General features: G+C 43.1%; 48 protein-coding genes, 1 tRNA gene and 2 pseudogenes (1 of these 51 running past the window's edge). 23 read left to right on the top strand and 28 right to left on the bottom strand.

Going from position 1 to position 57,671, the window contains the following annotated elements:
- On the bottom strand, nt 1-198 hold the start of the coding sequence (gene fabB / locus D3222_RS11865; protein ID WP_118986347.1) for a beta-ketoacyl-ACP synthase I. It extends 1,017 nt beyond the left edge of the window; 198 of the gene's 1,215 nt are visible here — the first part of the coding sequence; its start codon is at nt 196-198; the stop codon falls past the left edge of the window.
- 675 nt (nt 199-873) lie between these two features.
- On the opposite strand from fabB, the gene D3222_RS11860 reads away from it, so the two are divergent.
- From D3222_RS11860 to mnmC, 3 genes and pseudogenes are all read left to right on the top strand, one after another.
- Nucleotides 874-1,419 carry a hypothetical protein gene (locus D3222_RS11860; RefSeq protein WP_118986346.1) on the top strand — a complete coding sequence of 182 codons (546 nt, stop codon included), beginning with the start codon at nt 874-876 and terminating at the stop codon, nt 1,417-1,419.
- Between the two features lie 241 nt (nt 1,420-1,660).
- Nucleotides 1,661-2,081: pseudogene (locus D3222_RS25950) on the top strand (hypothetical protein); the annotation flags it as partial.
- A 165-nt stretch (nt 2,082-2,246) separates the two neighbouring features.
- Nucleotides 2,247-4,313: a bifunctional tRNA (5-methylaminomethyl-2-thiouridine)(34)-methyltransferase MnmD/FAD-dependent 5-carboxymethylaminomethyl-2-thiouridine(34) oxidoreductase MnmC gene (gene mnmC, locus D3222_RS11855; RefSeq protein ID WP_118986345.1), complete on the top strand. Its 2,067-nt coding sequence runs from the start codon at nt 2,247-2,249 to the stop codon at nt 4,311-4,313.
- Between the two features lie 51 nt (nt 4,314-4,364).
- On the opposite strand, the gene D3222_RS11850 is transcribed toward mnmC, so the two are convergent.
- The 8 genes from D3222_RS11850 to hutU all read right to left on the bottom strand — a co-directional run bounded on the left by D3222_RS11850 (nt 4,365) and on the right by hutU (nt 13,180).
- On the bottom strand, nt 4,365-4,643 hold the full coding sequence (locus D3222_RS11850; protein ID WP_118986344.1) for a YfcL family protein: 279 nt from the start codon (nt 4,641-4,643) through the stop codon (nt 4,365-4,367).
- A 24-nt stretch (nt 4,644-4,667) separates the two neighbouring features.
- Nucleotides 4,668-5,219 (bottom strand): elongation factor P hydroxylase, encoded by a 552-nt coding sequence (locus D3222_RS11845; RefSeq protein WP_118986343.1) that lies wholly within the window; start codon nt 5,217-5,219, stop codon nt 4,668-4,670.
- A gap of 22 nt (nt 5,220-5,241) precedes the next feature.
- The gene (locus D3222_RS11840; RefSeq protein WP_118986342.1) at nt 5,242-6,045 is read right to left on the bottom strand and encodes a sulfite exporter TauE/SafE family protein; all 804 of its coding nucleotides are present in this window, start codon (nt 6,043-6,045) and stop codon (nt 5,242-5,244) included.
- An 89-nt stretch (nt 6,046-6,134) separates the two neighbouring features.
- The gene (gene aroC / locus D3222_RS11835; protein ID WP_118986341.1) at nt 6,135-7,220 is read right to left on the bottom strand and encodes a chorismate synthase; all 1,086 of its coding nucleotides are present in this window, start codon (nt 7,218-7,220) and stop codon (nt 6,135-6,137) included.
- Nucleotides 7,221-7,301: 81 nt separating this feature from the next.
- A complete protein-coding gene (gene prmB, locus D3222_RS11830; RefSeq protein ID WP_118986340.1) occupies nt 7,302-8,234 on the bottom strand; it encodes a 50S ribosomal protein L3 N(5)-glutamine methyltransferase in 933 nt (310 codons plus the stop codon).
- A 231-nt stretch (nt 8,235-8,465) separates the two neighbouring features.
- The gene (locus tag D3222_RS11825) at nt 8,466-9,860 is read right to left on the bottom strand and encodes an amino acid permease (protein WP_369973515.1); all 1,395 of its coding nucleotides are present in this window, start codon (nt 9,858-9,860) and stop codon (nt 8,466-8,468) included.
- 87 nt (nt 9,861-9,947) lie between these two features.
- The gene (gene hutH, locus D3222_RS11820) at nt 9,948-11,492 is read right to left on the bottom strand and encodes a histidine ammonia-lyase (RefSeq protein WP_118986338.1); all 1,545 of its coding nucleotides are present in this window, start codon (nt 11,490-11,492) and stop codon (nt 9,948-9,950) included.
- 8 nt (nt 11,493-11,500) lie between these two features.
- Nucleotides 11,501-13,180: a urocanate hydratase gene (gene hutU / locus D3222_RS11815; protein ID WP_118986337.1), complete on the bottom strand. Its 1,680-nt coding sequence runs from the start codon at nt 13,178-13,180 to the stop codon at nt 11,501-11,503.
- A 567-nt stretch (nt 13,181-13,747) separates the two neighbouring features.
- On the opposite strand from hutU, the gene D3222_RS11810 reads away from it, so the two are divergent.
- Together D3222_RS11810 and D3222_RS11805 are read left to right on the top strand one after the other, a co-directional pair.
- Nucleotides 13,748-15,022: an FAD-dependent oxidoreductase gene (locus D3222_RS11810; RefSeq protein ID WP_157975320.1), complete on the top strand. Its 1,275-nt coding sequence runs from the start codon at nt 13,748-13,750 to the stop codon at nt 15,020-15,022.
- A gap of 113 nt (nt 15,023-15,135) precedes the next feature.
- Nucleotides 15,136-15,780: an HAD family hydrolase gene (locus tag D3222_RS11805; protein WP_118986335.1), complete on the top strand. Its 645-nt coding sequence runs from the start codon at nt 15,136-15,138 to the stop codon at nt 15,778-15,780.
- An 8-nt stretch (nt 15,781-15,788) separates the two neighbouring features.
- On the opposite strand, the gene hutC is transcribed toward D3222_RS11805, so the two are convergent.
- From hutC to hutI, 3 genes are all read right to left on the bottom strand, one after another.
- Nucleotides 15,789-16,520: a histidine utilization repressor gene (gene hutC, locus D3222_RS11800; RefSeq protein WP_198672792.1), complete on the bottom strand. Its 732-nt coding sequence runs from the start codon at nt 16,518-16,520 to the stop codon at nt 15,789-15,791.
- Nucleotides 16,521-16,625: 105 nt separating this feature from the next.
- On the bottom strand, nt 16,626-17,582 hold the full coding sequence (gene hutG, locus D3222_RS11795; protein ID WP_118986334.1) for a formimidoylglutamase: 957 nt from the start codon (nt 17,580-17,582) through the stop codon (nt 16,626-16,628).
- Between the two features lie 17 nt (nt 17,583-17,599).
- A complete protein-coding gene (hutI, locus tag D3222_RS11790) occupies nt 17,600-18,838 on the bottom strand; it encodes an imidazolonepropionase (RefSeq protein ID WP_118986333.1) in 1,239 nt (412 codons plus the stop codon).
- A 236-nt stretch (nt 18,839-19,074) separates the two neighbouring features.
- Between hutI and smrB the strand changes: the two genes are divergently transcribed.
- Nucleotides 19,075-19,608 carry an endonuclease SmrB gene (smrB, locus tag D3222_RS11785; protein WP_118986332.1) on the top strand — a complete coding sequence of 178 codons (534 nt, stop codon included), beginning with the start codon at nt 19,075-19,077 and terminating at the stop codon, nt 19,606-19,608.
- A 20-nt stretch (nt 19,609-19,628) separates the two neighbouring features.
- Here the strand turns inward: smrB and sixA are convergent, their stop codons facing one another.
- From sixA to fadI, 3 genes are all read right to left on the bottom strand, one after another.
- Nucleotides 19,629-20,111 (bottom strand): phosphohistidine phosphatase SixA, encoded by a 483-nt coding sequence (sixA, locus tag D3222_RS11780; protein ID WP_118986331.1) that lies wholly within the window; start codon nt 20,109-20,111, stop codon nt 19,629-19,631.
- A gap of 314 nt (nt 20,112-20,425) precedes the next feature.
- Complete coding sequence (gene fadJ / locus D3222_RS11775; RefSeq protein WP_118986330.1) at nt 20,426-22,609, bottom strand: fatty acid oxidation complex subunit alpha FadJ; 2,184 nt, start codon at nt 22,607-22,609, stop codon at nt 20,426-20,428.
- On the bottom strand, nt 22,609-23,919 hold the full coding sequence (gene fadI / locus D3222_RS11770) for an acetyl-CoA C-acyltransferase FadI (protein WP_118986329.1): 1,311 nt from the start codon (nt 23,917-23,919) through the stop codon (nt 22,609-22,611). The genes fadJ and fadI overlap by 1 nt, the downstream gene beginning before the upstream one ends.
- 582 nt (nt 23,920-24,501) lie before the next feature.
- Here fadI and fadL point away from each other — a divergent pair.
- A complete protein-coding gene (gene fadL, locus D3222_RS11765) occupies nt 24,502-25,818 on the top strand; it encodes a long-chain fatty acid transporter FadL (protein ID WP_118986328.1) in 1,317 nt (438 codons plus the stop codon).
- Between the two features lie 75 nt (nt 25,819-25,893).
- Here the strand turns inward: fadL and mlaA are convergent, their stop codons facing one another.
- On the bottom strand, nt 25,894-26,646 hold the full coding sequence (mlaA, locus tag D3222_RS11760; protein WP_118986327.1) for a phospholipid-binding lipoprotein MlaA: 753 nt from the start codon (nt 26,644-26,646) through the stop codon (nt 25,894-25,896).
- 189 nt (nt 26,647-26,835) lie between these two features.
- Between mlaA and D3222_RS11755 the strand changes: the two genes are divergently transcribed.
- The 3 genes and pseudogenes from D3222_RS11755 (at nt 26,836) to D3222_RS11740 (ending at nt 28,103) form a co-directional block, all read left to right on the top strand.
- A tRNA-Arg gene (locus D3222_RS11755) sits at nt 26,836-26,910 on the top strand.
- A 200-nt stretch (nt 26,911-27,110) separates the two neighbouring features.
- Nucleotides 27,111-27,415: pseudogene (locus tag D3222_RS11750) on the top strand (transposase); the annotation flags it as partial.
- 178 nt (nt 27,416-27,593) lie between these two features.
- Nucleotides 27,594-28,103, top strand: coding sequence for a DUF6622 family protein (locus D3222_RS11740; RefSeq protein ID WP_118986326.1), 510 nt, complete (start codon nt 27,594-27,596; stop codon nt 28,101-28,103).
- Nucleotides 28,104-28,823: 720 nt separating this feature from the next.
- Here D3222_RS11740 and serS read toward each other — a convergent pair.
- The 5 genes from serS to lrp all read right to left on the bottom strand — a co-directional run bounded on the left by serS (nt 28,824) and on the right by lrp (nt 36,421).
- Nucleotides 28,824-30,113 carry a serine--tRNA ligase gene (gene serS, locus D3222_RS11735; RefSeq protein WP_118986325.1) on the bottom strand — a complete coding sequence of 430 codons (1,290 nt, stop codon included), beginning with the start codon at nt 30,111-30,113 and terminating at the stop codon, nt 28,824-28,826.
- Nucleotides 30,114-30,344: 231 nt separating this feature from the next.
- Nucleotides 30,345-31,688, bottom strand: coding sequence for a replication-associated recombination protein A (locus D3222_RS11730; protein ID WP_118986324.1), 1,344 nt, complete (start codon nt 31,686-31,688; stop codon nt 30,345-30,347).
- A gap of 7 nt (nt 31,689-31,695) precedes the next feature.
- A complete protein-coding gene (gene lolA, locus D3222_RS11725) occupies nt 31,696-32,307 on the bottom strand; it encodes an outer membrane lipoprotein chaperone LolA (protein ID WP_118986323.1) in 612 nt (203 codons plus the stop codon).
- Nucleotides 32,308-32,397: 90 nt separating this feature from the next.
- Nucleotides 32,398-35,796, bottom strand: a complete 3,399-nt coding sequence (locus tag D3222_RS11720) for a DNA translocase FtsK 4TM domain-containing protein (protein ID WP_118986322.1) — start codon at nt 35,794-35,796, stop codon at nt 32,398-32,400.
- A gap of 130 nt (nt 35,797-35,926) precedes the next feature.
- A complete protein-coding gene (gene lrp / locus D3222_RS11715) occupies nt 35,927-36,421 on the bottom strand; it encodes a leucine-responsive transcriptional regulator Lrp (RefSeq protein WP_011145896.1) in 495 nt (164 codons plus the stop codon).
- 498 nt (nt 36,422-36,919) lie between these two features.
- On the opposite strand from lrp, the gene trxB reads away from it, so the two are divergent.
- The 5 genes from trxB (at nt 36,920) to infA (ending at nt 42,607) form a co-directional block, all read left to right on the top strand.
- Nucleotides 36,920-37,879, top strand: a complete 960-nt coding sequence (gene trxB, locus D3222_RS11710; protein WP_118986321.1) for a thioredoxin-disulfide reductase — start codon at nt 36,920-36,922, stop codon at nt 37,877-37,879.
- 133 nt (nt 37,880-38,012) lie between these two features.
- Complete coding sequence (gene cydD / locus D3222_RS11705; RefSeq protein ID WP_118986320.1) at nt 38,013-39,782, top strand: heme ABC transporter permease/ATP-binding protein CydD; 1,770 nt, start codon at nt 38,013-38,015, stop codon at nt 39,780-39,782.
- 2 nt (nt 39,783-39,784) lie between these two features.
- Nucleotides 39,785-41,533: a heme ABC transporter ATP-binding protein/permease CydC gene (cydC, locus tag D3222_RS11700; RefSeq protein WP_118986319.1), complete on the top strand. Its 1,749-nt coding sequence runs from the start codon at nt 39,785-39,787 to the stop codon at nt 41,531-41,533.
- A 6-nt stretch (nt 41,534-41,539) separates the two neighbouring features.
- Nucleotides 41,540-42,232: a leucyl/phenylalanyl-tRNA--protein transferase gene (gene aat, locus D3222_RS11695; RefSeq protein WP_118986318.1), complete on the top strand. Its 693-nt coding sequence runs from the start codon at nt 41,540-41,542 to the stop codon at nt 42,230-42,232.
- Between the two features lie 156 nt (nt 42,233-42,388).
- Complete coding sequence (infA, locus tag D3222_RS11690) at nt 42,389-42,607, top strand: translation initiation factor IF-1 (RefSeq protein ID WP_002211347.1); 219 nt, start codon at nt 42,389-42,391, stop codon at nt 42,605-42,607.
- A gap of 84 nt (nt 42,608-42,691) precedes the next feature.
- Here the strand turns inward: infA and clpA are convergent, their stop codons facing one another.
- Together clpA and clpS are read right to left on the bottom strand one after the other, a co-directional pair.
- Complete coding sequence (gene clpA / locus D3222_RS11685; protein ID WP_118986317.1) at nt 42,692-44,968, bottom strand: ATP-dependent Clp protease ATP-binding subunit ClpA; 2,277 nt, start codon at nt 44,966-44,968, stop codon at nt 42,692-42,694.
- A 32-nt stretch (nt 44,969-45,000) separates the two neighbouring features.
- Entirely contained in the window at nt 45,001-45,321 is a 321-nt protein-coding gene (clpS, locus tag D3222_RS11680; protein WP_118986316.1) for an ATP-dependent Clp protease adapter ClpS, read from the bottom strand.
- 345 nt (nt 45,322-45,666) lie between these two features.
- Between clpS and cspD the strand changes: the two genes are divergently transcribed.
- Nucleotides 45,667-45,888, top strand: a complete 222-nt coding sequence (cspD, locus tag D3222_RS11675) for a cold shock-like protein CspD (protein WP_118986315.1) — start codon at nt 45,667-45,669, stop codon at nt 45,886-45,888.
- An 80-nt stretch (nt 45,889-45,968) separates the two neighbouring features.
- On the opposite strand, the gene macB is transcribed toward cspD, so the two are convergent.
- Entirely contained in the window at nt 45,969-47,912 is a 1,944-nt protein-coding gene (gene macB / locus D3222_RS11670; RefSeq protein ID WP_118986314.1) for a macrolide ABC transporter ATP-binding protein/permease MacB, read from the bottom strand.
- Nucleotides 47,912-49,027 carry a macrolide transporter subunit MacA gene (gene macA, locus D3222_RS11665; protein ID WP_118986313.1) on the bottom strand — a complete coding sequence of 372 codons (1,116 nt, stop codon included), beginning with the start codon at nt 49,025-49,027 and terminating at the stop codon, nt 47,912-47,914. Before macA ends, macB begins: the two co-directional genes overlap by 1 nt.
- 312 nt (nt 49,028-49,339) lie before the next feature.
- On the opposite strand from macA, the gene D3222_RS11660 reads away from it, so the two are divergent.
- The 5 genes from D3222_RS11660 to artM all read left to right on the top strand — a co-directional run bounded on the left by D3222_RS11660 (nt 49,340) and on the right by artM (nt 53,426).
- The gene (locus D3222_RS11660) at nt 49,340-50,239 is read left to right on the top strand and encodes a lysine exporter LysO family protein (RefSeq protein WP_118986312.1); all 900 of its coding nucleotides are present in this window, start codon (nt 49,340-49,342) and stop codon (nt 50,237-50,239) included.
- A 305-nt stretch (nt 50,240-50,544) separates the two neighbouring features.
- Nucleotides 50,545-51,273, top strand: coding sequence for an arginine ABC transporter ATP-binding protein ArtP (artP, locus tag D3222_RS11655; protein WP_118986311.1), 729 nt, complete (start codon nt 50,545-50,547; stop codon nt 51,271-51,273).
- A gap of 19 nt (nt 51,274-51,292) precedes the next feature.
- Nucleotides 51,293-52,027 carry an arginine ABC transporter substrate-binding protein gene (artJ, locus tag D3222_RS11650; protein WP_118986310.1) on the top strand — a complete coding sequence of 245 codons (735 nt, stop codon included), beginning with the start codon at nt 51,293-51,295 and terminating at the stop codon, nt 52,025-52,027.
- Between the two features lie 14 nt (nt 52,028-52,041).
- The gene (gene artQ / locus D3222_RS11645; RefSeq protein ID WP_118986309.1) at nt 52,042-52,758 is read left to right on the top strand and encodes an arginine ABC transporter permease ArtQ; all 717 of its coding nucleotides are present in this window, start codon (nt 52,042-52,044) and stop codon (nt 52,756-52,758) included.
- Nucleotides 52,758-53,426 carry an arginine ABC transporter permease ArtM gene (gene artM, locus D3222_RS11640; RefSeq protein ID WP_118986308.1) on the top strand — a complete coding sequence of 223 codons (669 nt, stop codon included), beginning with the start codon at nt 52,758-52,760 and terminating at the stop codon, nt 53,424-53,426. The genes artQ and artM overlap by 1 nt, the downstream gene beginning before the upstream one ends.
- A gap of 53 nt (nt 53,427-53,479) precedes the next feature.
- Here artM and rlmC read toward each other — a convergent pair whose 3' ends face one another.
- The 3 genes from rlmC to D3222_RS11625 form a co-directional block, all read right to left on the bottom strand.
- Entirely contained in the window at nt 53,480-54,613 is a 1,134-nt protein-coding gene (gene rlmC / locus D3222_RS11635) for a 23S rRNA (uracil(747)-C(5))-methyltransferase RlmC (RefSeq protein WP_118986307.1), read from the bottom strand.
- A gap of 24 nt (nt 54,614-54,637) precedes the next feature.
- Nucleotides 54,638-55,150 (bottom strand): YbjN domain-containing protein, encoded by a 513-nt coding sequence (locus tag D3222_RS11630; RefSeq protein WP_118986306.1) that lies wholly within the window; start codon nt 55,148-55,150, stop codon nt 54,638-54,640.
- 91 nt (nt 55,151-55,241) lie between these two features.
- Nucleotides 55,242-55,544 (bottom strand): YbjC family protein, encoded by a 303-nt coding sequence (locus D3222_RS11625; RefSeq protein ID WP_118986305.1) that lies wholly within the window; start codon nt 55,542-55,544, stop codon nt 55,242-55,244.
- 190 nt (nt 55,545-55,734) lie between these two features.
- Between D3222_RS11625 and D3222_RS11620 the strand changes: the two genes are divergently transcribed.
- A complete protein-coding gene (locus D3222_RS11620) occupies nt 55,735-55,995 on the top strand; it encodes a GrxA family glutaredoxin (protein ID WP_011145878.1) in 261 nt (86 codons plus the stop codon).
- 552 nt (nt 55,996-56,547) lie between these two features.
- Nucleotides 56,548-57,156 carry an undecaprenyl-diphosphate phosphatase gene (ybjG, locus tag D3222_RS11615; RefSeq protein WP_118986304.1) on the top strand — a complete coding sequence of 203 codons (609 nt, stop codon included), beginning with the start codon at nt 56,548-56,550 and terminating at the stop codon, nt 57,154-57,156.
- Nucleotides 57,157-57,671 lie beyond the last annotated feature (515 nt).

Here is a 57,671-nt window from a genome sequence, read left to right as displayed (position 1 = left end):
ACGCTGAATTTTTCGGTCTATCAACCCGGAGGTATCCAGTTTTACATTACCCCAGACATGGCTTCTCATTCCTATTTCTTTGAATTTTTCAGAAAAAGTTATCCCGGAGCGGCCTTCTTTCAGAGATGCCAGTACTTCTTTCTGATTATTACCAATGCTGGAAACAATACCCAAGCCAGTGATCACTACACGCTTCATTAAATACCTCATTAAATATGTTTATCTGCGGGATTTCTATCTATGCTATGTAGCACTTTAGCGTACACTTGTACGCTGAACAAGTCCGATCAGGATAAAATTACGAAGAAAAATTCATCTCTCTAAAAATCCCAATATGTTGTCACGTCAAAACAACTGTTAACTTTCATAGAATACAGTAAAAAAGATTTAGATTTTAATAGATAAAAATAAATTTAAGATAGGAATTATTTTGGTAAACAATAAAATCAAAAAACTCTCGTAATTTCCATCAAAAATTTATGCCAAAGATAATAATATCAATGCAATATACATAAACTTATCAAGCATCCTAATAATGATTAGTAGGCTTATATTTATATAGAAGTTGCTATACTTGCTATTTTTATTAAATTTCTTGCTAATTAGAAACCAATTTAATCACTGAGAATAATAAGGATGAATAAAATTCTCATGAAATGAATCAATCCCTATGTTATATTATTGACTGAATTACGTAAAATACCCAAACTTACAGCAACAAATGTTTTAGGACAGAAAAGTTTATGACTTTATCAACCGATAAAGCCATTATTCACACAAAAAATGATGGTAATTATGCTATGTCATATGCAAATGGTCGGTTCATTGTAAGACCTAAATAACTTTACCCAATAATCCTAATGGGGGTTAATAATGAGAGGACTTGGTTATCTTCTACTGAGCGTTGGTATCATATGGATCTTAGTGGCTTTTAATATGGACACAAATATTTTATCACAATATAGCAACAAATTTAACAATATTGAACCAATTGTCTCACAACAAAATCATATCCTAATTGGCGCATTCATCACGCTTTATGGACTAATTATGATTATATCCAGTAAAAATCAGCGGTTATTAGAGTCTATATACAGAAGTTATACTAAGGAAATTGCCGGGTTCAATTCAGGAAAGGTATTCATACCTACACCTATGCAAAATTCAGATTACTTAAAACGAGCTAATAATTACCGCCATTATGATTTTATCGACAAATATTCAAATACCCTTGAAAAGAGAGTAGTTGAATTTTGTAAGTTATGCTCATCCTATATTGAAGAAGTAAATCATAATGGCGGTGATAAAGAAGAAGCTAAACGAACAGTGGTATCAATGATTGATACGATTTCCTCGCATTTAAAAAATAGGCAATCAAAAGAATTTAAAAAATTATGTGAATTTCACATTCATTTATAAATGCAAACCCCGCTTCTCTAAACTGCACCCCAAAAGTTGGACACCAACTGATTAAGGTGCAATTTTATGAAGAAAGCTTATTCATAATAAAGGCCAGAAAAATGGTTGATTATCTAAAACAGTATATACCTAATAGATTTCGAGTTGCAACGCGGCGGCAAGTGAACGAATCCCCAGGAGCATAGATAACGATGTGACTGGGGTGAGTGAAAGTAGCCAACAAAGCAGCAGTTTGAAAGATGAAAGGTATAAAAGAATATCCTTGCATCATGAGACCATTTATATATTGATTTATAAAGATACAATAGATGGAGGTGACTTATGTCAACATTTCAGAATTACCAGTAAACCATATCATAAACACTATGGCTGTTATGAATAGAAGAGGAAAAATTAAAAAAAGTGAGCATTAACAGCAAAAAATTAGCAACAAACATCTATTTTTTTCTAATTTTCATGCCCCCAAGGAAAGAGAAATAAATGAGAATATTAATGAACTAATTAGTCAATACTTTCCAAAAGGAACAGGCTTTAATAAAGTCTCTAACCGAGAGATAAATTTCTTCATAAACCGGCCAAATAATTGTCGCTAAAAAATTCGGGATGGCAAAGCACCCAATAAATTATTTAAAGGAATACGAACTTGTTTACTCACAACGTAATTATGTTGCACTTACTATGCGAAACCGCCACCCCTGCTTCTTCCAATAACTGTACACGCTGCAAGCAAGGCTCAACACTTTTCCACTCTTTTCTTCTGTCAGGTGGTACATCAATCCCAACCTCGCTAAAATCGCATTATTATCAGTAATATTACAGGCATTACCGTGAAAAATTCTGCTATCTGTACCGCAACCTTAAGTTGGAATGATCAAGGTACTCCGATTTCAACACAGTTTGATGACGTTTACTTCTCAAATCAGGATGGGCTGGAAGAAACCCGTTATGTATTTCTCAACGGTAACCGCTTCCCCCAACGATTCAGCACTCATTCCCGTTCTAACTGTGTAATCGCAGAAACCGGCTTCGGAACGGGATTAAATTTTCTGACTCTCTGGCAATCATTTGATGCATTTCGACAAAAAAATCCTGATGCACCATTGAAACGTCTACATTTCATCAGTTTTGAGAAGTATCCACTGACAACCAATGACTTAAAAACCGCTCATCAACGCTGGCCTGAGTTTGAAACTTTTTCACGGCAACTTTGCCAGCAATGGCCACAACCACTGGCAGGCTGCCATCGATTGATTATGGCAAATGGCGCTATCACACTGGATTTATGGTTCGGTGACGTCAATGATCTGTTGCCAACAATGGATTCCAGTCTTCACGGCAAAATAGATGCCTGGTTTTTAGATGGCTTTGCTCCTGCCAAAAATCCGCAAATGTGGAGTAAACAGTTGTTTGCCGCAATGGCACAATTTGCCCATCCAGAAGGCACTTTTGCAACCTTTACTTCTGCGGGTATCGTCCGTCGTGGTTTACAACAAGCCGGTTTTAATGTCAGTAAAGTCAAAGGATTTGGCCGCAAAAGAGAAATGCTGACTGGGGTTCTGGCAACTCAGAAATATCAGCCATTACCTGCACCTTGGTTTGCCCGACCGTCAGCAAGTCACACCGATGATATCGCCATTATTGGCGGAGGGATTGCCGGTATTCTCACCGCACTTGCGCTACTGCGTCGTGGAGCACAGGTGACTCTTTATTGTCAAGATGCAGCCCCGGCACAAGGTGCATCCGGTAATCGCCAAGGAGCACTCTATCCATTACTTAACGGTAATAACAATGAACTCGAAAAATTCTTTATCTCTGCATTTACCTTTGCCCGCCGCCAGTATGAGCAGTTATCAACGCAGGGGATTGATTTCGACCATCAATGGTGTGGTGTCAGCCAGCTTGCTTATGATGAAAAAAGTAGCAATAAAATTGAGAAAATACTGGCAACAGAATGGCCGAATGAACTCGCCATCAGCATGAATTGTCACCAGTTGAGTGAAAAATGTGGGCTGGATATTCATCACCACGGCATTCACTATTCACAGGGCGGATGGCTATGCCCGGCTGAACTCACTAAAGCAGCAACGGAATTGGCACAACAGCAAGGCATGCTCTGTCGCTTCAATCATCAAGTTACCGCGCTTAATCACAACCAGCATGGCTGGCAACTGCATCTGATGTATCAAGGACAACCATTAAACACGCATCATAAAACGGTGGTGATTGCCAATGGTCATCATCTACCCCAATTTGAACAAACCGGGAAACTGCCAGTCACTGCTGTGCGTGGTCAAGTCAGCCACATCCCAACGACAACTGATCTGAGCCAATTGCAAAATGTACTTTGCTACGATGGTTATATGACACCAGCTAATCCAGCCAATCAGCATCACTGCATCGGCGCTAGTTATCAGCGTCATCAGCTTGATAGTGAATATTCTGAAACAGAACAACAGGAGAACCGTGATCGATTGCTGAAATGTTTACCTGATGCCGAATGGGTAAATCAGGTTGATGTTTCTGCTAAACAATCTCGTCAAGGTATTCGCTGCGTTATTCGTGATCATATGCCAATGGTGGGAAATGTGCCGGACCTCAATGAAATAATGGCAGATTATCAAGATCTACCAGAACAAATCCGTACAGGAAACCCCATCGCGGATGCACCTTGTTATCCCAATCTGTTTGTTATCGGGGCATTAGGTTCCCGTGGATTATGCTCTGCCCCACTCAGTGCAGAAATCCTTGCAGGGCAGATCTTTAATGAACCATTACCACTGGATAATGAAACACTGACAGCTCTTCATCCAAACCGTTTTTGGATCAGAAAACTACTGAGAGGCCGTAAAGTGAAAAGAGAAAAGCCATTAAAGAACCGCACCGCCAAATGTTAGATATTCATATCAATTTTAGTAGCACAGTTCGTTTTCCGTCCCTTAATAAAGTTATTGAGCTTTAGCATTATCTAGCAAGCGCTGCCAGGTATTAAGAACAAGAACCTGATCCGGTGGCGCCAATTCTCCCGCTTTAATCGCATTTTGGATACTTTCTTCAACACGACTATGTAACTGTTCAGCCGTATGCGCACCTTCCTGCTCCAATTCCGCCACCGCTAAAGTGAGATGCCCGCGGAGATAACCACCAGCAAACAATTCATCATCACTGGCATGATCCACCATGTCATCAATTTGCGCCAAAATACGCGTTTCAAACTCAGCGAGCATTATTTTTCCTCAAATTCAGTATTCTCAATCTGCGAATATATCTTCCGGATAGGGAAAATATTCCGCTTTCAATGGGGGCGTATTGTAGAACGAGTTCAACCCCTGAATAAAGCACCCCGCTCTTGCAGGTATCCCCTGCGCCAAATAGTCCATGATCCGAGCATGAACTTTACGCTGAAAAGCTAATCTATCAGGCTCAAAATCCCCTTCAAGGTTGTCACAACTGACATTAAACGGAAAACCTGCCGCAGTACAAAACAACCAATCAAGCGCCTGGGGTTTAATTTCTACTTTTTCAAATTCACTTTGCGTCAGTGCATCACGACCATCCGGGCAATACCAGTAACCAAAATCCACTAGTTTACGGCGCTCTTTACCCGCAATACACCAATGCGCAATTTCATGTAATGCACTGGCATAAAAACCATGAGCAAATACAATCCGGTTATAAGGGACCTCTTCATCTGCCGGTAGGTAAATAGGTTCATTATCACCTTTGACTAAACGTGTATTGTATTCATCACCAAAACAGCGATTAAAAATATCAATAAGTTGTTGATAGTTATGCGTTATCATTAATTAAAAACAAAACCCTGAATCAGAAATAAAATGCCAGCCAACTACGGATCGTATCGCCATGATTATCATTCAGTAACTTAATGCTCATCAAAAAAGAGATAATAACAATCATAGGGCGGATCAATTTTTGCCCATGAGTCAAAACTAAACTTGCACCTAACCGCGCACCAATCACCTGCCCTGCCAACATCACAAGGCCCAATACCCACAAAACTTGACCGCCAAGGATAAAAAGCGCTAGTGAACCTATATTAGAAGCAAAGTTCAGTACCTTAGCATGCGCGGTAGATTTCGCCAGGTTATAACCGCACAACATGACATAAGCTAACGCATAAAATGAGCCAACACCGGGGCCAAATATGCCATCATATAAACCAAGCCCACTCCCGACAAACAAGGCAAATACCACAGGTGTCAAGCGACGATGGCGATCTTCCATGCCAATGGCTGGCGTCAAAAGGAAATAAAGACCAATGATAATGACCAGAACCGGTAATAGCTGGCAGAGAAAATCTGGCTTTATAAACTGGACAATAATCGCACCAACCATTGAACCAAGTAATGTCATCAATATGGCAAAGCGTTGAGATTTGAGATCAACCGCACCATAACGGACAAAATAGAAGCTGGCAGAGAAAGAGCCTCCCACTGCCTGCAACTTATTTGTCGCCAACGCCTGCACCGGCGAAACACCAACGGATAACAATGCCGGGATGGTCAATAGACCACCACCGCCAGAAATCGAGTCAATAAATCCAGCCACCATTGCAACCAGAAAGAGCAGACCATAAATTTCTGCCCCTGATGACAATAACCAGTCCATATTTTATCCCATCAACAGAAACCGCTTGCCAACATTAAGCTACCCATTGCAATATCCGGGATTTTTAAAGGCTAGCTTCATTCTCAAATTCACCAGCGAGGAAGACTAGATTCGATATCAGCACACTGTGCCCTCTGGCGTAATAGGTGATCCATCAGCACAATAGCCACCATAGCCTCTGCAATCGGTACGGCGCGGATACCAACACAAGGATCATGGCGGCCACGAGTGACCATTTCCACCTCTTCACCCTGACGATTAATCGTTTTGCCTGGCACCATGATGCTAGAAGTTGGCTTCAACGCAATATGAGCAACAATTGGCTGGCTACTGCTAATACCACCCAGAATTCCTCCTGCATGATTACTGGTGAATCCCCGATACGTCATTTCATCTCTGTTTTCGCTGCCACGTAAATTGATAACGCCAAAACCATCACCAATTTCGACACCTTTTACTGCGTTAATACTCATCAGCGCATGAGCAATATCAGCATCAAGACGGTCGAAAACCGGTTCTCCCAATCCAGCCGGAACATTTTCCGCGACCACTGTCACTTTCGCGCCAATAGAATCGCCCGCCTTTTTCAGTTCACGCATCAGGGCATCTAGTTGTTCAAGTTTGGTCTCATCAGGACTGAAAAATGGGTTTTGTTCCACCTGTTCCCAATCTTTCAACTGGCAATGGATATTTCCCATCTGGGTCAAACAAGCACGGACACGAATACCATATTTATCCAGCAAATATTTTTTCGCTATTGCACCTGCCGCAACACGCATTGCCGTTTCGCGAGCAGAAGAGCGGCCACCACCACGATAGTCGCGGATACCGTATTTCTGTTCATAAGTGTAATCAGCATGGCCTGGACGAAACACATCTTTAATAGCGCTGTAATCCTGAGAACGCTGGTCAGTATTTTCAATGAGTAAACCAATACTGGTGCCAGTGGTTACCCCTTCAAATACACCCGAAAGAATGCGAACCTGATCCGGCTCACGACGCTGCGTTGTATAACGGGAAGTTCCCGGACGGCGCCTATCTAAATCAACTTGCAAATCGGCTTCTGTGATTGCAATGCCCGGTGGCACACCATCGACAATACATCCCAACGCCAAACCGTGAGATTCGCCAAAAGTGGTGACCCGGAAAAATTGCCCGATACTATTTCCAGCCATCCCAATTCCTTCCTGTTAATCGTTCTTTTATTTGACTCTGCCCGTTTTGCATTATTACGCAGCTACAGCCTATTCAATTATTCAATCTTTGAATAAACGAAAATGTTCGTGATGTTCAACCAACTGTTGACGTGTCAACATAAATACGCCATCACCACCATATTCAAATTCCAACCAGGTAAATGGCACATCAGGATATTGTTCAATCAAATGCACCATACTGTTACCAACCTCACAAATCAACACACCTTGTTCGGTGAGAAAATTTGGAGCAGTTGCCAGAATACGACGTGCCAGTTTCAAACCATCCGAACCCGCCGCCAAACCCAACTCAGGCTCACGGCGAAACTCTTCCGGCAAGTCGTTCATGTCCTCGGCATCGACATAAGGCGGGTTCGTGACAATAAGATCGTATTTAACCGGTGGCATATCGCGGAACAGATCAGAACGAATCGGAATGACCCGGTGGTCAAGACTGTGATTCTGAATATTCTGTTCAGTCACGGCCAGCACATCTGAGGAAATATCCACTGCATCTATTTCCGCTTCCGGGAAAGCATATGCACAGGCAATGGCAATGCAGCCACTACCCGTGCAGAGGTCGAGGATATTAGCGGGTTGGTCGGGGATCAATCCTGCAAATTCATTATTAATTAATTCACCGATCGGTGAACGCGGAACCAAAACCCGATCATCAACATAAAATTCATGACCACAAAACCAAGCTCTGTTAGTCAAATAAGCAACTGGAATACGCTCATTAATACGGCGCAATACCCGTTCGACAATACGATGACGTTCAGTTGATGTCAGTCGCGTAGTCAGCATCTCTTGTGGGATATCCAGCGGCAAAAACAGTGATGGAAGAACCAGTTGCAGTGCCTCATCCCAAGGATTGTCCGTACCGTGCCCGTAATAAATATTCGCCGCATTAAACCGGCTAACGGACCAGCGCAACATATCCTGAATGGTATATAACTCAGCTACTGCCTCATCGATAAAAATCTTGTCCAAAAGCCCCTCCAGCCCTGCAAATTCATTAGTCTGCTAGTTTGCCACGATCATTGAGACAAATCAGCTTTATATCAGGTTAATGATATAGAATTTTAAGTGCTAATGTTCAGCAAGCAATGAATTAAGGAATAACAATTAAAAAGGCAGTACGGGTGTTTTATTGCAGATTTTTAATTCATTTTCGGCGCAAACCGTCTTATTCAACAACAAGACGGTTTAGTTTCTACATATTTAACACCGTGTTTCTTTGGCTAATTGAGCGCTCACAATAATGACATTTTTTCGTATCCATAAATAATAAGCGGATGTTAACAACGCGATCCAGACGCCTCCCACATAGAACGCAATACGTGTCGCCGGGAAGTAACTGAGAACGGCAATAATAAATATCATAAAAACGATGGTCAGAATCGGCGCAACAGGCCACATCGGTACTGGGAATTGTAATTTTTGTGCTTCTCCCGGTGACATTTTTCTGCGCATAGCAAATTGAGATAGCAAAATCATTAACCAGACCCACACGGTGGCAAAAGTCGCAATCGAAGCAACAATTATAAATACCTGTTTAGGGAGCAAATAATTGAGAACAACAGCACACAACAACGCCAGTGTCATAACCATGATCGTCACCCAAGGCACGCCGTTACGACTTAAATGCATAAATTTTTTATGGGCTAATCCTTTCTCAGCCATACCATACATCATACGACCGGCACCAAAAATATCGCTGTTAATAGCCGAAATTGCCGCCGTAATGACAATAATATTCAGAATATTCGCCGCCGAACTAATGCCTAATCCCTGAAATATTGCGACAAATGGACTACCTTCTTGGCCGATGCTGTTCCAAGGGTAAATCGCCATTAATACAAAAATAGTGAGTACATAAAACAGAAGAATGCGAAACGGGATAGAATTAATTGCTTGCGGGATCACTTTCGCTGGATTTTTAGCTTCACTGGATGTAATACCAATGATTTCAATACCACCAAAAGCAAACATCACAACGGCCAGAGACTCAATAATGCCCCCCAACCCATTCGGCATAAACCCACCGTGTTGCCACAGATTCTGAACTCCCGTTGCCTGAAAATGACCGCTAAAACCAAACAAAATAATACCGGTTCCGGCAATAATCATGGCGCTGATCGCGGCAACTTTCAGAATCGATAACCAGAATTCCATTTCGCCAAATACTTTGACTTTACAAAGATTGAGCGCGCCAATAATGAAAATAATGCTAAGTACCCATATCCAACGCGGCACTTCCGGGTACCATAGTCCCATATAAATACCAAAAGCAGTCACATCCGCCAGACAAACGATGATCATTTCGAAAGTATAAGTCCAACCGGTAATAAATCCGGGTAACGGGCCTAAATATTGATGAGCGTAACTGGCGAAAGAGCCGGCATCCGGTCTGTGGACCGCCATTTCTCCTAAAGCACGCATAACCATAAAGACAGCAGCACCGCCCACTAAATAAGCTAACAACACCGCCGGACCGGCCATGTTTATTGCTTCAGCAGAACCATAAAAAAGACCTGTACCAATCGCAGAACCCAACGCCATAAACCGGATATGGCGTGCGTTGAGTCCTCGCTCTAGTTGTGATGAGGCTTGCATGATTTACCCTCTTATCTTTTATTATTGGGTTTTATGAGAAAGATAAATGTGACAATCAGGCCGGTCAGGCGCCGGCCATCGGTTTATTTAACGGTTATTTTTACTCTGTAATATCTGTCCAGAAGGAAGTAACGAGGAGAGATGTTGCTCGGCTAATAGCTGTATAGCAGCAGCAATATCAGGCGCAAAAAAACGATCTTGATCGTAATAATCTACTTTCGCTCGCAGAATACCACGCGCTTTTTCCAGAATCGGGCTGCTGTTCAGGCCATTGCGGAAATCGATTCCCTGGCAGGCAGATAACCATTCAATTGCCAGAATACCTCGGGTATTTTCTGCCATCGCCCATAAACGACGCCCCGCAGCCGGAGCCATTGATACATGATCTTCCTGATTGGCCGAAGTTGGTAAACTGTCAACACTCGCCGGGTGCGCCAACGCTTTATTTTCACTGGCAAGCGCCGCTGCCGTCACTTGTGCAATCATAAACCCTGAATTCACACCACCATTCTCAACCAGAAAAGGCGGAAGCTGTGACATATGTGAATCCATCAATAATGCAATACGTCGCTCTGACAATGCACCTATTTCTGCTAATACCAGAGCCAAATTATCAGACGCCATTGCAACAGGTTCAGCATGGAAGTTACCACCAGAAATCACCTCTCCCTGCTCAGCAAACACCAACGGGTTATCCGATACGGCATTAGCTTCAGTCAGAATAACATCAGCAGCATGGCGCAACTGAGTCAGGCAAGCACCCATGACTTGTGGCTGACAACGTAATGAATAAGGGTCCTGAACCTTGGAACAATTTATATGAGAATCTGATAGTTCGCTGCTCTCTTCTAATACATAACGATACAATGCGGCAATATCGATCTGCCCCTGTTGCCCCCGTACCGCATGTACACGAGCATCAAATGGTTTGCGGGAACCCAATGCCGCCTCTACGGATAAAGAGCCACAAACTATCGCTGCCGCCAGCAAATCTTCTGCCTCAAATAACCCACGTAACGCAAAAGCAGTAGATACTTGGGTTCCATTGAGTAACGCCAAGCCTTCTTTAGCCGCTAATGTAATGGGTTGTAAATTGGCCCTTGCCAGCGCTTCTTTGGCTGGCAGCCATTCACCCTGATAACGCGCTTGTCCTTCCCCAAGCAATAATAGGCTCATATGTGCCAACGGTGCTAAATCACCAGAAGCACCCACCGATCCTTTACAGGGAATATGAGGATAAATTTCCGCATTGACTAAAGCGATTAATACCTGAATAACTGCAAGACGAATACCTGAGTAACCACGGGAGAGGCTGTTAATTTTCAATACCATGATCAACCGGGTCATATTATCGTCCAACGCTTCACCGACCCCGGCAGCATGAGAGACGACAAGCGAATGCTGTAGTTTTTCTAAATTATCTTTTTCAATCCGTGTACTGGCTAATAGCCCGAACCCAGTATTAATCCCATAGGCAGTGCGATTTTCAGCAAGAATCGCATTAACACATTCCACGCTATGTTCAATAGCAGGAAAAATTTGGCTATCCAGAGTGATTTTTACCGGTTGTAGATAAACCTGACGTAGTTCATCAAGGGTCAATTTACCTGGATAAATAGTGAGCTGCTTCATAATGTTCCTTATTTTGTATTAAACATCGGCAAGTCTAATCCTTGCTCTTTGGCACAATGAATGGCGATTTCATAACCTGCATCAGCATGACGCATAACCCCTGTGGCTGGATCGTTATGCAGCACCCGTGCTATACGTTCTGCGGCTTCATCGGTTCCATCACAAACAATCACCATACCGGCATGTTGTGAGAAACCCATGCCGACACCACCGCCATGATGCAGAGAAACCCAGGTGGCACCGCTGGCCGTATTCAGTAAGGCATTTAGCAACGGCCAGTCCGAAACGGCATCAGAGCCATCACTCATGGATTCAGTCTCGCGATTCGGGCTGGCAACAGAACCGGAATCCAGATGGTCACGTCCAATAACAATGGGTGCGGAGAGTTCTCCACTGCGTACCATTTCGTTAAAAGCTAACCCCAGCTTGGCACGTTGCCCTAAACCAACCCAACAGATACGAGCAGGTAACCCCTGAAAGCGGATACGTTCCTTAGCCATATCTAGCCAATGATGTAAGTGTTTATCATCGGGGAGTAATTCTTTAACTTTGGCGTCAGTTTTATAGATATCCTGTGGATCGCCAGAAAGTGCTACCCAACGGAAGGGCCCGATACCACGGCAAAATAACGGGCGAATATAGGCAGGAACAAAACCAGGAAAATCGAAAGCATTTTCTACACCAACTTCGTATGCCATTTGGCGAATATTGTTACCATAATCAAAAACAGGAATGCCCTGCTTATGGAAAATCAACATTGCCTTAACATGTTCTACCATTGAAGCTTTTGCTGCTTTGATGACCTCTGCCGGCGCTGAAATAGCACGTTGGCGATATTCTTCCCAACCCCAGTTTTTTGGCAGATAGCCATTGAGAGGATCGTGTGAACTTGTCTGGTCAGTGACCAAATCCGGGCGTACACCACGACGAACTAATTCCGGCAAGATTTCAGCCGCATTACCGCACAGTGCAATAGAGATAGCTTTACCTTCCTGAGTGTATTTTTCGATCCGGGCCAGGGCGTCATCCAGATCTTTGGCTTGTTCATCGACATAACCAGTACGCAGACGGAAATCAATCCTACTTTGCTGACATTCAATATTCAGCGAACATGCTCCAGCCAATGTTGCAGCCAGCGGTTGTGCGCCCCCCATACCACCTAAACCCGCAGTTAACACCCAACGGCCCTGTAAATTGCCGTTGTAATGCTGGCGGCCAGCTTCCACAAACGTTTCATAAGTACCTTGAACAATCCCCTGGCTGCCAATGTAGATCCAGCTACCCGCCGTCATTTGGCCATACATAGCTAGCCCTTTAGCATCCAGCTCGTTGAAATGTTCCCAGGTCGCCCAGTGTGGTACCAGATTTGAATTTGCAATAAGCACCCGTGGGGCATTGCTATGGGTTTTAAATACCCCAACTGGCTTACCCGATTGGATTAACAACGTTTCGTCGTCTTCCAGCTTTTTCAGTGTTTCAACAATCTTGTCATAACATTCCCAGTTTCTGGCAGCCCGACCAATACCGCCATATACCACCAGTTCATGAGAATTTTCAGCAACTTCCGGATCAAGATTATTCATTAACATGCGCAGAGGAGCTTCGGTTAACCAGCTTTTAGCTGTTAATTCTGTTCCTCTGGGTGCCCGGATACTGACATTACGAAATTTACTATTCTGGGCGGTCACGATCTGGCTCCTTTTGGTCTTTGGATATTTGTTAAATGTATAGTTGTATATACATGTATATTCAATAGGCCAAACCGTTAACTAAAATAACATATTTATAGGGTTATTATTCTTATTTTCTTATAAATCAATTTGTTAATATTATTTCTTTCTAATTATCAAGGAATAATGTTTTTCTTATTTTTGTGTTTATAGTCACAAATTATTTACATTAATTTTACAAAAATATAATTTAACTAAGAAAAGGTTATTTTGACTTAGCAAAAATCACTCTTTGGATGGAACATCTGTCACTACTAGCAGATCTTTTTTGTCGAAATGAATATTCAATCCTTGACAAACAAAAATACCTATAATTTGGTATTGACAAATAAAGCAAGAAAAGCAAGTTTAGACGCTCTATTTTCGATACCAAGAGTTTCGTATTTGATAAAGGTCATCGGAATAGAATGCTATTTCTAGCAAAAAACGGGATGTACTCCGTAAAACCGAACAAATAATTCAATGCTCAACTCATAGAAAATGTTCCCAAGAACATTGATTCTGACTAAAGAATGGAGGAGAGAAATGTCTGTATATGATGTCGCTGTTATTGGCGCTGGCCCAGCAGGTTTAGCTGCGGTACAGAAATTGAAAGGAAAAGGTTTACGAGTCGTACTAATCGATAATGGCAAAGCTATTCATGAACGTGATAAAGATAATCTCGTTGAGATAACCGAAGGACACGGTGGTGCAGGGCTGTTTTCCGATGGAAAATTCTCATTTTTTCCTTCTGCCAGTGCACTTTGGGAGTTACCAAATGAACTGGAATTACGGCAAGCTTATGAATGGACATGCACCACACTAAATACATATGGCCTGGACACACCACCATTCCCAACAAATCCCAAAGACTTTACAGTAGGTTCCGGGGAATGGGTATTAAAAGATTATCCCTCTAATTATATGTCTCTTGAAGATAGAATTAATCTGGTTGAAGATATGGTGCAAACGGCAGATGCAGATATCATCACACAAACTAAATTCCTGTCTTATAAATACGTCAGAAGAAAAGATGCTCTGATTATGAATTTAAGAGACAAATATGCCAATACTTATCAAATTGAATGCCGACGAATCATTTTAGCTAGTGGAAGATTTGGTCCATTAGAGATTGCTAATCTGGTTGAAAAACAATCTTTCAATCGGCTAGAAGTTGGGTTCCGCATTGAACAGCAAGAAGATTTAGCATTCTTTAAAAATATGAAGCAACTCGACCCGAAGTTAAAGTTTCGGTCAGATGATGGCATTATTGAATGGCGTACTTTCTGTGTTTGCCGGGATGGCGAAACAGTATTAACAAAAACACAAGATTTATGGACCGTTTCCGGTCATTCTGATGGCCCTTCTACAGGACGATCTAATGTTGGGTTTAATACACGTATTCTTAATGAAGATATCGCGGACCGAACACTCAACAATGTTGTTTCCGCCATGAAGCAAAAGGATTCTTATTTTAGAATCAAAGTACAAGATATATTAGCAGGGAATGCTCACATAATTACACAACTTGTCTCTATTTATGGCGAAGAGCTATTCGATAAGATGTTGCAAGGATTGCGTAATATCATTAAAAAATTTCCCGAAATCGATCACGAAAATACGCATATCGTCGGCCCTACATTGGAAGGTGTCGGTTGGTATCCCAGTCTTGATGGCGATTTAAGCCTGGAAACCTCCCATTATCCTGTATGGGTTGCAGGCGACGCTTGTGGAATTTTCAGAGGTATTGTTGCTGCAATGATTAGTGGCCACTATGCCGCCTCAGCGGTTCTTAAGACCTTGGCAGTAGAAGCCGCCTAATTCGTGAGCTAGCTGAATAAGCGGGGGATTACTAAGATAGGTAATCCCTATATGTTTACCATCACGAACAAATTTAACCTATCCCTATAACGAAAAAATTCCTTAGGTTTATTATGAAAGTATTACATGTTTTTGATATGGATGGCACTCTTCTCAGAGGAACCACAGCAAGTCTGGAAATTGCCCGTACAATGAATTGCCTGACAGAACTTCATCTGCTGGAAAAACAATTTTCTCAAGGAAATATGGATACCAAAAAATTTGCCGCTGAATTACAACTTCTATGGTCAAACTTGCAGTACGCTGACGTTGCTAAAGTTTTTCATGCCTCACCGTGGATTGGAGGAATAAAAGAGGTTTTTGACGATATCAGAACCAAAGGTGAAACCTCTATGGTCATTACCCTGTCACCAGATTTTTTCGCCCGACATTTAGAAAAATTTGGGGTTGATATTGTTGTTGCATCAAATTTTCCTGCTTTACCTTTTCGTGAAAAAGTTGATCCAGAACAGATATTAACGCCCGAAAGTAAATTACAGATAGTGAAAAAATATATACAGGAACATGGGCTAAATTTGGAAAAATGTGTTGCCTATGGTGATTCTGGCTCTGACATCCCCTTATTTAATGCTCTTACCAATACGGTTGCCATAAATGGGACGGATAAAATACGTGAAATCGCATTAATCCATTATGAAGGTAATGATCTATGGCAACCCTATCAGCTCATACGGAAAAAAATCAGTTGTGAGTCATAAAGATATAGCTATGAGCTGAAACGTCCTTTCAATTTATACCGATTACCGGGAAATAATAGTCTGGCACTGGAAACAGTGTAATGCGTCGACCAAGTTCGGCGACTAATTAATAAACAGGGAGCCCCTGACTCAATTTGCAACAACTTGCAAGATCGAGGATCGCCAGCAATAGCTTCCACAATGTGTTCACCTTCCGTTAGAGGTGCAATCATTGACAAATAATCGTGTGGCGTAAGTTTCGTAAAATCCTGTTGCAAATAATCAGGCACCGCTTGAGCATTGACATAACGATCTTCTATCTGAACAGGCACATCGTTTTCATAATGGGCAATAACCGAATGATAAATCGGCGTACCAACAATAATGTCCAATTCAGCGGCCTGTTTCACATCCGCATCCAGTTCAGATAATTTTAATATTTTACAGCGATGCTGATGAGAACGAGCTGAAATCTCATCAGCAATGCTGTGAATTTCGAACAGCGCGGATTGCCCCTTCGGTTCAGCGACAAACGATCCCACACCTTGCAGCCGTACTAATAGTCCTTCAGCGGTCAACTCACGCAGCGCACGGTTAGCAGTCATACGGCTACAGTTAAACTGTTTAACTAATTCAGCTTCAGAGGGAACACGATCATTTGATTTCCATTCACCAGTGTAGATTTTTTCAATGATGGATTGTTTCACTTTGGCATACAGAGGCGCAGGTTTGGCAAATGATCCTGATAAGTGCGTTGTCACAATTAATTCCTTATGCTGTAAAAATGTTAAGTGATTAATTACACTCACTTTATCAAGCTATCTTTGCCAAAATAGAAAACACAATAGTACTGTTATTTTAGATAATCAATACCACCAATGTGCTAACTGCCAGGCAAGACGTGCTGCTGCTCTTCCACCTATACCTTGTATATCAAATATTGGATTAAGCTCAACCAAATCAGCCGCCTGTAGTTTACCACTCTGACAAATTGGCTGAATTAATTGCAGAAGGCGCTCCAATGGCAGCCCCAATGCGGCTGGCGCAGAGACTGCTGGCATCTGATAAGCAGGTAATACATCCAAATCAATCGTCATGTAAATCAAATCAACTTGCTGGAGTATATCTTGTATCTGCTGTTGCACCTTGTCCAGCATAGTTTCACGACATTGATTATCCCAGATAATCGTAGCGTTCAAGCGATTGGCTTCATCCACCAATGCCTGCGTGTTAGACGCCAAACTTGCGCCAATGCAAGTATAGTGAAATAGACGTTGATGTTGCTGACAATATTCAGCAAGTTGACGAAATGGTGTACCAGAAGTGGGCTGCGGCGACCGCCGTAAATCGAGATGAGCATCAAAGTTAATAATACCAACACGTTGATGGGGAAAAGCATCATAAACTCCAACACCATGAGCAAAAGCCGTTTCATGTCCACCACCCAATACCAAAGTACGTACATTCTGACGTTGACATTGGATAACGGCATCAGACAAGGCTTGTTGTGCTTCATTCAATTGATTGGGATTAGCACGAATGCTTCCCAAATCCACCAATCTATCATGCCCTTTATGACTAGCCATATTTGCCAATGACCGCCGCAAATAATCGGGGCCTTGATTGGCCCCTGGCCTTCCCTGATTGCGCTTTACACCTTCATCACATTCAAACCCTAATAGAGCGATATAGTGAGAAAATTCTTCCGGCGTAAAATACGGAGATAGTTTAACTGTTTGAAAAAGCCGTAGTGCATTATCCGCTTCCGCCAAATCATTTCGTCCTTGCCAAATAGTCGGCGAAGTAGCATGCCATAAATTCATTTACCGCTCCTTATCCGTTATATGCTGGAATGAGTCATAACGCCACGAAACACTCTGGTATTCAAAGGGTTATGACCCAACTCATAAAAAATATCAACGGGATTTTCTGCATCCCAGACAACAAAATCGGCGTAAGCTCCTGCACGCAACTGTCCATGACGCTGTTCTCTGCCCAATGCACGAGCCGCATGTCGGGTTACACCTAACCATACCTCTTCAGGAGTCAATCCAAATTGGACACATGCCATATTCATGGCCATTCGCAAAGAAGCAAATGGGCTGGTTCCAGGATTAAAATCAGTAGATACGGCTATCGGCACGTTAAATTGCCGCAATAAATCAATAGGAGGGCGCTGTGTTTCCTGCAAAAAGTAGAACGCACCAGGAAGCAAAACGGCTACCGTACCACTGTGACTAAGCGCCTTAACTCCCGCCTGATCTAAATATTCAATATGATCCACAGAAAGACCATGATAGCGAGCGACTAATTCACTCCCGCCTAAATGAGATAACTGCTCCACATGACCTTTCACTGGAATGTGCCAACGCTGTGCTTCCTGAAAGAGCCGCTCAGTTTGTGTCAGATTAAATCCTACGCTTTCACAAAAAATATCTACTGCCTCGAACAGCCCTTTTTGCCAAAGTTGTGGAAGGATATCTTCGCAAATCAGATCCATATAAGCATCGGGATTATGCTTATATTCAGGTGGACAAGTATGAGCAGCAAGCAATGTGGGGCTGATCTCGATCGGATTTTGTCGCGCCAAGTGCTGCGCAACCTGCAGCAACTTTTCTTCATTTTCCAGATTTAATCCATAACCCGATTTAATCTCAATAGTGGTGACACCTTCGGCCATAAATGCAGCAAGACGCTGCTGAGCAGAGCGTTCAAGTTGTTCAAGAGAACTAGCTCGAGTTGCAGAAACTGTCGCATTAATCCCCCCTCCCTGAGCGCTGAGTTCAGCATAAGACATACCATTTAAACGCTGCTCCCACTCATAAGCCCGGTTGCCACCAAACACTAAATGGGTGTGACAATCGATTAAACCAGGGGTAATCAGGCGTTGTTGGACATCAATTACCTGACAGCAACTCGTCTGTAATGTTGCTGTAGGCAAAATGCCTAAAATTTTGTCATCACGCACCACAAGATCATATTCTTTTAATAATCCGTAAGCTGCATTGACAGCAGGATCCATTGTTGCCAGTCTTGCATTACGCCAGATGATATCAGTATCACGCAGTTCTATTACCATGATCAGCATCCTGTATTGGTCTGTATCTGATAAATCAGGTTTTTAATTGTATATACATTTATTTTCCAACCAACTGTCATTGTCAAATTATTTTATTAACTACCTGGATATACCTTCTTATCAACATTTTTAAAGCACAAACTCGGTAAAATCAGGTTTTATTAAACATAATCAGGTTTAATAGTTAAAAAGATGCAGTACACTTGTCACAAAATGGTTTAATTAACTGAGCAATGATGAAAAATAAATACCCCCTAAATGAGGAAGAAATTCACTTATTTCAACAATCGGTAGCAGGCACCAAACGCATCAACCAGGATACCGTCTTACATTCTCCCAGAAGAAAAAAAATCAGCTATATTGCCCCTGAACGAGTTCAGCAAGAACAAATTGATGCCAGCTACTATTTTTCTGATGAATTTCAGCCCAACCTTGATACCGAGGGCCCTACCCGTTATGTAAGGGGAGATACAAATCATTATGAATTGAAGAAATTACGTCGAGGTGACTATTCGCCAGAACTGTTTCTTGATTTACACGGATTAACTCAAATGCAGGCCAAACAGGAAATTGGAGCATTGATCGCTGCTTGCCGTCGTGAACATGTCTATTGTGCCTGCATCATGCACGGCCACGGAAAACGTATTCTCAAGCAACAAACACCTCTGTGGCTAGCCCAACACCCAGATATCATAGCCTTCTATCAAGCACCAAAGGAATGGGGAGGTAACGCCGCACTATTGATGCTTATCGAACTTGATGAGCCCTGAGCCAATATGCCGCTGAATTATTAGGCTTTTGCTGCCAATTGAGACGGGCTGACCTGCCAGACAAGAGTACCTTTGCCAGTCTGGCTGTTTAAATCCACGCATATCATTGCAGAAGTTGCAAACATCGGTGGTGTTTCTGCTGGACATAGCTCAGCAACTAAATAGCTGACTAATGGTAAGTGAGAGACAACCAAAACAGCGTTATGACCTTGTTCAGCAAGAAACTGGAGATAACTGCTCACCGTAGCAGCATCACCTGACGGCGTTAACCCCAACAGCACTTCTTCACCATCCGGTAAAGATAGGGATTTACGAACAATCTGTAACGTCTGTTCAGCGCGAATATAAGGACTCACCAATACAAGATCAATCTGATGCTTTTGCTGTGCTAACCAACAAGCCATTTTTTGCGATTCATCACAACCGCGAGGAGTCAGTTGCCGGGCAGCATCGCTCATTGCATCTAAAGCCGCGTCACCATGACGCATAATAAAAATTTGCATAGTCCACCGTATGAATGAGTAAATGCAGTTATCCTACTGCTAATAAATATCAGTAATCTCAACTTGAGTTATACAATAAAAATTGTTACTACAAAAACCATTTCAGACATGACATGGTGAACAAGCATTCTACTCAAAACAAAAACAAATACGACAACCCAATGGATGTTGCTTTAATGTGACTACTCCCCACCTTATCGGGCATTGGACGAAAGTTTACGACGGTTTTTACTAAAAGAGATCTTTTTTATAAAAATATAACGATTCCGGCACCTCAATGACACCGGAATTCATTTTTTCATCAATACAGGCCGCTATGAATAAAAACTTTTATTCTGTTCAGCCATTCTTACTAAACACTCACAAGGTACGAATCTATCTCCATACTGGCTTTCCAGCCTACGCAGAATCTCCACTACTCTGGCACAACCAAGACTATCAATATAACGGAATGGGCCACCAAAGAATGGCGGAAAACCAATGCCAAATACCGCCCCAATATCACCATCACGTGGACTTCTGATAATGCCTTCATCCAGACAACGAACAGCTTCATTAAGCATTAGCATCACACAACGCTGGGCAATTTCTGACGAGAGCATATGCGACTCAGGTGTTATATTCAGCAAAGTATAAATTGAGCTATCAACTTTTTTGCCTTTCTTACCAAATTGCCAGAATTTTCTGGACTCTGAGGCATATAAATAGAAACCACGGCCATTTTTCCTACCCTTACGACCATCTTTCAGTATCACATCGAGAGATTCAGGTGCAGCAAAACGCGGACCCAGTTGTTCTACCAGAATCGGCATGATTTTGGTACCAACATCAATGCCTACCTCATCTAATAAATTAATTGGCCCTACCGGAAAACCAAAATTAACCAGTGCCCCATCGATATGATCAATGGGTTCTCCTGCTACCAGGCAATGCGCGGCCTCACTAATATAAGGGACAAGAATCCGGTTTACATAAAATCCGGCTTTATCACCTACCACGATAGCGGTTTTACCCTGTTTCTTCGCCAAAGCAACAACTGTAGCAATCGTTTTCTCACTAGTCCCTTGATGCGGAATAACTTCCACCAGCGGCATCTTATCCACTGGACTAAAATAATGCAGACCAATAACCTGCTCTGGTCGTTGGGCTTTTTCAGCAATCTGATGGATAGGTAGCGAAGATGTATTAGATGCAAATATGGTTTCTGATTTAGCATTCGTTTCAATTTCTGCCACCATTTGCTGTTTCAGTGACAAATCCTCAAAAACGGCCTCAACAACAATATCGGTTTGTCCGAAACCACGATAATCCGTCGTTCCTGAAATCAGCATCATTTGCTGAGCACGCTCTGCCGGACGTAGCCGTTTTTGCTTTACCCGTTTGGACAACAAATCCCAAGTATATTTCAGTACCTGGCTAATACCCTTCTCATTAATATCTTTAATCCGCACCGGTAGTTTGCCACGGGTGGCTGTTACATTCGCAATTCCTCCGCCCATCAAACCACCACCTAATATGCCAACGCGCTTGATTTCTGCCGGCTTCTCTGATGAACCCGTTTCATTCTTCAACGAAGTTGCAGCAAAAAACAGATTACGTAAAGCAACAGATTCCCGTGTCATCGCCAGCTCACCAAATGCCACCGCCTCAGCCCGTAAACCTTGGCTCATGCCTTTCTCAAGACCTTCTTTGACAACATCAATAATTCGTTCAGGTGCAGGATAATGCCCGCGAGTTTTCGCCAGTGTCTTTTTACGAACGATATTAAATAAAAAGTATCTTCCCATAGGGCCAACTAATAGCCGCTGTTGCCACGGCAAAGGTTTACGTACAGGAACACCCTTTTTGACTTTTTCGATAGCAATGTCCAGCAGAATATCCAACGGCACAGCATCATCTACTAATCCGAGCCGTAATGCCTGTTTCGCCCGTAGCTGTTTACCTGTCAGAATGATATCCAACGCTGAACTAACACCAATAAGTCTTGGTAACCGCTGAGTACCACCAGAACCGGGTAATAATCCAAGCTGAACTTCAGGTAATCCAAGACGAGTTTTATCGTCCAGTGAACATACACGCCAATGACATGCAAGAGCCAATTCCAAACCGCCCCCCAAACAAGCGCCATGAATTGCTGCTACGACAGGCAAGGGATAATTGGCTATCTGAGAAAATAGTTTCTGGCCCTTTTCAGCCAAATCTCGCGCATCTTCTTTGGTCTTACATCCGGCAATCATAGAAATATCAGCACCGGCAATAAACGTATCCGGCTTACCGGAAATCAATATTAATCCTTTAAGACCAGAAGATTGCTGAGCTTGCTTGAAAACATTCAGAAATTGATCAACAAATTCTGCTTTCAGCGTATTTACCTTCTCTCCCGGTACATTAATGGTGATAATGCCGATCTTATCTGGCCTGACATCAAAACTGAAAACAGAAGCAGTTTGGTTTGTACCCGTAGTGATGGGTGCAGCATCATGCTGAGCCTGAGTCATTATTCCACCTCCAATACCATAGCCGAGCCCAACCCGCCAGCAGCACAAGCGGTTGTCAGCCCAAGGCCACCGCCACGACGACGCAACTCATTCAATACCTGCGTCACCATACGAGCTCCTGTTGCTGCAAATGGGTGCCCATAAGCGATTGAACCCCCTAAGACATTAAATTTGTCCATATCGACTTCACCAATTGCCTGAGCACGCCCTAATTTATTACGAGCAAATTCATCACTGGCAAACATTTTCAGGTTTGCCAGTGTCTGAGCCGCAAAAGCTTCATGCATATCGATTAAGGTCAGATCTTTCAGTGTAATACCTGCACGATCGAGCGCTATTGGCGTGGCGTATGACGGCCCTAATAACATATCCTGCCAGACATCAATGGCCGAGAATGCATAGCTACGCAGATAACCAAGCGGTTTTGTTCCCAACGCCTTAGCCACTGATTCACGCATCAATATGACCGCAGCCGCACCATCCGTCAGCGGTGTACTGTTTGCCGCAGTGACCGTGCCGTACTTACGGTCAAATGCCGGACGCAGCTTCGCATAAGAGGTCAGTACAGAATTTTTACGAATATTATTATCTTCAAGCAATGCTTCACGGTATGGAGGGAAGTGGGCTGTCATGACTTCATCAACCAACAATCCCTGTTCCCAAGCTTTTGCTGCCAGAATATGGGAGCGATGTGCTAATGCATCCTGATCTTCTCGACTGATACGGTAAGTCTTCGCCATCTGTTCCGCGGTATCTCCCATACGCAGACCTGTCGAATATTCCGCTACCGCCGGAGATACGGGCAATAAATCACGAAATTTAAGGCGGCTAAGTAATTTAAGGCGTTGCGATAGCGTTTTAGCCTTATTCATATCCACCAGAGTACGAGCTAAGGATTTAGTCACACCAATCGGCAATACAGACGAGGAATCTGCTCCACCAGCAATCCCAATATTCACCGTGCCAGCCATAATGCTTTCAGCCACATTAGCAATCGCCTGGAAACTAGTGGCACATGCACGGGATACACTGTAAGCATCAGTACTCACACTTAACCCAGTACCGAGAACGATTTCACGGGCAATATTTGGCGCTTCAGGCATTTGCACTACTTGCCCAAACACCAGTTGGTCAATCTTTTCAGGGAGTAAACCACTCCTTGTCACAAGTTCGCTGACGACTGATTTACCCAAATCCACAGCCGGTATGTCGTGATACGATGTTGCCTGTTTAGCAAATGGAATGCGTAGCCCACTGACAATGGCGATACGATCACCTTGCTGTGTCACTTTTGTTAAAGGACGACTCATAACGGCTCCTGAAAGATTATCGTTAACTGAATCAAATTACTGAAAAAACTCTTCAACCAATCTGGACAGGTCTGACCTGATAGATCATTGTTAGCGTAATGTTTATAAATAGCAAACCTGAATAAACCAAAAATGAGAGGAAGCGCAACTTTAATTTATTTAACGGCTAAATGGTTTCAAGGCTTATTCGAACATGTTCGCAAGCTTTTGTGCGACACTGACTTATTACATCAGTCACAATTTCATTACTCAAATATTCATAAATAATTTTAATATCTTATCCCTCATTAACTACCGGAAAACTCGTTCTACCCTTAAAGTATATTTATCTGCCGAAATTTGATCTTAAAAAATCATTTTTAAACGTTTTTATTAATATCAAAAATCATTTTTTTGTTAACTGAGTCGCGTTTTTGATATCAACTTGGTAATATTTTAAAAACATCCTTGCAACATCAACTGCTATCAGACCTATACTTCACAACTGGTCTGATTTGTCATCAAGGCAAACCGACCCTACAATCCTGCGCTCCTTGCTAAGATAAGTGGCATAGTTAAATAATAAACAAGAGGGTTTTGGTTATGAACCAGAAAAACCTGTTCACCCGTTCAGCATTAGCGGTTGCAGTGGCAATAATTTCATCGAATGCTGGCGCTGCTGGTTTCCAGTTAAATGAATTTTCTACTTCGGCTTTGGGCCGCGCTTTTTCCGGGGAAGGCGTTGTTGCTGATAACGCAACGGTAGGAAGTCGTAACCCAGCAGCAATGACGCTGTTTGATCGCCCATCATTTTCTATTGGTGCCGTCTATATCAATCCAGATGTTGATATCACAGGCAAATCCAAAGCGACGGGTAAAAGCACCAACGCTAAAAATATTGCGCCTACCGCGTGGATACCTAACATACATTTTATTATGCCAATTGATGATCAATGGTTTGTTGGTACTTCTGTCACCACCAACTTTGGTCTGGCTACCAATTTTAGCAACAACTACGAAGCTGGCCCTATCGGCGGTAAAACTGACCTGACAACGTTGAACTTCAACTTAAGCGGTGCTTATAAACTGAATGATCACTTCAGCTTTGGTTTAGGACTGAACGCTGTTTATGCGGATGCGGAAATCGTCCGTCATGCGGGTATTCTGGCGAGTCAAACCAGAGGTGTACTGAAACCAACCGATGAAGTTGCTAATCTGTCAGGCAAAGATTGGGGCTATGGTTGGAACGCAGGCATCATGTATGAAGTGGATGAAAATAACCGTTACAGCCTGACTTACCGTTCTAAAGTTAAAGTTAAGTTTAAAGACGGTGATTATAAAAATGACGTACCTGTTGCGCTAGGTCAAATGCTGGAAAAAGCGGGAGTGAATTTACCTGCTACTGGAGGCAAAACCATTGGCGGTAGATTGGATCTCAATTTGCCAGATATCTGGGAGATTTCCGGTTACAACCGCGTAGCACCTAAATGGGCTATCCACTATAGCCTGGCGTATACAGGCTGGAGTGAGTTTAATGAATTGAAAGGGACCAGAAATAAAGACGGCTCCGTCCTGTTTAGTAAACATGAAGGTTTCAAAGATGCCTACCGTATTGCTTTAGGTACAACTTATTATCATGACGACAACTGGACATTCCGTACGGGTGTCGCTTTCGATGATAGCCCGATTCCGGCTGAAAACCGTTCTATCTCTATTCCCGACCAAGACCGTTTCTGGTTGAGCGCAGGTGCAACTTACGCGTTTAACAAAGATATGTCTGTTGACGTAGGCGTTTCTTATATGCATGGCCAGAAAGTCACGGTCAAAGAGAAATTGGTCGAAAGTCTACCTTACACATATGAATTTGATGCGAAAGGTTCTGCTTGGTTATATGGTGTGAACTTCAACTACGCATTCTGATAATATGTAGCGCCTAAAAAAGGATAGCCTCACTGCTATCCTTTTTCATTCATAGAGTTAAACCAGAAGTAACTATCAATCAATACTGTCCAACTCATCCTGTAATGCTTCAGCATTTGGATTTTTCGTGGCTTCCAGTTTACCGTCACTCGCCATAAAATCATGGCTCTGGAAGTAAGCCTCGCGCATCATCAGATATGGATCTGATGAATTCTTCAACAAGCCATCAGAATCCAGTAAACGAGCACGGGTTTCAATCCCTTCAAATACCCACTTACCCGCTGACATCCAGATATTCAGATAACTTAGCATTGGGTAAGTCATATCCGCCCAGTTTCCCCCTTCATCACGTAAGGTGAAACTGCCATAGCCCGGCAATACGGCATAAGGACCATATCCCACATCATAATAGCCCAGAGTACTCCCAAAGCGTTTTGGCTCTTCTTTTGACAATTTGGGGTTTGCCATCGTTGCAACATCAATCAGCCCCCCCATACCCAAAATGGTATTCAGGAAAAAACGATTAAAATGTTTCATTCCCTGATATGGGTTACCACGCAAGAAACTGTTTACCATACTAGCTGGTTCTTCAAGATTACTCAGAAAATTACCCAAACCATTTCGAGCAGGCATCGGCACATAATCACGCCACGCTACCGCGACTGGACGTAAAACATAAGGGTCAAGAACATCGTAATTAAAGTTGAACATTGTACGGTTAAAGCCTTCCAATGGGTCTGAACGCCCCTGTTCAACAGTATCAGATGAATTAGCGCATCCCACTAGTAATGCGGCGGTAAGAGCGATTCCGCTCAAACGATACTTCATACATCTCTCCAAGTAATAACCTTCTAGATCCGGCAGATCAGTTTGTTGCACGACTCGCCGATGATCATCAATAATGTAAATATTACTGACAATCTAACTTGAATGGTACTCAATTTAAGTGATCATTAAATAGGCGAACAGTTTATAACACCTTATCTTAGGAAGGAAAAACCGTTATAATGAAGCTATGTCCCCTTAGTTAAATGGATATAACAAGCCCCTCCTAAGGGCTAATTGCTGGTTCGATTCCAGCAGGGGACGCCAGAATCCTGTCTACGAATGTACACCAAAATCTACTTTTCCCTTTAATTTCAAAGAAGTTAACGCACTTAATGGTCTATTGCAGGCTACCGAATTACACCTACATCCACATTGCTTTGTTGGTACAACTGTTGATATGGTAAGTTCGATAATGCAGATATATCGACTGGAAGGGCTCAAAAGCTAGGTTACCTTCGCTCTCGCTGGAGGCCCACTATCCCCATGCAGAAACTGTCACTTTAATCTTAGATAATACTGCATTCATAAAAGTAACAAGGTCAAGTATTGGCTGGCTCAATATCCCAGGTTCACCCTTTTGTTTTTACCTGTTTATTCTCCCTGGCTGAATAAAATAGAACGGCTATGGCAATCGCTTCATGAAACAGTGACTCAGGATCACTGTTGTCAATTTATGTAGCAGTTACTCAATCATGTCGATACCTTTTTGCGATCGTTTTCATCGTACCAAAAACCAGGAATACAAAAAATGAGTGGAGCATTATTATGAAAAGTCATTTACATCAAAAACAGGCAATTACACAATTTAAATTACAGTCTCGGAGAAAGGGATAAATGAGAATATCAATGGCTTAATTAGGCAATACTTTCCAAAAGGAACAAACTTTAATAACATTTCTAACCGAGAGATAAATTTTTCATACGAAAAAACCTAGAGAGGTAACAACATGTCACAATACATTACTATTATAAAAGACACACCCATATGGGTCTGGATTCTGCTTGTGTTTCTTATCATGAGAGGCATTAAAGCTCTCTCAGATCGTGAAATGCGTATAGAGCGTATTTTCTTGCTGCCTACCATATTTTTAGTCTGGGGAGCACATAGTGTTTTCACGGAAACATACTTCTCAAATTTATCACTCATTATGATGGGAATAGGTCTAGTTTTCGGCATTACTATTGGTTGGATACTATGGAAATCACAGCCACGATTAAGAGAAAAACCTAACAGTACCTTAATTATTCGTCCAGGTACCCCTTTGATATTGATAGTGATTATGATTACTTTTATAAGTAAATTTATTATGACGGCTTTATTAAGTATTTCTCCAATGTTGCTATATTCATTACATTATAATTTGCTATTCGGCTTGATAAGTGGTCTTCTTGATGGTGTTTTTTGGGGAGGAACCTTGAATCTTTTTATTTCATGGTATAAGAATAAGAACACATAAACAAAATCAACATTACCTTCGCAATAGCTCATTTTCCAATCGAGCGGTAGTAAGAAAACGAACCCAATATTATTTTCACAAAAACGATTCTGAACACTCTGGTTACCAGAGAGATTACCATAATATTCACAGTGTGTTTGCCCATTATCAATCAGGAGATTCGGACTGTCTTTTAGCCTTTTTCCAACGATATTTGGGCCAATAGTAACTGAACAATATCATCATCAATGCCAATGGGGTATGTGGATATTACTCACCATTATCTACTTTATTATTATAATTTCTCTCCAATTTATTCATTTTCTTGGGCTATTTTGGGGAATCTTAGGTCCAGTATTTATCGGTGATGTTCTTGCCGTGTGTGAAACACAAAGAGTTAGTGGAGAATTCGAACCAAGGCTGTTATTCAGCTGATTTCAAAAAAACTTTGCGTCACTACTCGACGTTGGGGCTTTAGCATTTGGTATGATACTCCTCGGTGCTATCGCAATGTTTATTGTCGGTGGTAGTGCCATAATTCATATCCTATTAACTGCTCAACATGGTGAAATCTCAGCCGACATGCTCCAAAATAGTCTGTCGTCATTATTTCTTAGGTAGGTTCACATAATAAGTCAATAACAAAGGAATCAATAAAAAAACAATCACCACTTCCCTGGAGGTGGTTTAAGGATGACAAGTAAAAAGCGCCAAATTCGGCGCTTTTCATTAATACAATAATTAACCGATATATTCTAATCCACCCATATATGGACGCAATACTTCGGGTATTTCAATACGACCATCAGCTTGCTGATAGTTTTCCATAATTGCAACCAAGGTACGGCCAACCGCCAGACCAGAACCATTCAGGGTATGAAGCAATTGAGTTTTCTTATCTTCTTTACCACGGAAACGCGCTTGCATACGACGCGCTTGGAAATCCCACATATTAGAACAGGAAGAGATTTCACGATATGTGTTCTGAGCCGGTAACCACACTTCCAGATCATAAGTTTTACACGCGCTGAAACCCATATCCCCGGAACACAATAAGACTTTACGATATGGCAGATTCAGTAATTGCAATACTTTCTCTGCATGACCTGTCAATTCTTCAAGTGCATCCATTGATTCATCAGGATGAACAATCTGAACCAATTCAACCTTATCAAATTGGTGCATACGGATCAGGCCACGAGTATCACGACCATAAGAACCCGCTTCTGAACGGAAGCAAGGGGTATGAGCAGTCATTTTCAATGGCAGTTCATTTTCATCCAGAATGTCACCACGAACCAAATTGGTTATCGGAACTTCAGCAGTTGGGATCAGCGCGTAATGGCTTTCCGCCTCTTCTTCCAACGGCTTAGTATGGAAAAGATCTTCACCAAATTTCGGCAATTGACCCGTACCATATAAGGTTTCGTGGTTAACCAGATAGGGAACATAGGTTTCCAAATAGCCATGCTGCTCTGTGTGAAGGTTTAGCATAAATTGCGCCAAGGCCCGATGCAGACGAGCAATTTGCCCTTTCATCACCACAAAGCGTGAACCGGTTAGTTTAACTGCGGCGGCAAAATCCAAACCATTGGTCAGTTCACCTAATGAAACATGATCTTGAATTTCAAAATCATATTTACGTGGCTCACCCCAACGGCTCACTTCCAAATTATCGTTCTCATCTTTACCTACCGGTACAGAATCATCTGGAATGTTAGGGATACTTAAAGCCAAGTCACGGATTTCAGCCTGAAGTTTTTCCAGTTCAGCTTTCGCTGTATCCAACTTTTCACCTAACTGGTTCACTTCCTGACGTAGCGGATCAATATCTTCACCACGGGCTTTTGCCGCACCAATAGCTTTCGATCGGGAATTACGTTCTGCTTGCAGGGTTTCAGTTTCAACTTGTAAAACTTTACGGCGCTCTTCTTGTTTGCGCAGCGTATCCACGTCAAGGGTATAACCCCTGCGAGCCAGTTTTTCGGCGACTGCGTCTAGCTCATTACGCAGTATGTTTGGATCGAGCATGCTAGTCCTGTGCTTGTCGTTATTAAGTTATACCCGTTATCTTTCAAGTTGCCTCTTTGTTGGCTGCACTCACTCACCCCGGTCACATAGTTATCTATGCTCCCGGGGATTCGCTCCCTTGCCGTCGCGATGCACCTTGAAATCCATAGGGTATAGATGATATGAATAGGCCCACTCAAGTTGATGGGCCATAAGGTATTTTTACCCGCCAACCTTACCGCAACAACAACGTTAGCGATAGCGTTTTATCGGGCTATTTTGATCCTGTTCAGCAAGCCAGCCGAGTTTATCGCCTATTTTACCTTCTAACCCTCGGTTAGCCGGATGATAATAACGGGTTTCCCGCATTTCAGAGGGAAAATAAACTTCACCCGCAGCGTAGGCATTAGGTTCATCATGAGCATAACGATATTCCTCGCCAAGCCCCATCTTTTGCATCAATTTTGTCGGCGCATTGCGCAAATGCGCGGGAACATCATAATCAGGTTTTTCCTTCGCATCAGCCATTGCTGCTTTAAAAGCGGTATAAACAGCGTTACTTTTCGGTGCACAAGCAAGATAAACAATAGCCTGAGCAATCGCCCTTTCACCTTCTGCTGGCCCAACACGAGTAAAACAATCCCATGCGGCAATAGCCACCTGCATTCCCCTAGGATCGGCATTACCAACATCTTCGGAAGCAATCGCCAATAAACGGCGTGCAACATATAACGGATCACCTCCGGCGGTAATGATCCGAGCATACCAATAAAGCGCAGCGTCAGGGGCAGAACCACGAACGGATTTATGTAGTGCTGAAATCAAATCGTAATAACGATCGCCTTGATTATCAAAACGGGCACTCCGCTCTCCACTGACCTCTTTCAATAGCACTGGAGTCAAAACCCGCTGTCCCTGAGCATTAGTTTCTGCCATATCCGCCATCATTTCCAGCAAATTCAGTGAACGACGAGCATCACCAGCAACCAGTTCCGCAATCATATGACAGGTATTTTCGGGCAAAACGATATTCCGACCATGATAACCACGCTCTTTATCATTCATAGCCTGCTCAAGCACCTGCTCAATCTCTTCTATTGTCAATGATTTAAGCAGATAGACGCGAGCCCGTGAAAGTAATGCAGAATTCAGTTCAAAAGAGGGGTTTTCTGTTGTCGCGCCGATAAAGGTGATCGTGCCATCTTCAATGTGTGGCAGAAAAGCATCCTGTTGGCTTTTGTTAAAACGATGTACTTCATCAACAAACAGAATCGTTCTCCGCCCTGCATTCCGGTTCCGACGCGCTTTTTCAATCGATTCACGTATCTCTTTGATACCGGAAGTAACCGCAGATATCCGTTCAACATCAGCCTGGGCATAATGCCCAATAATTTCAGCTAATGTTGTTTTGCCAGTTCCCGGTGGCCCCCATAAAATCATGGAGTGCAGTTGTCCAGCCCGGATAGCCCTTGGAAGTGGTTTTCCCTCAGCAAGTAAATGCCGCTGGCCGATATATTGCTCTAATGTCATCGGCCGCATACGCGCGGCCAATGGCTGGAATTCATTTTGTGAAAAATCGAGTGACAGGTTGTTCACTTAAACCTCACTGGCGCTGATCATCCAGCGTAACGCCTTTCGGTAATGTAAAACTGAACTTTGCCGCATCCACATGGGTATTTTGCTGCCCCTTTAATTGATAAGCACTTTTTTGTCCATCCTGCTCAATAGCAGAAAATTTTTGGATAGTGCCATCTGTCGTGACGGTAATCGAGAAACGTTTCAGATTACCAGTGACATTATTCGGTGTCAGTTCAAAATCATTCCCTTGCTGGCCAATTTTATATTGAGACCAATCTTTAGCATCGTTACGAGTAATTAGCATAAATGGTGTGTTACCTGTGGCATCTTTCAGCCAATTAGCCGTTACCTGCTCAACAAACGGATTATAGAACCATAACGTTTTACCATCCGATACCAAAACGCTTTCATCAGGTGATGTCATATGCCAGTTAAATAGGTTTGGACGTTTAACCCACAATTGCCCTTCACCTTCCTGAATTGTTGCCCCATCATCACTAGTGACGGTTTGAGTAAAGCTGGCATGAAAACTATTTACTTTACCCAAACGTTCCTGCAAATTCTGGCTGGCATTTGCCCATGCCACATTGATATTCATGCCAGCCATTAAACAACCAATCAATATCAGCTTTTTCATGTAAGAGATACCTTTCTCAGCATTATTACTTCTTTCTCAACGTTATTACCTGAGTGATTTATTATCAGAGTTTTCAACGTTCACTATTCACTATGAGCGCTCATGTGGCGGTGGGGCTAATACTTCACGATTACCATTATGACCTGGAGCACTGACAATCTGCTGTGCCTCCATTTGTTCCACAATACGCGCCGCTCGGTTATAACCAATACGGAATTGACGCTGGACACCAGAAATCGAAACTCGTCGTTTTTCCGTCACGAATTCCACTGCCTGATCAAACAGGGCATCTAGTTCTTCATCGCTGTCAAGACCTGAACCACCTTCCGCATCATCACCACCACTGAGAATGCTGTCAACATACTCTGGACGACCACGGGCTTTCCAATCATTAACCACTTCATGAACTTCCTGATCCCGAACAAATGCACCGTGAACACGCACTGGAATCGAGGAGTTTGGCGCCAGATAAAGCATATCCCCCATGCCCAACAGGGATTCAGCACCGCCTTGATCAAGGATAGTACGCGAATCAATTTTACTGGAAACCGTAAAGGCAATACGAGTCGGAATATTCGCTTTAATCAGACCGGTAATAATATCGACCGATGGACGTTGAGTCGCCAGAACCAGATGGATACCAGCAGCACGCGCTTTCTGTGCTAATCGGGCAATCAGCTCTTCAACTTTTTTGCCAACGGTCATCATTAAGTCAGCAAATTCATCTACCATGACAATAATGTACGGCTCTTTTTTCAGCACCGGATGAGTAACATCCATGCTGTCGCCCGGCTTCCAAAATGGGTGAGGAATTGGGCGGCCCATCTCTTCCGCCTGTTTAACCTTTTCGTTATAACCCGCCAGATTACGCACCCCCAATGCAGACATCAGCTTATAACGTCGTTCCATTTCACCGACACACCAGCGCAGTGCATTAGCGGCATCTTTCATATCGGTAACAACTTCGGTTAACAGGTGCGGAATGCCTTCATAAACCGACAACTCCAACATTTTCGGATCAATCATAATAAAGCGGACATCCTCTGGTTTTGCTTTATAGAGGATACTGAGGATCATGGCGTTGACACCAACCGATTTACCCGAACCGGTTGTACCCGCCACCAGCAAGTGCGGCATTTTACCTAAATCAGCAACAACCGGCTGGCCGCCAATATCTTTACCCAGCACAATGGTCAGTGGAGATGGATTATCGCGGAATTTTTCACAATCCAATACTTCACGCAAATAGACCGTTTGACGTTTTTTATTCGGCAATTCCAAACCAACATAAGGTTTACCCGGGATCACTTCAACAATACGCACAGCGACCGCTGATAGAGAACGTGCTAAATCTCTTGATAAGTTGGAAATACGTGATGCTTTAACACCCGGAGCCAAATCCAGTTCAAACCGGGTAATCACCGGACCGGGTGAAAAACCCACGACATCAGCTTTAACTCGATAATCACTCAGACGCGCTTCAATCAAACGAGACGTTTGCTCAAGGGCAAACATATCAACGGGTTCCTCTTCTGCTAAAGGACTGGTTAGCAGATCAAGCGAAGGCATTGGTGTCGTTGGTTTTGGCAACGGTTGATCATTACGAATCAAAAACGGATGGAATAAGCTATCTTGCTGCGGTTGCTGCGGTTGCTGCGGTTGCTGCGGTTGCTGCGGTTGCTGCGGTTGCTGCGGTTGCTGCGGTTGCTGCGGTTGCTGCGGTTGCTGCGGTTGCTGCGGTTGCTGTACAACATTGTGTACAGGTGCTGGCGCAAAAGCAATTTCCATGGGCCGTTCTGATTGATTTTCCGGCGCTGATTGAACAGAAGGCATAAACAGCGGCTCTGCCGGCTCTTTTTCAACTAAATCTTCAACCGGTGAGAAGTTATTTAAAATCGATAAGCCTTCCAGAGCAGAGAACTCTTTTTTCTCCTGATGACCTTGCTCCTGATAACGCTTATGTTGCGGTTGTTCAACTGTCTGTTTAACAGTCTCTGTCACTGTTTGAGCCCACTCTTCCACCGAAGGCCGATTTTCCGGCTCAAATGGATTCTGTCTTATCTGAGGCTGGATTGGGGCCTGTTCTTCTGTATCCGTGGTAATACAATAACGCTCGCGCTGTTGTTCAAGAAACTGCTGACCCAGCAAAGCTTCTTGCTGTTTATCAGACTCAATATCACCATCCGATCCATCTACTTGCTGTTTGATCTCCTCTCCACGCTGTTGTTCTACAAGACGTTGTGAAGGAACTTTGATGCCATACAGTTCACGACGGGTTGGAATACGGACAGGATTAGGACGAGGCAGTTCTGGCCCGATTCCTTGTTTAACCTGAGAATTACCCGTTATAACCGTTGCAGCGGTTGCTGCTATAACATTTTTTTGCTCTGTATTTTTTGGCTCTGTTTCAGACATAAAAGTGAAAGTGTCACTACTGTTCTGGCTATTTTCGACGGGTTCAAATGTTGGCGTCGCTTGGCGATTAAATTCAGATATAGGTTCAAAATGGTACTCAGCAGGAATTTCAAACGTGTAACGAACAGGTTCGTCGTTATTATTCTTTTCACTCTCTTCCACTAATGATTGAGACCGTACAATATCATCAGATGCATTGACCAGAATTTCAGGTTTAGCATCAATATCAGCCATATTAATGGTAGGACTATCCGTTGGCTGTTCTTGTTCGGTTTCTGTTTTCACTGATTCTGGTTCATCCAGTTCAGCTTTTGCTAACTCTGCGGCAGAAGGTGCTGTAAATAGTACATCATCATGATCGATATCGGCCGCTGTGAATTCAGGTTCTGTTTTACCATCGGCGGGATCTTCCCGCTCAACAGTCGTTTCACCGTATGGCGTATATTCCTGTTCATTACGACTACGGTTGGTAATAAATCCTATTGCTCCCAGAATTACTGCTCCCGTTTTTTCAGCAATGGTTAACCATGACCAACCAGTAAATAGCGTCACCCCAATTGCCCAAATACACAGCAAGACCAAAGTTGCGCCTAATTCATTAAACCAAGGCAACATCGCATTACTAAACAGACTGCCAATAATACCGCCGGAAGCAAAGTAATGGAGATCGTCAACATTCAGTGCCGCTAATCCACATGAGGTCAGAACGATTGCTAATGCACCAATAACGCGCAAAGCCAGCGCAAAGAAATCGACATATTCTCTGTCATCATGTTGCCTAAAAGCAGTCCAACAACCCAATATCATCACCGGGGGAATGGCATAAGCTAGAATGCCAAACGCAGAAAACAGCGTATCGGCCAGCCATGCGCCAACACCACCACCCAAATTATGGACCGGCTCATGCCATGCAGTCTGAGACCAGCTGGGATCGGAAGGGTTAAAACTGACAAGTGCGACCATTAAATAAGCCGCTAGGATGACAATGACAAGCAACACAGCTTCTAACAGCCTGCGCCCACTATTCAGTCTCTTTAACTTAATATTTTTATCTTCTGTATATTCCTGGCTCAAGAAAGGCTCTCCAGGTTTCCTGTTGATTTAACGGAACAACGCCGAGATAGCTCAGCGTTGAAACTGTATGCATAAACAGGAGTGTACCTAAGTTTTTCCAGTTTTGCACCTGTACATTTTTGGTAAGATTTTAGCGAGTCTTAATGACCAAACGATTGCTCTGCTTAACTTCTTCCATCACAACATATGTGCGGGTGTCATTAACACCTGGCAAACGCAACAAAGTTTCGCCTAGCAACTTACGATAAGCTGACATGTCTGGTACGCGGGTTTTCAATAGATAGTCGAAATCACCGGAAACTAAGTGGCACTCCTGAATCTCTTCCAACTTTTGTACAGCAGCGTTGAATTGTTCAAAAACATCTGGGGCGCCACGGTTTAAGGTAATTTCAACAAATACCAGCAAAGATGCATCCAAATAGTGAGGATTCAGCAATGCTGTGTACCCAGTAATAAATCCTTGGCGTTCCAGACGACGAACACGCTCCAAGCACGGGGTTGGAGACAAACCTACCCGTTTAGACAGTTCTACGTTAGAAATTCGCCCATCTTTCTGTAGCTCATTTAGGATATTACGATCTATGCGATCAAGATCTTTTCCCGGACGTTTTTTATTATCTATCATCTTGTTGATCTCTCTTTATTTTCCTACACCCATAACATTTTCCCCTATCTCTCTGAGTTTGAGTTGGAAAAGATGTCTTAAAGTTAAAGCCTCGCTCTATCAGCGTAAAGCAACTCACAGGCCATTTTCTAATGCTACACTAGAGGGAATTATCCGCATGTCGATTTTTATAGAAACGAATTTAGCGAGGTGGATAATTATCTCTTACAGTGATGTTTTCGCAAATGCACAGCCGATTGTCAAAGTAAATGAGCAAAAATCAGAACAACCTGTGGAACAAATTTTCAGTTAATCGTTTCAATAGTCTACCATTAATTGAAAACGAGCAAATGAAATCCAAACAGCACTAAAAGAACACTTTTCTCAGGTTAAAATCATTGTTAGTTAATATCTATCGGTAAAATCGTTAGTAACATAAGTCTTTTAACTTTTTTTACCCTCCTATTTCTCCTACAATCGCTCGATATCCGATAAGTGATAAATGGAAATGAGGTATTCATGAGCACCGCCAAGCACCACAAACTCATTATTCTTGGCTCCGGTCCAGCAGGCTATACCGCTGCGGTTTACGCTGCCAGAGCAAATTTAAATCCGGTTCTCATTACCGGGGTTGAAAAAGGCGGTCAATTGACTACAACCACCGAGGTCGAAAACTGGCCTGGCGATCCTGAAGATCTGACCGGCCCAAGGCTAATGGAACGCATGCATCAACATGCTGAAAAATTCCAAACCGAAATTATTTCTGACCATATTCAAAAAGTTGATCTGCAAAACCGGCCTTTACGCCTTTATGGTGATGAACAAGAATATACCTGTGACGCACTGATTATCGCAACAGGTGCTTCTGCCCGTTATTTAGGTTTACCTTCTGAAGAGGCATTCAAGGGTCGTGGCATTTCAGCCTGTGCAACCTGTGATGGTTTCTTTTATCGTAACCAGAAAGTCGCCGTTGTCGGCGGCGGTAATACTGCGGTAGAAGAGGCCTTATATCTGGCAAATATTGCAGCGGAAGTTCACCTAATTCATCGCCGTGATACTTTCCGTTCAGAGAAGATCTTGATCGGTCGCCTGATGGATAAAGTCAAAAATGGCAATATCATCCTGCACACCGATCGTATTCTGGATGAAGTACTCGGTGATGATATGGGCGTTACCGGTGTTCGCCTACGCGATACCAAAAGTGGCACTACAAAAGAATTGGCTGTTACCGGCACATTTATTGCCATAGGCCATACTCCCAATACCGCTATTTTTGCAGGTCAATTAGAACTGGATAATGGTTACATTAAAGTTCAATCCGGTCTACAGGGTAACGCCACTCAGACCTCCATTCCCGGTGTATTCGCCGCCGGTGACGTCATGGACCATACCTATCGCCAAGCAATTACGTCCGCCGGTACAGGTTGTATGGCAGCCCTTGACGCGGAACGTTTCCTGGATGGGCTAGCCGCTAAATAAATTCTTTTTCTTTCAAGGCGCTATTTCGGTAGCGCCTTTTAACATGTAACATATCAGCAGGATGCTGACACATAGGATATGCCAGCCTTTTGGTACACCATTACCCTCACCTGTTAAATTAGAATCTTTCCTTATGGACAAAACAAGACAGTATGAATTGGTTCGCTGGCTGAAACAGCAAAGTGCCCCGGCCCAACGCTGGCTCCGCCTGTCCATGTTATTTGGCTTAATCAGTGGATTGTTGATTATCACTCAAGCCTGGCTACTAGCCTCAATTCTGCAAGCTTTAATCATGGATAATCTTCCACGCGAGCACATCACGAATGAATTCTGGCTGCTAGCAGCTACCTTTGCGTTACGAGCTATCATCAGTGCTATTCGGGAACGTATCGGTTTTATCTGTGGCAAAGTCGTGCGTCAGAAAATCCGCGCCATGGTATTAGATAAGCTGGAACAACTTGGCCCAATGTGGGTTAAAGGCAAACCAGCCGGTAGCTGGGCAACCATTATTCTTGAGCAGATAGAAGATATGCAGGATTATTACTCCCGCTATCTGCCACAGATGTCTCTTGCCGTCATAATCCCTATTCTTATCCTGATCACCCTCTTCCCTGTTAACTGGGCCGCCGGACTCATTTTATTCGCTACTGCTCCCCTGATTCCTCTGTTTATGGCGCTGGTTGGTTTAGGCGCCGCAGATGCTAATCGGCGTAATTTTGTCGCACTAGGGCGGTTAAGCGGTAATTTTCTTGATAGGCTACGTGGGCTGGAAACGCTGCGCTTGTTTTATCGCGGCAAAGCAGAAGCACAACAAATCAGCGAATCCACCGAAAACTTCCGTTGCAGGACGATGGAAGTACTAAGATTAGCATTCCTCTCTTCCGCGGTGCTGGAATTCTTTGCCGCCATTTCTATTGCTGTTGTCGCTGTCTATTTCGGTTTCTCCTATCTGGGTGAGCTTAATTTTGGCAGTTACGGGATGGGCGTTACCCTGTTTGCCGGTTTTCTGGTGTTAACCCTCGCCCCAGAATTTTTCCAGCCATTGCGCGATCTGGGTGCTTATTATCACGCCAAAGCACAGGCAGTTGGCGCCGCCGAAGCATTAGTGACGTTATTGAGCAGTGATGGCGAACGTGCACCTGCCGGTGGTGATAAAACACTAAACCCCCAAGATCCGTTGACCATCATTGCTAATAATCTGGAAATTTTGGCCCACGATGGCAACCAGCTTGCTGGCCCGTTGAATTTTACTATAGAGAAAAATCAACGGGTGGCATTAGTTGGTCAAAGCGGAGCAGGTAAAAGTTCCCTCTTGAATTTACTGTTAGGGTTCCTGCCCTATCGTGGTTCAATGCAAATTAATGGCACCGAACTGCGTGAGTTGGATCAACAAAGATGGCGTAATCAACTGAGTTGGATTGGACAAAATCCACATCTGCCTGAGCAGACTTTGCTTGATAATATTCGTCTGAACCAACCTAATGCCAATCAACAACAAATCCATCAGGTTATGGAACAAGCATACGTCACCGAATTTATTCACGATTTACCCGATGGGCTGAATACGATCATCGGTGATAATGCAGCACGATTATCCGTTGGTCAGGCCCAACGTATCGCTGTTGCCCGTGCCCTATTGAAACCTTGCCGGTTATTATTACTGGATGAGCCTGCCGCCAGCCTGGATGCGCATAGCGAACAACAGGTGATGGAAACACTCAATCAGGTATCTCATCATCAGACAACCCTGTTAGTTACCCATCAATTGGAAGAAACGCTGAAATATGATCAGATTTGGGTCATGGAAAAGGGATTAATTATTGAACAGGGAGATTACCAGACGCTAAGCCAATCTCAAGGGGTATTCACCCGTCTGTTATCCCATCGAAGTGAGGAGCTGTAATTATGCGGGTATTGCTTCCTTTTCTGGCGCTCTATCGCCGTCATTGGTTTCTTATCAGTTTAGGCATGGTTCTAACCATTGTTACGCTACTCGCCAGCATAAGTTTACTGACCCTCTCTGGCTGGTTCCTTGCAGGCGCGGCACTAGCCGGTTTTTCTGGTTATACATTCAACTATATGCTACCGGCTGCCGGTGTCCGTGGCGCTGCCATTCTTCGAACTACCGGGCGCTATGCTGAACGGTTGGTTAGCCATGATGCCACTTTCCGGGTATTGGCACATTTACGGGTTTTTGCCTTTCAGAAAATTTTGCCACTTTCACCGGGAGGAATAGCGCGTTTTCGCCACGGTGAATTATTAAACCGGCTAGTTGCTGATGTTGAAACATTGGATCATCTCTATTTACGGGTGATTTCGCCGATATTATCAGCTCTTATCGTTATCATGGTCCTCACTTTCAGTCTTGGATTTCTGGATCTCACATTAGCCTATACCCTTGGCGGTATTATGCTGGCTCTGTTGATCCTGCTGCCATTGGTATTTTATAACACAGGTAAATCCGTTGGCCGCGATCTGACTATTCTGCGTGGTCAATACCGCACCCAACTCACAGCGGCATTGCAAGGGCAAGCCGAATTGATGGTATTCGGTGCTGCTGGCCGTTTCCGCAAGTCAATGGCTGATATCGAGTCACGTTGGTTAAGACGCCAGCAACAGCAAGCGAACCTAACCGGCTTGTCACAGGCAATCATGATTTTTGCCACCGGTATGACTGTCACATTGATCTTATGGCTGGCAGCTAACAGCGTGGGGGGAAACAGTCAGCCGGGGGCATTAATCGCACTGTTTGTCTTCTGTTCTCTTGCCGCGTTTGAAACCCTGGGCCCTGTCACTGTTGCATTCCAACATCTAGGACAAGTCATTACCTCTGCAACCCGTGTTGCTCAATTGATGCAACAAGAACCGGAAGTAATGTTTCCTACATCAGGGCCGGAAAGTTCAGCGCAAGCCAGTATTGATATCAAAAATATCAGTTTCACTTATCCTGATCAGTCAATGGCCGTCCTGAAAAATATTTCTCTCTGCTTGAAAGCTGGGGAACATATCGCGCTGTTAGGCAAAACCGGTTGTGGTAAATCTACCTTGCTACAATTACTGACCCGGGCCTGGGATACCGATTCAGGCTCAATCTGTCTGAATCAGTATCCTATTACTGCTTATGACGAATCAACTCTGCGCAGTATGATATCGGTTGTTTCACAACGTGTGCATGTGTTCAGTCATACTTTACGACAGAATTTATTACTGGCAAAACCAAATGCAACCGATAATGAACTAGAAACTGTGCTGAAACAGGTAGGTTTAAGCAATCTACTGGAAACCAATGAGGGACTAAACTGCTGGATGGGCGAAGGCGGTCGTCAATTGTCAGGCGGTGAACAGCGCCGCTTAGGAATTGCCAGAGCATTACTGCACTCGGCGCCACTGATGTTACTGGATGAACCTACTGAAGGGCTTGATGCGGATACTGAACAGCAAATTCTATCTCTACTGCGTCAACATTGTCAGCATAAGTCATTAATTATTGTCACCCACCGCCTGTACGGACTTGACCATATGGACCGTATTTACGTCATGGATGGCGGCACCATTATTGAACAAGGGCAGCATGATGAATTACTGGCTCAGCAAGGTCGCTATTATCAGTTTTATCAGCGGCAACATCAGATTTGTCTTGAACCGGGGCAATAACACACGATGCCAATAATTCAACTGGATGCTGATTCATATGATTTCCCTCACCCAAAAGAGGCATTAACGGAGCCTAATGGCCTACTGGCGGTAGGGGGGGATTTATCTGCTAATCGATTAAATGCAGCCTATCATCAAGGGATTTTTCCCTGGTTTTTACCCAGTGAAATGCCACTTTGGTGGTCCCCCGATCCACGTGCGGTAATCATTCCGAGTGAACTGCATATCGGCCGAACGCTCCGCCGGTTTCTGCGCAATCCCCCATACCATATTACGGTAAATCATGCTTTTGAACAGGTAGTTCATTTCTGCGCTCAACGGCAGGAAGGAACATGGATAGGCAAGGATATCCAACAAGGTTATAAAAAATTACATCAGACAGGACAAGCACATTCAGTAGAAGTCTGGCACAATGAGCGGATTGTTGGTGGTTTGTACGGTGTCAGCGTCGGCACACTCTTCTGCGGTGAGTCTATGTTCAGCAGAATGGAGAACGCATCCAAATGTGCGCTCATTGCCTTCTATCACCATTTTCTGCGACACGGTGGTGAACTACTGGACTGCCAAGTGCTTAACCATCACACAGCTTCACTGGGAGCAAAAGAGATTCCCAGGGAAGAATTTATTCAGTATCTTTATCAATTCAGAAATCGGTCATTAAAACCTGATTGCTGGTTACAACAAGTACTGGAATTATAATCAACATTTGACCGATTCATGTTGCTGATAACATAAATATCACTATGCACTATTTGCAAAATAGCGGGTTAAAATACAACATTCCTTTACATAATGAGGGTTTTTCGGCATTATCTTGCCCGTTAAAAACGATGGTTATTAAACTTAGAGGATTAGATGGCCAAAGAAGACAATATTGAAATGCAAGGTACTGTGCTAGACACACTACCAAACACTATGTTCCGCGTTGAATTAGAAAACGGGCACGTAGTCACTGCTCACATTTCAGGTAAAATGCGTAAAAACTATATTCGCATCCTGACAGGCGACAAGGTTACAGTTGAGCTGACCCCATATGACCTGAGCAAAGGCCGTATCGTCTTCCGTAGCCGCTGATTCATTACCGTTTTCAAGTATTACACCACAGGTAGCAACTTTGTATTTAACAACGTTGTATTCACCTGTGGTGTCGTTCTTCTATTAGTGCACTACATCTTCCGGCTTCTGCTTATAAGCACTGCTGAAATCGTAGGTCAGTATGCGTTTTGCCTTATCCAAGCCAATACTCACTGAGCCACCGTGAACTAATGAGCCGAACAGGAGTTCATTTGCCAACGGTTTTTTCAAGCTATCCTGAATAACCCGTGCCATTGGACGAGCACCCATTGCTTTATCATAGCCTTTATCACATAACCATTGACGAGCATCCGCACTGACCTCCAACGAAACGCCTTTTTCATCCAATTGTGCTTGCAAGACGACAATGAACTTATCAACTACCTGTTGAATGACTTCAATAGAAAGCGTATTAAACCAGATGATGCCATCAAGACGGTTACGAAATTCCGGTGTAAACACCTTCTTAATTTCTTCCATTGCATCAGAGTTGTTATCCTGCTGCTTAAATCCAATGGATTTGCGCTGTGTTTCACGTACACCCGCATTCGTTGTCATGACTAAAATGACGTTACGAAAATCCGCTTTGCGCCCATTGTTATCAGTCAGAGTACCGTTATCCATAACTTGCAATAACAGGTTAAATACATCTGGATGTGCTTTTTCAATCTCATCAAGCAGCAATACTGAATGAGGATGTTTAATCACAGCATCCGTCAGCAATCCTCCTTGATCAAAACCAACATATCCCGGTGGCGCGCCAATTAAACGACTTACTGTATGGCGCTCCATATATTCTGACATATCAAAACGCAATAATTTGATATTCAGCACTTTAGCAAGCTGTACGGTGACTTCCGTTTTCCCTACGCCTGTCGGACCTGCAAGTAGGAAAGAACCCACCGGTTTATTATCCTGCCCCAACCCTGCACGACTCATCTTAATGGCTTCGGTCAATGCCGCAATCGCGGTATTCTGACCGAATACCAACATTTTCAGCCGCTCATCTAGTGTTCTTAGGACATCTTTATCACTGGCAGAAACGGTTTTTTCAGGAATCCGGGCAATTCGGGCAACGACGAATTCAATATCCGACACATTAATCGTTTTTTTACGACGACTAATCGGCACCAGACGGGTACGCGCCCCAGCTTCATCGATCACATCGATCGCCTTATCCGGTAAGTGACGATCAGTAATGTATTTCACTGATAAATCAACCGCGGCACGGATAGCTTTCGTGGTATAACGTACATCATGGTGCGCCTCATATTTTGGCCGCAACCCTCTAATAATCTGTACAGTCTCTTCGGGTGAAGGCTCAACAATATCAATCTTCTGAAAACGACGCGCTAACGCCCGATCTTTTTCAAAAATATTACTGAATTCATGATAGGTCGTAGAACCAATCACTCTAATACGTCCACTGGACAACAATGGCTTAATCAGATTAGCCGCATCGACCTGCCCCCCTGACGCAGCCCCCGCACCGATAATGGTATGGATTTCATCTATAAATAGAATACTTTTTCTATCCTGCTCAAGGGTTTTTAACAATGCTTTGAAGCGCTTCTCAAAATCACCACGATATTTAGTTCCCGCTAGCAATGAACCAATATCCAGCGAATAAATCGTACAATCAGCCATCACTTCCGGTACATCTTTTTGCACAATCCGCCACGCCAGCCCTTCTGCAATGGCTGTCTTACCAACCCCCGACTCTCCGACCAACAATGGGTTGTTTTTTCGGCGGCGACACAATACCTGAATTGTTCTTTCCAGCTCATCCTCGCGGCCAATCAATGGATCAATCTGTCCTCTTTGAGCGAGTTGATTAAGATTAGTTGTAAAATTTTCCAACCGATCATCACCTGTAAGCTGCTCTTCTGCTGATTGCGTGCCTGTCTCCTGATGATCCGATTCAGAATCCTCTTTTGGCGTTCCGTGAGAAATGAAATTCACCACGTCCAGACGACTCACATCATGTTTACGCAGCAAATAAGCCGCTTGAGACTCCTGTTCGCTAAAGATAGCCACCAGCACATTAGCACCAGAAACTTCTGAACGCCCAGAGGATTGAACATGAAATACCGCGCGCTGAAGAACACGTTGGAAGCTCAACGTCGGCTGAGTCTCCCGCTCATCATTTTCAGGTAACAACGGTGTCGTTTGTGAAATAAAATTCTCCAGCTCCTTACGCAATTGAGCCAGATTGACCTTGCAGGCTTCCAATGCTTCACGCGCTGATGAATTGCTTAACAACGCCAGCAATAGGTGCTCCACGGTCATAAACTCGTGTCTGTTATCCCGTGCTTTAGCAAAGGCAATATTAAGACTAAGTTCAAGCTCTTGGTTGAGCATAAGCACCTCCCCCTAAAAATCAGTATACCTGGTCAGACTTTTTCCAGCGTACAAAGTAATGGATGCCCGTGCTCCCTGGCATACATATTTACCTGGGCTGTTTTAGTTTCTGCCACCTCAGCAGTATAAACCCCACAAACAGCCTTCCCTTGATAATGGACATCCAACATTAATTGTGTTGCCCGTTCAATCTCATAAGAAAAGAACTTTCGTAATACGTCAACTACAAACTCCATCGGAGTGTAATCATCATTGTTAAGAATGACCTGATACATTGATGGCGGCTGCAATTTTTGCTGTCGCTCACTCTTAACAGATTCCTTAGTTTTCAAACTGTTATGATACTCGTTCATTATTTTCCCAACGGATTAATCTCTAATACCAGCCACTGCCAGCAAATAAATTATGTTGCCATTTATCTTATCATTATCTGGGCAACTCCTTTTACCACAGACTATTCCCCTATGAAAACTCGGCATATAAAGGTGCATGAACGAAACTCATATCGTTATCTATATCAAACTTTAGTCATTCAAAACAACCAGACATTTGTTCTGTACTTGACGAGAATTTGATTTTTACTACAGTATGTTTTGTAAACAAACATAGATAATGTCACTGTTTACATGTGATTGTTTACGACTGTTATATTAAATGGCTCATCTCAACCGAAATCATTAAACGAGGGATGTAGAAGTATGGAGACAGGTACTGTTAAGTGGTTCAATAATGCCAAGGGGTTTGGGTTTATTTGCCCGGCAAGCGGCGGAGAAGATATATTCGCTCATTACTCAACCATTCAGATGGACGGTTACCGGACGCTGAAAGCGGGCCAAAAGGTGAATTTCAGCGTTCACCAAGGACCAAAGGGAAATCATGCCAGTATTATTGTTCCTCTTGAAAACCAACCCAAAGGCTAAATAGCCTGGCCTGTGGGTCATAACCAGGTATTATTTTCATACGCCGCAGGCCATTACCCGCGGCGTCATATTATTTCCGCTTATTCTCTTGCCAAAGCTTCTATTGGATCAAGCCGAGCAGCATTACGGGCCGGCAAAAACCCAAATATCACTCCAATCGCGGTAGAACAGGCGAAAGCACTGAGTAAAGCAATAGGTTGGAAAACAAAACTCCAGCCGGGGAGCGCCAGTTGAGCAATAAATGCAATCATATAAGAGAGAGCAATGCCCAAAACACCACCGACCAAACAAACCAAAATAGCTTCTATCAGAAATTGCTGCATCACATCGCTGGTTCTGGCCCCGACTGCCATACGGATACCAATCTCTCTTGTTCGTTCTGTCACCGAAACTAACATAATATTCATGACACCAATACCGCCAACGATCAGTGAAATTACCGCCACCATCGTCAAAAATAGCTGTAAAGTATGGGCTGTTTTTTCCGCCGTTTTTACCAGCATGTCCACATTATTGGTGAAAATATCCTTTTTACCGTGACGTAAAGTGAGCAACTGAACAATCTTCTTTTCTATATCCTTAGAGTCATAACCATCCTTTATTCTGATAGTAATTGAATCCAAATAATTCCGGTTCATCAGACGGCTGGCCATCGTGCTATAAGGCACCCAAACATATAATAATTTGCTACTGCTAAATACAGATTTCCTATCAGCTATCACCCCTACAATCGTGGCCGGCATATTACCCACCAGGATCACCTCCCCAATCACATTTTTCTGGTGAGGAAACAGCTTACGCTGGGTATTTTTATCAATAACCACAACTTGCCCCTGACGACGTATCATATCTAATGAGAACCCCATTCCCTGAGCAAAACGCAAGGCATAAACCTGAAAATATTCATCACCAACGCCAATCACTCTAGAAGAGACATCAATGTTCCCTTTACGAAGGCGCATTTGCCCCTCAACTTCTGGTGAAACCGCCAGAATATAGGGCTGCGCTTTAATCGCATCCGCATCCGCTATTTTCAGCGCCTGCTCGCTAACCGGATCAACAGTGCCAAAATCTTCTCCCGGATAAATATCAATGGTGTTCGTCGCAATCTCTTTAATACCAGATAACACTGATGCCCTAGCCGCATCTCCGATAACCAAAATAGTCACGACAGAGGCAATACCAATGATAATCCCCAACATGGTCAGTAAAGTTCGCATTTTATTGGCAACCATTGCTCGCCATGCCATAAATAGAGCTTCATTAAACCGCCCAATGGTCTGACGTATCGAAGATATTTTTGATATTAACGACGGCACTTTAGCCACTTTTTTGCTTATTTGCGTACCAGAGTCACTCATAATATGGCCATCCTTAATCTCGATAATGCGCTGCGCCTGCGCCGCGATTGTCGGATCATGAGTGACAATAATGACGGTATGCCCCTGTTCACACAATTGTTTGAGGATAGCCATTACCTCTTCGCCGGAATGGCTATCCAACGCTCCTGTTGGTTCATCAGCCAAAATGACCTGACCACCGTTCATCAACGCCCTGGCGATACTAACCCTCTGCTGCTGTCCACCAGAGAGCTGCCCCGGACGATAGTAGGTTCTCTCTTCAAGCCCCAAACGACCAAGTAACTCTATGGCTCTCTGGCGACGTGCTGCTTTAGAGACTCCTGAGTAAATAGCAGGAATTTCCACATTCTGTTCAGCGGTCAAATGAGTCAGCAAATGATAACGCTGAAAAATAAAGCCAAAATGTTCCCGCCTCAGTGCGGCCAGTTCATCATCACTCAGTTCGGCAATATTCTGCCCTGCAACCCGGTATTCACCTTGACTGGGTTTATCAAGACAACCAAGAATATTCATCAGTGTCGATTTACCCGAACCCGACGCGCCGATAATGGCAATCATCTCACCAGCATGAATAGACAAGGTGACATCATCCAGAACTTTTACCTGTTGCTCGCCAGCGGGATAGCTGCGCTCGATACCTTTCAGCTCAAGTAACGCATCCATTACTCATCCTCGACTTCTTCATTACGCTCAGTAATCACCTGCTCATGTTCTTTCAGGCCAGATAGAATCTGTATATTTACATCATTGCGCACACCAATGGTCACGTCTCGTTTCTCTTCTTTACCCTCATTTAGAACATCCACTTCATAACGGGTTGGCGTAATCTGTTTACCCAGAGCAGAGAGCGGGATCATTAACACATCACGATAGGAATCGAGTTGAATTTTCACCTGAGCGGTCATTTGCAAACGCAAAAGTTGCTGAGGATTAGCCACCTCGAAGCGGGCATAAAAGAAAATGGCATCATTAATCTTTTCTGGCGTCGGCAAAATATCTTTCAACACACCTGGAAAATTTTTATCCGGTGCGCCTAATACGGTAAAAGAGGCTTTCTGACCTGGTTTCAGGTAAATAACATCCGCCTCTGAGACTTCCGCTTTTACCAGCATCGTGCCGAGATCAGCCAGTGTCAGAATGGTGGGAGCTTCCTGTGCCGCAATGACTGTTTGCCCCTGAAGGGTTTTAATATTGACAACAATACCATCCATTGGTGCGGTAATCCGGGTGTATTGCAAATTAGTCTGAGCAGTATCAAGGCTAGCCTGATTTTTACTGATTTGCGCCAATAAAGTTTCTACCTTCGCTCTTTTTACTTCAACGTCCGTTTTAGCCTGATCCAATTCCTGGAGCGAGACCGCATGCACTTTCGCCAGATTGTTCTGACGCTGTAATGTAAGCCGTGCCAATTTCAATTGTGCCCTGGCATCTATCAGATCAGCATTCAATTCTTTGATCGTGGCTTCAACTTCTTTGACCTGGTTTTGCGCCGGTTTAGGATCAATCAATGCCAATAACTGGCCTTTTGCCACCTTATCGCCCACTTCAACATACAAATTCTGCAACTGACCACTCACCTGCGCCCCAACATCTACTTTTCTGACCGCATCCAATTTCCCCGTTGCCAGTACATTTTTTTCCAAATCGCCTTTAATGACAGGGATCGTCTGATATTTAATCGTTTCTGGTCTATTTAGAAAATACCCCAGAACCAATGCGATAACTGCCACAATAGCTAACAACACAACCCATCGACGTTTCGAACGAATAAAATTCATTTAAATATCACCATATTAAGCATTGCATTCAGAGAAATGATAAAAACTTATTTCTTTCAATACCACGAAAACCGGGGATTTCCACTCATTCCAGATAGATGCCGTTCCCTTTACGTTTTATATCTACTGAAAGTTATTAATAACACACCCACCTTAAGAATAAAAAATTCTTTGAGCAACAACATATTCTCTCTATCCTGACTATTCTCTTAATGTAAAAAAATTGTTATCTTTTATTTTTATCGTCTTTACAATCAATTTTTATACTGAATTTAGACAAAAAGACATTAATCGTTTTAAAGGATGTTAATTATGTACTCTGGGCTGCTGATCATTCTTTTGCCGTTAACGCTAGGCTATCTTACCCATTTGAATAATAAGACACTGTTAAATGCTGTTCATCGCCTTCTTAACGCAATGGTCTATATCATCCTGTTTTTAATGGGAATCAGCCTGGCTTTGTTGGACGATTTAGGCCGTAACCTCTTCTCCATCTTTCAATATGCAATCACATTTTTTTTATGTATTTTTACAGCTAATATGCTAGCGTTATTCCTGCTTGAAAAGCGTGATCCTTGGGTTATTAGTCCACATAAACAAGAAAAACCCCCTTCCCGTTTACATATGATCTTTGAATCACTGAAATTATGTAGTGTGCTGATTTTAGGTTTCCTGTTTGGGCTCACTGGCTGGTCATGGCTGCATTTCTCCAATCATGCCAGTGAAATCGCCTTAATCGTTTTACTGTTACTCGTCGGTATTCAATTACGTAGCAGCGGTATGAGCCTGAAACAGATATTGCTAAACCGCCGTGGTGCCATTATTGCGATTGTCATTGCTGTCAGCGCGCTTATCGGCGGTGCAATTGCAGCACTTATTCTCGGACTGCCAGTGAAAACAGGTTTAGCATTAGCTTCTGGTTACGGCTGGTATTCCCTTTCTGGCATCTTACTTTCCGACGCTTACGGGCCGGTAATCGGCAGTGCCGCGTTCTTTAATGATCTGGTGCGCGAACTGGTGGCAATTATGCTAATTCCAGTTCTAATCAATCGATATCGCTCAAGCGCTCTAGGGTTAAGCGGTGCGACATCAATGGATTTTACCTTGCCAATATTACAACGGTGCGGTGGAGCCAGTATTGTTCCAGCAGCGATAGTTCACGGTTTCGTGCTGAGTTTGCTCGCCCCCTTACTGATGGCATTCTTTACTTAACCAGAATTTGAGCCACAATTAATACTTGATGTCATAAATAACGGTTCGGACACTTCATTTGTCATAAGTCGTCAACAACAGTTACTTATCCTAATGCCGACCCATTTGTGACCTATTTATCTTTTCGCAGTATGCAAATAGAATAAATAAGCTTTTGTTGACAAATCGCACAAGGAGAAAATAAAACACGTTAATCATACATGTACTTGAAATATAAATTAATAATATTCTGTGCATAAGATATTGCATAATTATGCCAACGGGTTTAGCATCGGACTAAATCACTGACTATTCAGAATTAAAGCATGAGTATTCAATTAAAAAGCATTGATTGCTATTACGGTGCTCATCAAGCACTGTTTGATATTAATCTTGAGTGTTCTTCAGGGGAAACGATGGTTTTGCTAGGTCCAAGTGGCGCTGGTAAAAGTACGTTGTTGCGAGTACTAAACCTGCTGGAAATACCACGATCCGGCCAGTTGCATATTGCTAATCATCAATTCGATTTCGAACAAACGCCAGGAACCAAGGAGATTCGTTCTCTACGCCAGAATGTAGGTATGGTTTTTCAGCAATATCACTTGTGGCCACACCTTACTGTTATGGATAACCTGATCGAAGCACCTTGTCGCGTACTGGGTTTATCCAAGCAACAAGCGCGGGAAAAAGCGGATAAGCTCCTTTCCCGGTTACGCTTAGAGGATTTTGCTGGCCGCTTCCCACAACATTTATCTGGAGGGCAACAGCAACGGGTTGCTATCGCACGAGCATTAATGATGGAACCACAGGTTTTATTATTTGATGAACCCACGGCAGCGCTGGACCCAGAAATTACAGCACAGGTTGTCAATATCATCCATGAACTATCCGCTACGGGTATTACGCAGATTATCGTTACCCATGAAGTGGAAATCGCCCGTAAGGCCGCAAGCCGAGTCGTATATATGGAAAACGGCCGCATCATAGAACAAGGTGATATCAGCCATTTTACGCAACCACAAACCAAAGCCTTTGCTAATTATCTATCACACTAACTATTAATAGGATATAGCGATGAAAAAACTACTTTTTGCAGCCCTCTTAGGCACAGTAACTTTATCTGCAACCGCCACGGAAAAAGAGACCATTCGTTTTGCCACAGAAGCCACTTATCCTCCGTTTGAGTTCATCGATGCAAATAATAAAATTCAGGGTTTTGATGTCGATTTGGCCAATGCCATCTGTGAGAAAATTAATGCCACATGTACCTTCACTAACCAATCCTTTGACAGCCTGATCCCAAGTCTGAAATTCCGTCGCTTCGACGCTTTGGCCGCAGGTATTGATATCACCCCAGAGCGCCAAAAGCAGGTTGATTTTACTAACACTTATTACGATAACTCCGCAGTTTTTATCTCCGTTAAAGGCAAAGTCTCCAGCACTGCGGATCTGAAAGGCAAACTTGTGGGTATCCAGAATGGTACAACTCACCAGAAATATCTGATGGAACAACGAAAAGAGATTAAAACCGTCCCTTATGACAGCTATCAAAATGCGATTCTGGATCTGAAAAATGGCCGTCTGGACGCCGTTTTCGGTGACACTGCCGTTGTTAACGAGTGGCTGAAAAAGAATGAAAACTTAAATACCGTAGGTAACAAAGTCACTGACAAAAATTACTTTGGTATCGGCCTAGGTATTGCCGTTCGTAAGGGTAACAAAGATCTACAAGATAAGCTGAATAAAGCACTCGCTGATATCAAACGAGATGGCACTTATGACATCATCTATGAAAAATGGTTTAAATAAATAGCTGAATCTCCATGAATGAACTCCAATCTCTAACCAGCGCCGCCGGCATCACCGTCGGCCTTGCCGTGTCTGCATTAGTACTTGGTCTGATTTTAGCCATGCTATTTGCTGCCTGGGAATCAGCCCGTTGGAAACCCTTCGCCATACTTGGCACCTGTTGGGTCACTCTGTTCAGAGGATTGCCGGAAATTTTGGTCGTGCTGTTCGTCTACTTCGGCGCGTCACAACTTCTCTTGACACTGGCTGATGGCTTTGACATTGATCTTATCTTCTGGCACCCCAGAATTCAGATAGATATTCAAGACTTTTATGTCAGCCCATTCCTTTGTGGTGTCATTGCACTTTCCCTACTCTACTCCGCCTATGCATCCCAGACACTCCGTGGTGCGATAAAAGCCATTCCTGCCGGCCAATGGGAAGCTGGTCAGGCATTAGGTCTTGGTCGCGCTGAAATATTTTTCCGCCTGATCATGCCTCAAATGTGGCGACATGCTCTACCAGGGCTCGGTAACCAATGGTTAGTTTTACTGAAAGATACCGCACTGGTATCGCTTATCAGTGTGAATGATCTGATGCAGCAAACCAAAAGTATTGCCACACGCACTCAGGAACCCTTTACCTGGTATATGATTGTGGCGCTTATCTATCTGGCTATCACTCTGATCAGTCAGTTTATTTTAAAGAAAATTGAGATGCATACCACTCGCTTTGATCGGAGTGCTCCCTGATGATTGAGTATATTCAACAAATTTTACCGGGTCTGCAAACCAGTCTAAGCTTGACCGTCACAGCGCTTTTTGTTGCTTTCATGATGTCCGTCCTGTTCACTATGGTTCTGACCATGAAACTACCAGTACTGACACAACTGGTAAAAACCTACATTACTCTGTTTACCGGTACGCCCTTGTTGGTACAGTTCTTTCTGATTTATTACGGGCCTGGGCAGTTTCCATCCATAAAAGCGTACCCGTGGCTTTGGCAATTACTGTCTGAGCCTTGGCTGTGCGCAATGGTAACGCTAGCGCTTAACAGTGCGGCATATTCTACTCTGCTATTCCATGGCGCGGTAAAGGCAATTCCTGCTGGTCAATGGCAATCCTGCCAAGCGTTGGGCATGTCTAAAGCACAATCTATGCGGATCCTACTGCCTTATGCTTTTAAACGGGCGTTATCTTCCTATTCCAACGAAGTTGTATTGATTTTCAAGAGTACTTCTCTCGCAAGTACTATTACTTTGCTGGAAGTAATGGGATACAGTCAGCTTCTATTTGGCCGTAATTATGATGTGATGGCTTTTATGGCCGCAGGGGTGATTTATCTATGTATTAACGGCATTCTGACTTTGCTGATGCGAATAATTGAACGCCGCGCGCTCGCGTTTGAGCACCATAACTAAACAGGGTTGGGCGTTCTCTTTTGGAACCCCATCCCCACATATTCTTTCGTTATTCAGTTATGATTTAATTTTAGTAACGTTAAAACTTCGTAATGCTCGGTATGGGGAAACATATCAAACAACTGTGTCTTTTCTACACGATAGTTAGCGAGTACAGCAATGTCTTTCGCCATTGTCTGAGCATTACAGCTTGAATAAAGAATATAATCCGGTGCCATTTTACTGAGATAATCGCACAGCGCCTTACCAATTCCCCGGCGAGGTGGATTGACCAAAACCAATTGCGGAATTTGATCTTTCGCTATGGCAAAGTGGGTTGAGTCCAAAGCTTGAAACTCGATATTTTCCAAACCCAGTATTTTTGCCGAATCACGGGCACAATCAATAGCTTCAGGGATGATTTCGATTCCGGTTAAACAGGTATTTTTATCTGCGCAATGCAGACCAAAGCCCCCAACACCACAGAATAGATCCCACATACTACTGATTTTCAGTTCACGAACCCAACGCCCCGCTGTTGCATACAATTCAGAAGCCATTTTCGGGTTAGTCTGGAAAAAACTATGTGGACGGATATAAAGAGGAATGCCATTAAACTGTTCTCTGAGCGCTTTTTGCTCAGTAAACAGAATCTCTTTTTCTCCCTCCAGGATCGCCATATGGATTGGCTGAATATTGGCAGAGATCACCGTAAGCTGTGGCAATTGCTCACGCAACCGGGGTAAAGCACGCTCCAATTGAGCGATTTTCGTTTCAGAACGCAGTACAAAACGCAACATCATTTCACCGCTATGACGGCTTTCTGTCAGCAGCAAATATTTCAGTTCACCCCGCTTACGAGCAACGTTATACGGCGTCAACCCGGCACAAGCAATGAACGATTTAACAACATCGAATACAGGCTGAAAATGCGCTGGATAGAGGGGACAATGACATAGATCAACCGCCGAGCCATCACGATGCAACATGCCTAGCAATGGGCGTTCCACACTGCCACTGACGACCATTTTAGCTTTATTACGAAAGGCATCTTGTTGGCTGGCGATTGGAGGTAACCATTGCCTCACAATAGCTTGAGGTAATAACTGCTTTAAATCCTGCTGTTTATCTTCTAACTGCTGAGAATAGGGTTTTTCGAGCCACTGACAAGAGTGACAGTGCCCCGCGGAATAATGCGAACATTGCATTGTTGGATGACCGTGTTGGAAATATTAGTGCAAAGTAAAAGTCGGCGCCTTAGCAGGAGCTTGTGATTCTTCTTCCTCTTCAATGTCACTCTCGATTTCGATATCACGATTAATATACAACAAGTTATTACTGTGAATTTCAAAAATCACACCCGCAATCTGCTCTTCGCTTTGTTGCAAGAAATGAGAAAACTGGGAAAAAGTCAGCCCGGCTGAAATGAGGAAAGATTGACACACCACCAATTTAGGTAAGTTTTCATCCTGAATATCAAGAAAAGCCTTGATTGTCAGCGAACTGGCATTAATCTGGCTTAGATTAGCCATCAAAGGAATAATGGCGGTTGGTTTAACTTCAGCCAACGCAGAAAACAAGATTACATTGTCCAACAGATCGATTTTAGCATCAAATAAACCATCAATATTCTGCATATGAGGTAGATGCAGCGCCTGGCATGAATCGCACTCAAAGTAGGAAATTTTGAGCTGATCCAACCACTCACGCAATACTGATAAGTCAGGAATGACAAGTGAACTCATCTAACAACCCCATACAACGGAAAATGAAAAAGCGCTATAGCTTACGAAATAATTCTTTATCGCGCTATCACCAATAACTGATAAATTATTTTTACTTACCGTTATCACTACCTTCTACCTTATTTTTGCTCTCTTTTTTATGATCAACGCCCAGAAAAGAGAGACCGCACACTGCACGCCAAATGATATTAACCGCAGCAGGAACCAAACAACCCACGCCGATGAAAATCATAACAACATGTGCTTCTGGCGTCATTAGTAAATCTGTTAAGATGACAATATCATTAATAGTCAAATATGCCAGGATCAAGCATACAATGCCGAAAATTTCTAGCAGGATAGCCTGTTTTGGCATATCTGCCAATGAACTCATACTGCCTTGATGACTTTTCATCGCATCCTCTCTTAACAACCTGATGCTACATTATACTACCGGAAACACTGTTACCAAAATTGGTATGATGAATTAAAGCAAAAGGCAATTTCTACTTTTTTTTACCGATCGATACAGGCATAGTAGCTATCAAATAAGCATGGGTAACGCATCAAACCGCATTATTTTAATATAACCAAGAGGAGCTTATATGTTTACTGTGATTTTCGGTCGTCCTGGCTGCCCGTACTGTGTCCGCGCGAAAGAATTGGCGGAACGACTAAAAGAGCAGCGTGACGACTTTGACTTCCGTTATGTTGATATTCACGCAGAAGGTATCACTAAAGCTGATCTGGAAAAAACAGTGGGTAAACCCGTAGAAACTGTCCCGCAAATTTTTGTTGATGAGAAACATATCGGTGGCTGCACTGACTTCGAAGCGTACGTAAAAGAACACCAATTGCTACAATAATCGAACTTCCCGTTTTACTTTCGTCGCGGTAAAAACCGCTATTGATTATTCATTACAGGGACTCGGTTGATTTGTGCAAAAAATGTTATTTTCATCAAATTGAAAAAAATCTGTTTTTTTTTCTTATCACGAAGAACTTTCTTACCAAATCGTAGTCTGAATTAATGCCACTGCTTTTCTTTAATATCCCCATATTGAGGAACCCGATAGTTAATCCATTTTGGTTCAAGACTATCGGGTTTTTTTATTGTCTGAAGAATATACCGTTTATAAACACATAACCGATTCTACAGATGTTCAAACTATCCACAACCGGTATTATCAACGCGCTGAATTAGATATTATTACCATATATATCAATAATTTGATGAGTTTTGCCAGGATGACTGCCAGATATTTCCTTGACGGAAATATAAACCAAAAATAAATAACACCAATAATTAAGACAATTACGCTTTACTCATAAGTCAGCCAACTTTACTCTCTTGCGTCCGACTATCGTGATGTACATAAGTGCGTAATGTACATAAATGACTGTATGCGAGGCCCGATTTGTTAGAACAAATAAATCATGATCTGTTTACTTTTTTCAATGCTACGCCTGAATCATCACCAACCATGATTGCAATGGCGACGTTCATTGCAAAATACCTGGTTCTTATTTTCCCTCTAACATTGGCTAGTTTCTGGTTCTGGGGTTCAGAGCGTACTCGCCCTTATCATCGGGTTATCGTCAGTAAAACCACCATAGCCTTCTGTTTTGCTATGCTAACCTCATTCTGTATCGGTTTACTCTGCCCTCACGACCGCCCTTTCGCAGAAGGTTTTGGTTATAACTTTCTTCCTCACGCACCAACAACCTCATTCCCAAGTCATCATGGAACAACCGTCTTCACTTTCGCTTTATCCTTTTTATTCTGGTATAGGATTTGGCCGGGCTTATGCATGATGGCAATTGCACTGGCTATTGCATGGGCCAGAATCTATTTAGGCGTTCACTGGCCGATGGATATGGTCGGGGCATTTATCGTCAGCCTAATGGGATGCACTTTTGCACAAATAATATGGAGCCTGTCTGGTGAAAGTTTACAAAAAAGATTGAACAGTCTGTACCAACGTTGCTGCGCTTTTCCTATTCGTAAAGGCTGGATAAAAAGCTAGCAACATAAATGCAACTTATACCCGTTATCTTTCAAGTTGCTTCTTTGTTGGCTGCACTCACTCACCCCGGTCACATAGTTATCTATGCTCCCAGGGATTCGCTCCCTTGCCGCCGCGATGCATCTTGAAATCCATAGGGTATAGTGACTTGAGATAAATGAACTCTATTTCAACCAAGGTCTCTTTATTAGAAATTATTGGCTAATTTTGCATGCCAAAATGAACAGGAGTTAACCAGCAGGGTAATATCCTGTACCCTATTTAGCATTTATTCGCGCTTAAATTCAACTCAACGATTTTCATATAAATCAATAAATTTGTATAAATCACTATGTAAATAGATATATAACGAAAGAGATTATTAAAACTTGATCAAAGAATGGCTAGCACATCTTTCATTCATATTATTGATGCTACTAATCTATTATTCTGGTTTTATCTATATCTTTCACAAAGATACAAGCATTACCATTTTTAAATCTGGTAAAAAATTGATATTTATCAATTTATTAACC

The sequence above is a fragment of the Photorhabdus sp. CRCIA-P01 genome (assembly GCF_003545805.1).
GTDB classification, from domain to species: Bacteria; Pseudomonadota; Gammaproteobacteria; order Enterobacterales; family Enterobacteriaceae; genus Photorhabdus; species Photorhabdus antumapuensis.
The sequence above is the reverse complement of the archived record's forward strand: the minus strand, read 5'-3'. Positions and strand labels throughout refer to the sequence as shown.

What these genes read in the sequence shown, in the direction of transcription:
- D3222_RS11860 (WP_118986346.1), top strand. Translation starts at nt 874, where the DNA reads ATGAGAGGACTTGGTTATCTTCTACTGAGCGTTGGTATCATATGGATC.
- D3222_RS11850 (WP_118986344.1), bottom strand. Translation starts at nt 4,643, where the DNA reads ATGCTCGCTGAGTTTGAAACGCGTATTTTGGCGCAAATTGATGACATG.
- D3222_RS11845 (WP_118986343.1), bottom strand. Translation starts at nt 5,219, where the DNA reads ATGATAACGCATAACTATCAACAACTTATTGATATTTTTAATCGCTGT.
- D3222_RS11840 (WP_118986342.1), bottom strand. Translation starts at nt 6,045, where the DNA reads ATGGACTGGTTATTGTCATCAGGGGCAGAAATTTATGGTCTGCTCTTT.
- aroC (WP_118986341.1), bottom strand. Translation starts at nt 7,220, where the DNA reads ATGGCTGGAAATAGTATCGGGCAATTTTTCCGGGTCACCACTTTTGGC.
- D3222_RS11825 (WP_369973515.1), bottom strand. Translation starts at nt 9,860, where the DNA reads ATGCAAGCCTCATCACAACTAGAGCGAGGACTCAACGCACGCCATATC.
- hutH (WP_118986338.1), bottom strand. Translation starts at nt 11,492, where the DNA reads ATGAAGCAGCTCACTATTTATCCAGGTAAATTGACCCTTGATGAACTA.
- D3222_RS11810 (WP_157975320.1), top strand. Translation starts at nt 13,748, where the DNA reads ATGTCTGTATATGATGTCGCTGTTATTGGCGCTGGCCCAGCAGGTTTA.
- D3222_RS11805 (WP_118986335.1), top strand. Translation starts at nt 15,136, where the DNA reads ATGAAAGTATTACATGTTTTTGATATGGATGGCACTCTTCTCAGAGGA.
- hutG (WP_118986334.1), bottom strand. Translation starts at nt 17,582, where the DNA reads ATGAATTTATGGCATGCTACTTCGCCGACTATTTGGCAAGGACGAAAT.
- hutI (WP_118986333.1), bottom strand. Translation starts at nt 18,838, where the DNA reads ATGGTAATAGAACTGCGTGATACTGATATCATCTGGCGTAATGCAAGA.
- smrB (WP_118986332.1), top strand. Translation starts at nt 19,075, where the DNA reads ATGAAAAATAAATACCCCCTAAATGAGGAAGAAATTCACTTATTTCAA.
- sixA (WP_118986331.1), bottom strand. Translation starts at nt 20,111, where the DNA reads ATGCAAATTTTTATTATGCGTCATGGTGACGCGGCTTTAGATGCAATG.
- fadJ (WP_118986330.1), bottom strand. Translation starts at nt 22,609, where the DNA reads ATGACTCAGGCTCAGCATGATGCTGCACCCATCACTACGGGTACAAAC.
- fadI (WP_118986329.1), bottom strand. Translation starts at nt 23,919, where the DNA reads ATGAGTCGTCCTTTAACAAAAGTGACACAGCAAGGTGATCGTATCGCC.
- fadL (WP_118986328.1), top strand. Translation starts at nt 24,502, where the DNA reads ATGAACCAGAAAAACCTGTTCACCCGTTCAGCATTAGCGGTTGCAGTG.
- mlaA (WP_118986327.1), bottom strand. Translation starts at nt 26,646, where the DNA reads ATGAAGTATCGTTTGAGCGGAATCGCTCTTACCGCCGCATTACTAGTG.
- D3222_RS11740 (WP_118986326.1), top strand. Translation starts at nt 27,594, where the DNA reads ATGTCACAATACATTACTATTATAAAAGACACACCCATATGGGTCTGG.
- serS (WP_118986325.1), bottom strand. Translation starts at nt 30,113, where the DNA reads ATGCTCGATCCAAACATACTGCGTAATGAGCTAGACGCAGTCGCCGAA.
- lolA (WP_118986323.1), bottom strand. Translation starts at nt 32,307, where the DNA reads ATGAAAAAGCTGATATTGATTGGTTGTTTAATGGCTGGCATGAATATC.
- lrp (WP_011145896.1), bottom strand. Translation starts at nt 36,421, where the DNA reads ATGATAGATAATAAAAAACGTCCGGGAAAAGATCTTGATCGCATAGAT.
- trxB (WP_118986321.1), top strand. Translation starts at nt 36,920, where the DNA reads ATGAGCACCGCCAAGCACCACAAACTCATTATTCTTGGCTCCGGTCCA.
- cydD (WP_118986320.1), top strand. Translation starts at nt 38,013, where the DNA reads ATGGACAAAACAAGACAGTATGAATTGGTTCGCTGGCTGAAACAGCAA.
- cydC (WP_118986319.1), top strand. Translation starts at nt 39,785, where the DNA reads ATGCGGGTATTGCTTCCTTTTCTGGCGCTCTATCGCCGTCATTGGTTT.
- aat (WP_118986318.1), top strand. Translation starts at nt 41,540, where the DNA reads ATGCCAATAATTCAACTGGATGCTGATTCATATGATTTCCCTCACCCA.
- infA (WP_002211347.1), top strand. Translation starts at nt 42,389, where the DNA reads ATGGCCAAAGAAGACAATATTGAAATGCAAGGTACTGTGCTAGACACA.
- clpA (WP_118986317.1), bottom strand. Translation starts at nt 44,968, where the DNA reads ATGCTCAACCAAGAGCTTGAACTTAGTCTTAATATTGCCTTTGCTAAA.
- clpS (WP_118986316.1), bottom strand. Translation starts at nt 45,321, where the DNA reads ATGAACGAGTATCATAACAGTTTGAAAACTAAGGAATCTGTTAAGAGT.
- cspD (WP_118986315.1), top strand. Translation starts at nt 45,667, where the DNA reads ATGGAGACAGGTACTGTTAAGTGGTTCAATAATGCCAAGGGGTTTGGG.
- macB (WP_118986314.1), bottom strand. Translation starts at nt 47,912, where the DNA reads ATGGATGCGTTACTTGAGCTGAAAGGTATCGAGCGCAGCTATCCCGCT.
- macA (WP_118986313.1), bottom strand. Translation starts at nt 49,027, where the DNA reads ATGAATTTTATTCGTTCGAAACGTCGATGGGTTGTGTTGTTAGCTATT.
- D3222_RS11660 (WP_118986312.1), top strand. Translation starts at nt 49,340, where the DNA reads ATGTACTCTGGGCTGCTGATCATTCTTTTGCCGTTAACGCTAGGCTAT.
- artP (WP_118986311.1), top strand. Translation starts at nt 50,545, where the DNA reads ATGAGTATTCAATTAAAAAGCATTGATTGCTATTACGGTGCTCATCAA.
- artJ (WP_118986310.1), top strand. Translation starts at nt 51,293, where the DNA reads ATGAAAAAACTACTTTTTGCAGCCCTCTTAGGCACAGTAACTTTATCT.
- artQ (WP_118986309.1), top strand. Translation starts at nt 52,042, where the DNA reads ATGAATGAACTCCAATCTCTAACCAGCGCCGCCGGCATCACCGTCGGC.
- artM (WP_118986308.1), top strand. Translation starts at nt 52,758, where the DNA reads ATGATTGAGTATATTCAACAAATTTTACCGGGTCTGCAAACCAGTCTA.
- rlmC (WP_118986307.1), bottom strand. Translation starts at nt 54,613, where the DNA reads ATGCAATGTTCGCATTATTCCGCGGGGCACTGTCACTCTTGTCAGTGG.
- D3222_RS11630 (WP_118986306.1), bottom strand. Translation starts at nt 55,150, where the DNA reads ATGAGTTCACTTGTCATTCCTGACTTATCAGTATTGCGTGAGTGGTTG.
- D3222_RS11625 (WP_118986305.1), bottom strand. Translation starts at nt 55,544, where the DNA reads ATGAAAAGTCATCAAGGCAGTATGAGTTCATTGGCAGATATGCCAAAA.
- D3222_RS11620 (WP_011145878.1), top strand. Translation starts at nt 55,735, where the DNA reads ATGTTTACTGTGATTTTCGGTCGTCCTGGCTGCCCGTACTGTGTCCGC.